This is a genomic window from Psychromonas aquatilis, from assembly GCF_038155185.1.
GTDB classification, from domain to species: domain Bacteria; phylum Pseudomonadota; class Gammaproteobacteria; order Enterobacterales; family Psychromonadaceae; genus Psychromonas; species Psychromonas aquatilis.
Genome location: NZ_JBAKAZ010000020.1, coordinates 1 through 49,983 on the forward strand (window position 1 = coordinate 1; position 49,983 = coordinate 49,983).

Genomic DNA, 49,983 nt, shown 5'->3' on the forward strand with positions numbered 1-49,983 from the left:
AATAAGTTATTTTAACAAGTAAAATAGATCAGTTAATTAGTGTGATTGGTATAACAGGCTCTGCACACTGTTCCAACTTATTTGCCCCATCAGGACAATTAACTTGGTTAAGTGGGGAAGAAAAACTGGGTTTTTATCATCACCCAGAAACTAAATTTGCACGTAACTTTTGTTCGATATGTAGCTCAACCATGCCTATTTATAACCAATCTCGCGATATTGTTATTATGCCAGCAGGTTGCTTGGATACAGATCTAGCGATAACACCTCAAGCACATATTTTTACAGACAGTAAAGGTAACTGGGATGGGATTTTAAACGACACTGTCACTTTTGAAAAAATGCCTAGTTGATACACAAGGCTTCAAGGTAAATGAATAAACCTTTATTATCATCATGCTTTAAACATTATTTAAAGCATGATGATAATCAATAGCGCATAAATTTAATTCAATATAAACACATTATTCAAGGTGTTTACCAAGATACTCTATCAATAACCTAATTTTCGGTGATAGATAACGATTTTGTGGATATACCGCCCAAATACCTTCAGCAGGCTCTCTAAACTGATCTAATATAGTAAATAATTCCCCAGATTCAATATAAGAATGAACATAATAATCAGGTAGTTGTACTATACCAATACCTTTGATTGCCGCATCCACTAGCGCGACTCCACTATTACAGCGTAAATTTCCTTTTACTCTTAAGTTTTTCTCTTTGCCTTGTTCAACAAAACGCCAATAATCACGTGTACCTAATAGACAATTATGATGCTTTAACTCAGAGAGGGAATGGGCTTCACCGTTGGCTTGTAAATACGCCTCAGAAGCACATACATAATTGGAGCGTTGACTAAGTTGTTTAGCAATTAGACTTGAATCTTGTAAATGGCCAAGCCGAATAGCGACATCAAACCCACCATCAATTAAATCCACGCGATGGTTGTTTAATTCCGTTGTCACTTCAATACCATTATGCAACGCTACAAAATCGTTCACTAGCGGCAACACCTTTTGTTCCCCGTAAGTAACAGGCACCGTTAATTTAATTTTACCCTGTGGGCTACTTTGCAAATTAGTAATGGCCTGCTCTGCATTATCCAAGCCATCTAATAGATTACGACAATGTTGATAAAAAAGCTGTGCTTCTTGAGTAAGCGAGACTTTACGAGTAGTACGATAAAAAAGCTTAACTTGTAAACGCTTCTCTAAGGCACTCACTTGGCGACTCACCTGCGCCGTTGAAATCTTTAATAGTTTTGCAGCAGCAGAAAAGCTTTGTGTTTCTGCCACTGCAACAAATTCATTAATGCCCTGCCACTTCATTGTTACCTACCAGTAAAAGTCATTTACATTTAAACTAGATTATCATTGCTATAGAAACAAATATAATACTATTCATAAAATACTGTTAACAGATAACTGGAGTAAATATGACTGACCAATTTATTAAATCAAAAGCTGCAATTGCATGGGGCCCTAATCAACCTTTAGTGGTTGAAGAAGTTGATGTAATGCTGCCTAAAAAAGGTGAGGTATTAGTTAAAGTAATTGCTTCTGGCGTTTGTCACACGGATGCATTTACTTTATCAGGAGAAGATCCTGAAGGTTTATTCCCGGTTATTTTAGGCCATGAAGGTGGTGGCATTGTAGAACAAGTGGGTGAAGGTGTAACCAGTGTGAGTGTGGGTGATCATGTTATCCCACTCTATACTGCTGAGTGTGGTGTCTGTAAATTTTGTACTTCAGGCAAAACTAACTTATGTAGTGCAGTACGTGAAACCCAAGGTCGTGGGGTTATGCCTGATGGCACAAGTCGCTTCTATAAAGATGGCCAACCTATTTTTCACTACATGGGCTGCTCAACGTTTTCAGAGTACACAGTACTACCTGAAATTTCATTAGCAAAAGTGAACAAAGCGGCACCACTTGAAGAAGTGTGTTTATTAGGTTGTGGTGTCACAACAGGTATGGGAGCGGTGTTAAATACTGCAAAAGTTGAAAAAGGCGATAACGTTGCAATATTTGGTCTTGGTGGAATAGGTTTATCTGCCATTATCGGTGCAAAAATGGCTGGTGCAAATAAAGTTATTGGTATTGATATTAATGACAGTAAATTTGAATTAGCGAAACAGTTGGGTGCAACAGATTGTATTAACCCTAAAGACTTTGATAAACCAATCCAAGACGTCATTGTAGAAATGACCGATGGTGGTGTTGAATATTCATTTGAATGTATTGGTAACGTTGACGTTATGCGTAGTGCATTAGAATGTTGTCACAAAGGATGGGGTGAATCAGTGATTGTTGGTGTTGCTGGCGCAGGACAAGAAATCTCAACTCGTCCATTCCAATTAGTAACTGGTCGTGTTTGGCGTGGTACAGCCTTTGGCGGTGTTAAAGGTCGCTCAGAATTACCTGCAATAGTAGAGCAATATTTAGCAGGTGAGTTTAAATTAAGTGATTTTATTACTCATACCATGCCACTTGAAGACATTAATAAATCATTCGACTTAATGCATAACGGTGAAAGTATCCGTAGCGTTATTCACTTCGACCATAAATAATAAGCAAGCGCGGCCTAATAAGTGACTTCTATTAGGCCGCCTATTTAAATGGGATAAATAATGATTCTTGAAAATATCAGCAGCAATAAAGTATGCGAAGGTTGGCATAAGCAGTACACACACAATTCAAAAGTGCTCAATTGTGAAATGCGCTTTGCTATTTTTTTACCGCCACAAGCAAGCGCAAATAATCCAGTCCCTGTCCTATACTGGTTATCAGGGTTAACCTGCAGCGATGAAAATTTTATGCAAAAGGCCGGTGCACAGAAAATGGCAGCTAAATTGGGAGTTGCAATTGTTGCCCCCGATACGAGCCCGCGTGGAGAAGACGTAGCCGATGATATTAATAAAGCCTATGACTTAGGTTTAGGTGCCGGTTTTTATATCAATGCCACACAAGCACCTTGGAATAAGCATTATCAAATGTATGACTATATTGTCCATGAACTGCCTGCTTTAATAGAAACAAACTTCCCAGTGACAACACAACGCGCGATCAGTGGTCACTCGATGGGTGGACATGGCGCGCTGACAATAGGTTTACGTAATCCAGAGTTATACCAATCAATTAGTGCGTTTAGCCCTATTTGTAATCCTATTAATTGCCCTTGGGGTGAAAAAGCCTTTAGTGCGTACTTAGGCACAGATAGTGAAGATTGGAAAATCTACGATAGCTGTGAATTACTTGCTAAAACAACGTCTCATCAACCGATTTTAATTGATCAAGGCAGTAACGATTCATTTTTACAAACTCAATTAAAGCCAGAGAACTTAATGGCCATCGCCAATAAGAAAAACAGTTTGCTTACATTAAATATGAGGGAAGGTTATGACCATAGCTATTACTTCATCAGTAGTTTCATTGACTCGCACCTTGAGTTTCATGCAGCTCACTTAGGCTTAACGCAACAAAGCTAAATACGGTTAATCAATAATTGAAACCGCAAGCTAACCTATTTTCATTAATAGCAAAATGGAGAGCAACTCTTCTCTTTGTTATTAATGAATCGTGGCCGTTACGTTATCGACTTCATGCATTTTATGATCACAAAGCCGCACAAATAAAAGCGATTGTTATATCACTTTAACCCATCCTATTTTTATCTCCGCTTATTAAGCCCTCTCAGCAAAAAAATAATAAAATATTTTTTACAAAATAAAACAATTAGTTATTTCTATTCTTCCTTTAAAAGTGCTCCAAAAAAATATTTTATTTTTTAACGCCCCTTTTACTTAGCGTGCTAAGTAAGTACAATGGTTAGCATGCTAAGTAAATAGGGTAAATATAAAAATGTCAAAAGACCTAGAACGATTCAAAGATCTTTCTTTGGCCGAGCACTTTGGTCGCCTATATCGATTATGGCGCAATGTGGTAGATGCCGAGTTAGAGCCGTTAGGACTAACCTACCCTCGTTGGACTGCTCTTTGGAAACTATTAAGACTAGGCGGTAATATCAGCCAAAAAGCCTTAGCCAATGCCTTAGAAATTGAATTGGCTTCACTGATGCGTACTTTAGGGCAATTAGAAGCCCAAGGTTTAATAGAGCGTCGTCCTTGTACTCAGGATAAACGCGCAAGAATGGTGGTTTTAACAACAGCAGGGAGTGATTTGTTAGCGATCATTGAAGCTCAAATAATGAAAGTTCGCGTTGAGTTACTGGCTGGAATCAGTACCGATGAGCTGATCGAATTAGAACGGGTATTAAGCATTATTAGCAAAAATGTAAATAAAAAATTAGCAACAATCAATACATCAACAACAGATTTAATATGAGAGATTCAATGACGCCAGATCAACAATTTTCCCGATTAGTAAAAATAGCGAGCTTAGGCTTTATTATTTTATTCGCATATTTTCTATTTGCAGACAACACCATGCCGTTAACACCACAGGCAATGGCAACACGTATTGTCACTAAAATAACACCGCAAATTACCGGCAAAATAGACACTGTCGCTGTCTACAACAATCAGGCGGTAAAAAAGGGAGACCTATTATTTCAGATAGACCCACGACCTTATCAGCTGGCGGTAACAGACGCGCAATTAAACTTAGAGCAAGTAAAGCAAGATAATGCTGAATTAGATGCCTCTATATTAGCTGCAAAAGCAGATCTAAAAGCGAGTCAATCAACAACTATACAAAAACGTAACGAGGCGAAACGCTTTGATTCATTATTTGTGACACATGGTGTTTCACAACAACAAAAAGATCTCTCTGATAGCGAAGCAGAAACCGCCAACGCTAACTTTTTAGCGGCTAAGGCACGCCTAAAAAAGCTGCAGATCAATCGAGGTGAACAGGGTGAAAGCAACTTAAAATTAAGACAAGCAGAAAACGCCCTAGCTCAAGCAGAACTTAATTTATCTTACACCAACGTCTATGCAGACCAAGATGGCATTGTCACTAATTTACAATTAGAAGTAGGCAGTTTTGCTACCGTTGGGCAACCGTTGCTCGCTTTGGTATCAAATAATGTTGATATTATTGCCGATTTTAGGGAAAAAAACTTACGTAATGTACAAACATCTTCATCAACTTTAATTGCCTTTGATAGTACACCAGGCGTTTTATATCCAGCCATAGTAGAAAGTGTTGATGCCGGTGTCAGTACCGGGCAATTTAATGCCGATGGCCTGTTAGCAGAGCCAGAGGAATCAACACGCTGGGTACGAGATGCGCAACGATTTAGACTACACCTTTCATTTGATGAGTCTGGCATGCCGCACTTTCCTGCAGGTGCTAGAGCAACCGTTCAACTAGTCCCTGATAATATTGTTTTAAACTTATTAGCGACAATGCAAATTAAAGCAATCAGTCTACTGCATTATCTTTATTAATTAATGCTGATTGTATACTAGGTACTGACTAATAACGCTTAATCTCCAGTCATTATTTCTCAAAATAGAAGATGAACGCTACTGCTAAACAGCAATGGCGTCTCTTTTTTATATTTTCTGTATCAAATAAGGTAAGCCATATGTTAACCAAACATAATCCTTTATCGGCTAATGATTTACGCCAATGCTTACGCATTACCACGGGCGCGACAATTGGCTTTGCATTCTGCAAAATTTTTGAATTTAACTATGGCGTATTCTTTACGATAACTCCTATGCTATTACTTGGCTTAGCACCAGTGATGAACGCTCACGCAATGCGTCAAATCATTGCTTCATCTACGATCGCTGTGATTGAAGTTGGACTGCTAACAAGTGTACTAGGAGGCGCACCTGGTTTAATAACGCCGATTGTTTTCTTGCTGTTTATTTATCGCTTTGCATTGATGTCAAAAGGTAGCCTATTTCTATTCGGAGCGTTTGGCACAATCATGCTAAGTATCATGTTGAATTTTGCGAGTTATCCTAATACAGATTTAAATAACTTGCTGTTTAGCCATGTCTTTGCAACGCTACTGTCTGTCGTCATCGCTTATTTGATGATGGCGATATTTCCTGACGTTGACCCACGAACACCAAGAAGCGCACTTGTAAAAACACCACAAAGAATCCGTCATGAAACTTTATTGGGGGCAACAGTCGCGACCATCTCATTTCTTGTTTTTCAAATTTTAGACTTACAGGATTCATTATCTGCGCAAGCGAGTACCATATTAATTTTATTTCCTATGCATTGGAAAGGAGTAGTTGAATCTGCTCGTAAACGTGCAATAGGTACAATCGTTGGCGTAAGTGTCGGTATTTTATGGCAGTTTTTACTTTATGATTGGTCAGATTTATTACTGTTAGTTGCCCCTATATTATGGATAAGCCTTTTATCTTTTAGTCAATTCCATATCCGAGAAGGTGGTGGATCAAGCATTGGCTTTGGTGCTATGACCACATTAGGTATTTTATTCGGTCAATATTTAACGCCAAATAGTGACTTAATCTTCAGTGGCTTATATCGGATGAGCAGTATGACGGTTTCCATTATTTTAACCTTGCTTATCTGCCATTTAATGCATCAATTACTAAACCGTTTTGAGTCAACACGCTTTGCTTAGCAAGCACAGTAATAACGCTTTCATATTTGCACCTTATATTTTGTTCACAGAAAACTTAAGCGTTTATTAAGCCGCTATAAAAAGGATGCAATTATTTATTATTTTGATCGGTCTTTTTTAAAAGATAAGTGAACCTTAGCGGTTTAAATCTCGTATTAGATTGTAAATAAAATAGAATAAGGTTATTCAAATGGTTGAAGACATTTCACTTCGCTTAGGCGAACAGGTGATGCCCAATGCACCTAAAGTGCTATTAAGTAATGGTAATTATTGTGTACCACAACATTATCTAACTTATCACCATACCTTACAAAGTGTAGAAGCATTAATTGTCGATATTGAATACGATCCTAGATACATTGTTTTTGCCGCGCAGGAAGGTGAAGGAATTTACATTCAAGTGGGTGTAATAGGCCATGATAATTATCATAAAAAATCGAGTAAAAAAATCAGTCAGGAAAAATTATTATTTGGCCGAAAATGGCGTGTTGAGCCTGAACTACCAACGTCAGAAATAATACAGAGTGTATTCTTAGCGATTAAGAAGTCACGTGAACATGAAGTCAGAGAGTTGTTTAAACTATCACTACAACACAGTACTACCACGCCTTTTAATACGCATATCGACTTACCATTAATGGCAGAGTTTTACGAGCAACAAAGTACGCTTGTCAGAAGTGCTGAGCAATCACCTTCTAAGGACGCTATTAATAACATCTTAGATAAGATCAGTTATGATCATAGTGATTTAACACTGGTTGACTTTCAACAACGCAATAATGGTTTATGGCTAGTTGATGTAAAAGTTGAACAAACAGCAAAAAGTACGTTACCAGAGATGCGTGATAAAACAGTTTATTTAATGATCGAAGAGATATCATTAAATGCGCTAAGCCGAGCATTAATGCAAGAGTTTGTTAAACTAAGTGATTTACATGTCGATCAGCATTTTAGTTATCAAGGTTTTCATCGTTTTGATCCTAATATTGATATTCAAGATATCGCAGATTTATCACAACAAACACGTAAACAAGAATTAGCACTGCAATTTGCAAATGAATTCTCTAAAACCAATCAGAAAGTGGATTTAATGAGAATACCAACTGTCCAAAGCGGTTTGCTTTTTCAAAAGCACGAGCAAGTTATTAAACAATTTCAGCTACCTACTCTATAATCATTAAGCGATAAAACGATTTATCGCTTAATCATTGACGGTATTTGCTAACAAACTCTCATTATCCTTTTTCTATTTATCATACAATTAAATCCTCAATCTCCATTGACTCGTTTTTATTGGTGAGCAAACCATAAATTTCAGCGCCCCTGCTGCTACATAACCAATTCAACGACCAACAACAATCACCATGAAATGATAGTGAACTATGACATTCTCAAGAAAAACGTTATTACATAATGCTTCCTTAGCATGGCCAATGACCTGTAATGCAATATTAATACAATCAGTTACTATCATTGATCTCTTATTAATTGCCTCTTTAGGTGAATCTCAGGTAGCCGCTTTTGGGATTGCAGGGGCAATAATAACCTTTGTCATTGGTATTCAATTTGCTATTGCTAACGGAACTCAGTTGGTTTTATCGAGAGCAGTTGGCGCTGGAGTAAAAGAAAAAATAGGCTTAGTAATCTCCTCAGCTTGGGCGACAAATTTAGGGTTTTCAATACTTTCCTTACTCACATTAATACTCGTTAGTGCCCCCTTGATTGAGTTGATTGCTCAAAACACATTGATTGCAGAGGAAGCAAAAAGTTATATTAATATCTCATTATTATTATTACTTTTTTCTTCTGCGTCACAGGTTATGGTGGTTTACTTTAATGCCACTAAACAGACCCGGCTTCCCCTTTATGGCTTTATGATAGAAATTCCATCCAATGTGCTCTTTAGTTTTATGTTGATCCATGGCGTTGCTGGTTTTCCTGCATTAGGGCTTGCTGGGGCAGCATGGGGGAGTGTAATAGCGATTTTAATCCGTTTTACTTATCTCGCTTATCGTTTTAATAGAGAAAAAATATTAGGGCATGTAGCGGGTTTCCACATCTTATGTAAAAAATCGATCATTGAGCATATTCAAGAAGTGGTGCCTATTGTTGCGAATTTTATTGTGCTATTAACCGGCTTGTTGCTGTTTCAAATCTTATTTGCACAGTTATCCGTTGCGGCCTATGCGGCTATTACCCTGGTCTTACCTTGGATAAAAATAGTATCAATGTTTGCTAATACTTGGGCGCAAGCGAGTACTATTTTGGTCAGTCAATATATAGGTAAAAAAGACTACTCAGCGATCTCTGGATTTGTGTATCAATCGTTAATCGTGACGAGAATTATCTCGGTCTTTATCTCACTGGTTTTTGTCGCATTCAGTCAACTTGCTCCCTTTATTTACACCAACTTATCCGCTGATACCATTCAAGCTTTGGCCTTAATCGCACCTATTTACATCGTTTTACCATTAATACGATGTAACAATATGTTTTGTGGCAATATGATCCGAGCGATGGGCGATAGTTACCTGATTGTACGTATTAATATTATTACGCAGTGGTTAATTGCATTACCTTTATGTGCCTTGGTGATTTACTTTAATGCACCACTGTACATCGTATTTGGTATTATCTTGTTCGATGAAATTCTGAAGTTCCAGCCCTTTAGAAATACCTTGAAGAAACGTTTAATACGCTATGACGAAGAAGAAATGACTTAATCTATTAGGGTTAAGTCTCAATACAAAGACCTTAAATTAAGGCCTTTGTAGTGAGTAGCTTAATTATATGGATTTCTGATTAACGCGTTGGCTTAATTGTTCAGCCGTTTCAACACGTTCGGAGTAACGATCGACAAAATACGTTTTGTTATCACGCAATAATAAAGTGAACTTAACCAACTCTTCCATCACATCTACAATACGATTGTAATATGACGATGGTTTCATTCTTCCTTCTTCATCAAACTCTAAAAAAGCCTTAGCGATAGAGGATTGATTTGGGATAGTCACCATTCTCATCCAGCGACCTAAAATACGCATTTGATTCACTGCATTAAATGATTGAGAGCCACCGCAAACCTGCATAACGGCTAATGTTTTACCCTGTGTTGGCCTAACTGCGCCAATGCTTAATGGCATCCAATCTATTTGGCTTTTAAAGATACTGGTCATAGAGCCGTGTCGCTCGGGTGAACACCACACTTGCCCTTCTGACCACATCATTAAATCACGTAACTCTTTGACTTTAGGGTGTTGATCATCCCCTGAATCAACCTGTGGTAGCCCAGTGGGGTTGAAGATACGGGTTTCAGCACCAAATGCTTCCAATAGTCGAGCACTCTCTTCTATTGCCAAGCGACTAAATGAACGCTCTCGCAATGAACCATATAACAGTAATATTCTTGGTTTATGTTGGCTAGGTGATATGGAAGACGCTTTTTGTATCTGCTCCTGAGTTGGAGTATTAAACACACTTTCGTCAATATTAGGAAGATCATTAATTTTTTCTGACATTACCTTTCCTCTGTCAATAAGGATATTATTTCTATTAAGGACAATACTGCTTATAAAACCTTGATACAAGCAGCAACCTAAATCCCCATTGAAAATACTAACCGTAAAAGCTAAACATCTTGCCCTGCTGCCCAACCACAACTCCAACACCAAGCAAAGTTGAAGCCACCCAGCCAACCAGTCACATCCATCGCTTCACCGACAAAATATAACCCTTTAACCGATTTACATTCCATGGTTTTAGATGAAATAACATCAGTATCTACACCACCTAAAGTGACCTCTGCGGTTCTATAGCCTTCTGTGCCATTGATTAGGGGTTGCCATTGATGGAATAACGCCACCACTTCTGATAGCTGTTTTTCATTAAACTGTTTTAATGGACGACTTTCAATTTCCGCCACTCCCAATAAACACTCCACTACTCGTTTAGGTAAATGCTGTGATAAAACCGTTTTTAGTGCTAACTCAGGTCGTGATTGTTGGGTTTGAGTCAGTAACTGCTCAAGATCTTGACTCGGTAGCAAATCAATTAAAATTGTATCCCCAGCTTGCCAATAGTTAGATATTTGCAAAATAACCGGACCACTTAAACCACGATGAGTGAACAAAAGCGCTTCACTAAAACTCATTGGTTGCTGCTTTTTTGTTGCGTTCTTTTTTATCGCCGTTGCAGTCGCAGGAAAACTAATTCCTGATAATTCTGCTAGTTTATCTTTTAATACAGGTTGCAAAGTAAAAGGTACTAATCCAGCACGAGTTGGTTTTACAGGTAAGTTATATTTTTCAGCTAATTGGTAAGCGAAAGGTGTGGCGCCTAATTTAGGTAAAGATAATCCACCCGTTGCAACAACTAATGAATGGCACTCAAAGTCACCTTGACTGGTTTCAACTGCAAAATGATTATCAGCTAATTGTTGATGATCAAGTACTTCACATTGCGTTTTAATCGTAACATTAGCGGCCTTCGCTTCGTCTAACAGCATTTTAACAATTTGTTTGGCACTATCATCACAAAAAAGCTGGCCATGATCGCGCTCATGCCAAGCAATATTATGCTTATCCACCAGCGCAATAAAATCCCATTGTGTATAACGACTTAGCGCTGACTTTACAAAATGTGGGTTACTACATAAGAAATTGCTCGGTTCAACATATAAATTAGTGAAATTACAACGGCCGCCACCACTCATAATAATCTTTTGACCAATGCGCTTTGCATGCTCAATGAGTAAGACCTTTCTTCCTCGTTTTCCTGCTTCAATAGCGCACATTAAACCCGATGCGCCAGCACCAATTATAATTACATCAAACTTGCTCACATTAATCACCTAAACCTATAAAGCCACTCAATAATTTCTCGGCTAGGATACACTATTTGAGTTTTTAAAGTGTAATATTAGCATTCATGTACATAAGAGATAATAATGACTGACTTATATTTAATTCGTCATGGTGAGACGATTTTCAACCAACAAGGGTGTTTTCAAGGCCATGCCGATAGCCCATTAACTCCACTCGGATTACAACAAGCAGAAAGATTAGTCGCGCATTTTAGTCAAATTCCACTGCAACACATATATAGCAGTGACTTAGGGCGTGCGATTTCTTCAGCCACACCGTTATCTATTGCCAAAGATTTACCATTAAAATTATGTCCTTTATTAAGGGAAATTAGCTATGGTTATTTAGATGGCCAACCTAAAGAGTCACTTTCAGAATACGATAAAGAGCAATTACGACGTTTGTTCTCTGCAGAGCTTAATGTTCAGATTGGTGAGGGAGAAACACTAAACCAAGTAAAATCTCGCTTGTTTAATAGAATAAATGAGATTCAACGTTTACATGCTGGAGAAAAGGTTGCGGTCATGACACATGGTTTATCAATGGTGATGTTATTAAAGAAGATATTACATATTCCGGTTGATGCCCCTCGTCAATTTAACGTGCATAACGTTAGTGTTTGTCACCTAACTTTTAAATCAAATCAATGGTGGTTACAAAGTATTGAGCGAAATGATAGCGATTACGTTAAATAAGTGATCTAAGTTTTGCACAGGAAAAATGACTGAGTTCAAGGCATAATTTGAGCCTTTCGTCGATTAACGTCGTTAATAGTCTATCGAAGAATTAGCGATAAGATGTTAATTATCGTGATTGGTATGTTTAGCAATAAAAAAGGCCGCTACTGCGGCCTTTTAGGTATTATTGTAATCACTGTACTATGATCGCTAGATAATCGCTAAAGCGTATTATTTTTCTTCTGTCGCGGCTTCAGTTTTTGCAGCTGCTTTTGATGGAATCTCTAACAACTCAACCTCAAAAATAAGAGTTGCGTTTGCAGGAATAGAACCTGCGCCATTCTCACCGTAAGCTAAGTCAGCTGGAATCACAAACTTGTATTTCTCACCGACACTCATTAATTGAACACCTTCAGTCCAACCAGCAATAACACGGTTTAAAGGGAATGTAGCTGGTTCGCCACGTGCAACAGAGCTATCAAACTCAGTGCCATCTACCAGTGTTCCAACATAGTGTACTTTTACAGTATCTGTTGCAGCTGGTTTAGGGCCGTCCGCTTTGGTGATCACAGAGTATTGTAAACCAGACTCAGTTACCGTTACGCCTTCTGCTTTAGCATTCTCTGCTAGAAAGGCTTTTTCTTTCTCAAGTCTTACCTTATCGTCAGCAGCAGCTTTTTTTGCTAACTCAGCTTGTTGCTCTTCTGCTACCGCTTGAACTTCGGCATCATACGCTTTCAATGTCGTCATGATTTCATCATCAGAAAGCTTAGACTTATCACGTAATGTGTCTGAGATACCTTGAATAATAACTTCTTTGTCTAACTCCATGCCTAACTCAGCTTGTTTGTCTAAAGTCGTTGCGATGTAGCGAGAAAGTGAAGACCCAATTGCATAAGCAGCTTTTTCATGATCATCTTTAAACGTTGCGACTTCAGTCGTTTCAACTGATGTGTCTTGAACTGGAGATTCTTTTGTTTTTTCATTACAACCAACTGTTATTGCTACAGCTGCAGCTAATAAAGAAACTTTAAAAACGTTTTTCATTGTTACTCCGAATATTATTATTAAACACTGATATCTTGAATTTCACTTTAAAAAAACAAAGTAAGTATCTCAAATTATTAAGATATACTAACCCTAAAGCTATTTTACAACAAAGACAATTTAATCATGTAATTAGTGCTGTTTTTAAAAACATCACATAATAACAATGACGCTCCATTTCAGTTTATTAATATGGCAATTCATTATAGAAGCGCATAATCAAACTTGTGTTGTTAGTATCTCTGTTAATAACGAGACCTTTCATTCCTTTAATCAATAAATAACCTAAATATTAAGTTATCAGCTATTTATTAAGCTTTAAGCTAACTAAAAAATAATGCCTAAATTTCAATAAATTGTCAGTTTGTTATGTATTGACAAAATAACTGCTTAATAGTTCATATAAATAAAAAGATGCCTTTATTTATCAATCAATAATGAATAAAAAACACACAACAAATCGAAATTAAATAACCTAAGCTTTTGCTGATGTTAGTAAGCAGTGTACTATACTCATGATACTATGAAGTGACTTAACGAAATCCAGTAACACTTCTACGAATGATTAAAACATGGCGAACAGTGCCATTATAGAGAGATGATGAATAATCAAGATAAAGAACTACAAGCGCGTATTGAGCAATTAGAAATGAAAGTCGCTTTTCAGGAAGATAATATTGATACGTTAAATCAAGAGATATTTGAGCAACAACGCCGTACTCAACAACTTATTGAACAAGTCGCTTTGTTAGCCGTAAAATTAAAAGAGAGTCAACCGAACCAACTTGCCTCTGAAAAAGAAGAGATGCGCCCTCCTCATTATTAGGATCTACAGTGTATGTCTAAGTGTGATGTTGTCATTATCCCCCATCACACTAACATCTTCAGAAAATATGACACCTCTAACTCAGGTCGAATAGGTTAAAGGTTAATAGAAAAAGTTTGTTGCCTTTCTGGTAACAAATAATCTATGTAATTAACTTGCACCTTACTTCCTATTTCCAATGTTTGATTAACACTAATCTGCGTAAAGCTAACAGTTTTAGCGTCCTCCCTAAACATTCGCACCGAACACTTTCCTATTTCACCTTGTTCTTGGTGATAATTAATATAATCGCTAGTCGTTGATTGACTCTGTTCAATCATGCTTTGAAATTTACCCTTTCGAGCGGCATAAACTAGATCGTAATCAACACTAGATGAGGTAATAGGAAGAGATGTTTCAATCGATAACGTAGAGAAAGTAAGTGATTTACCATCCCAAATATATTGTTGGGCGAATGCGCTTTCAACTGTATTTTTCGATAAGCTTTTGTCAAACACACACAATTGAAAAGCTTGGAATTGAGTTAAATCCATATCCAATAATTGTTGGTGCACATTATCAATATCCGCCAATAAATGAGGGATAATAACGCCTCGACTAATAAACGTTTTCAGGCTTGGGTCAACTTGAGCTTGATAATAGTTTAGGAGCGCTAAGGTCACCCCAGTCTCATGAACGGCAATCCAGGTTCCGCCACCAGTTGGATCAACAGGGTAAACAGAGTGCAATATTGGATCAAATTGCGGTTGGATAGCTTGCGGGCGAGTTCGTTGTTCGTCTCGATTAAAAAATACTTGATAACCTTGCGCTGTTAACCGGTAAGTTAATGTACACATGCGCTCACTGACCATCACGTAAAAAAGTAGCTGTCGCTGGTGCAATACCTAAAGCGCTATCAATATCAAGTTGTTGCGCTTGAGCAATATGTTTAACGGTAGCAAGATGATGAACAGCATGGCTACCAACAAAAATAATTTCACGTGCTAAGGTGGTATCAACGATGATGACTTTTTTGTCACTAACTGAAACTTCCGTAGATAACTTAATGTTTTGTTGTAATTGCTCAGCAGTTAACGACTTTAAAAAGGTAGATATTTCTTTAATGGATGCTTGCGCAGCTTCTGGGCAGCTTTCTATAACGCCACCGCGACTGCGCTTATCATAATCCACCAGGCCTTCAGGTAAGCCATTTATTATTGAATTATAATGGTCAAGTATATGTCGTATATGGGCACCAGCAGAGCTCATAAAAGCGGGTGCAATGACCTGTACATATTGTGATTCAGTTACCGAAGATAAGTATTTATTCGCTTGCTCTAAAATTAGTAATTGGCTTTCAATCATTGCCCAAACATTCCTCAGTTAACCGCACTCAATAAGTATAAATATTAATAAGACGCTACAATAACATATCGAAAATATTTTACTTATCACAAAATCATAACAAAGGCATAAGCTTTATGAGTCAAGATTTGAAAGTGCCTGTGGATTATCAATTTTTCCGAGTCTTTGCCAATGATCATTAGCGAGTGTTGGGGCGATGCCACTTGTAGATGAGTCAGATAAGCTTTGATAAAAGTAACTATCATAGATGACTAGATCTCCGTTTAGATATTGCTTATTAACGTTAAAATACTCAATCTCCTGATCTACGAACTCAGAAAAAATAACCGCTTTGGATGCTTGAGTACCTTGTTCCTCCTCCCCTGTTATTTGTGCCAAATTAACTTGTACACAATGCTGAAAAACCTGTTCTCTTTGGGTACGGCTAACCCAAGTTAACACTACACAAACCTCTTTAAAGGCATCACCTGCATCATATCGCTCACCAACCTCATGTACAGACCATGACTGTTCAAAGATCGTATTAGCTAATTGAAGTTTAGTATTTTTTCCCTCACTTAAAGCCATTAATGTTTCTATATCATTAACACTTAAGGCTTTTTCTATCTCTTTAGTAGCCACAGAAATAGCATCAACATAACTAATATTATCACCTTGTTGAAATGATACTTTTTGTTGCAATCCATACATATTTGCCGCCGTTAGGCTGACAATAACCAGTGCAATTAAAATTTCGATCAGAGAAAAGGCTTGGACTTTTTTAAACATTAAAAATCCCTCCATGAACCAGCCACTAATTGATAACGACTACTAGTAGGGGTCATTCCCATGTGTTGGTACAACCTATTTAGTTTGTCTTTATCGTATCTAACAGATAAACCAGCTCTACTAATAGAGCAATCATACTCACTTAGTAATGAGCCATTTACGTTGATTTTAGCGAGATCAATGACTTTTTCTCTGTAAGTTTGCTTTACGCCATCGACATACACGAGATCACCATTCTCATCGACGATATCGTTAACTTTAGGTAACAAATACAAGATGCCATTTACTGAAACTTGCGCATTCTCAGAAGTAATAAACTTACCTCCATCCATCAGTAGCATTTTAGGGTATGTTGTACTTCCAATCGTAAAAGTACCGACTGCAGAAAGTGCTGAAGCACTGATTTCGCAATCACCTTTTATATAAATAACATTAATATTCTGATCAATATTTTTTAATTGTTGAGCGCAACCGACACCTGCGGTCAATGTCATATCAATATCGGCGACTAAAGGTGTGTTTGTCAGTGTTTTTTGTGCCTCACTCCACTTGGTAGCAAAAGTGTATTCAAAAAGTGACTCAGGTTGATTGAGATTAGCGATCGGTGACATGTGATTAAATACTTCTCCACCACTCACTTCCGCCTTTCCCCAGTTATTATTCACTACCTTTTTAATGCGTGAATGTCCTTCTGAGTCAAGGAGCTGGCCTTGAATCGCTTGATTAGCAATAACATTCATATTGCTTTGTTCACTTGAGGGAGAATATAAACACTGTGCTAAATCAGGGTTATCCTCTATTTCATCACTCTCAGCATCGATAACCCGAGGGTTGCTGATAATAAGATGATTAGAAACACTGCCTGGCGAACTGCAATCATCAACAGACAAACCTTCGCAACCATCATTGATTGAGTTAGCAGCATCGATTAACAATTTCCCATTACTAAGTAGCGGCGCATCCGGCACATTGAATGATAAGTTATAATAAACCTGTAATGTTATTTCACGAAAGGCACTATTGTCCGAGCTTCGACCAATAGAAGAGATAGATAATTTATGATTGCCGATGCGGTCGACTTCAACATTATAGGATAGAGAAGATCTGTTTTCTGGATAACTAAAAGGCAATGAATTTAGCATATCCATCGTCATGTCAGCAGAGCTTAACTTATTTAATATCAGGTTTACTCCTGATTCACTATTCACGAATGCTTCACTGCTTCGGTATTGATTCGCTAATACTTTATTATCGATAACTTGCAAAGAAACCATATTCGATGTGTAAAGAATACCAGCGAAGCTTAAAATAACCGTGGTTAATAAGACAACATAGCCACTCTGTTTATAAGGCATAAACTACTCCACAGGCTTAAATTGCACAGAGATAAAGTCTTTAATAATTAAAAATAAAAGACGCTACATATAGCTTAGTAAATACTGCAGAAAACAATAAAAAAGATGTTTCATTAGCTCATAAACTAAATAAAATAATTGATATTGATCGCAATTTTTTAGCTAAGTTAATGAGAATTAACATTTATTTAACAACAGAGGCATACCTCACAATAACTAATTTCTCACTCCTTTAGAATGAAAATCAACTTATTAGGTAATGTTGATAGTGATGTGGTTAGTAACGCAAACTTAAATATTAATTATTTTGCAATAATGGAGTAAAGAATGAGCGGACAAAGTATTTATCCAGTTTCACCTGAGTTAGCACAAAAAAGCTTGTTAACAAACGATCAATACCTATCGGATTACAAACTTTCTATTGAAGATCCGGAAAAATTTTGGGGTGATAAAGGAAAAATCTTAGATTGGATCAAACCTTACAGCAAAGTAAAAAATAGTTCATACGCACCTGGAAATGTAGATATTAAATGGTTTGAAGACGGTGAACTAAATGTATCAGTAAACTGTATCGATAGACACTTAGCAACAAAAGGTGATCAAGTTGCTTTACTTTGGGAAGGTGATACTCCCGATCAAGATGCCAAAATAACTTATAATCAGTTGTATACACAAGTGTGTCAATTTGCGAACGCATTAAAAGAACAAGGTATTAAAAAAGGCGATGTAGTCTGTTTATATATGCCAATGACCCCAGAAGCAGCTGTTGCAATGTTAGCTTGTACACGTATCGGCGCGGTACATTCTATTGTATTTGGTGGTTTTTCTCCTGATGCCATTGCAGGACGTATTATTGATAGTAAATCTAAACTGGTTATTACAGCCGACGAAGGTCGACGTGGCGGACGAACGGTTCCATTAAAAGGCAATGTAGACGAAGCACTATTACGAGATGGTACCGATTGTGTTGAAAGTGTTATCGTTTTCAAAAACACTGGTGGTGATGTTGCTTGGTTTGAAGACCGAGATTTAGACTGGGCAGAAGTTACTCAATCACAACCTACTGAATGTGAACCGGTTGCAATGAATGCAGAAGACCCACTATTTATCTTATACACTTCAGGGTCAACGGGCACACCAAAAGGCGTTTTACATACAACTGGCGGCTACCTAGTTTACGCAGCAATGACCTTTAAGTATGTCTTTGACTATCAAGAAGGCGATATTTATTGGTGTACAGCGGACGTCGGTTGGATAACGGGACACAGTTATTTGGTTTATGGTCCACTTGCAAATGGCGCAACAACATTATTATTTGAAGGTGTGCCTACCTACCCAACGACATCTCGTATGAGTGAAGTTGTTGATAAACATAATGTAACCCTACTTTATACTGCGCCAACAGCCATCCGTGCATTAATGGCGAAAGGCAATGAAGCGATTGCCGGCACGTCTCGTAGCACTTTACGTGTACTCGGCTCTGTTGGGGAGCCTATTAACCCTGAAGCATGGCAGTGGTATTACGATAAAATTGGCGATAAGCGTTGTCCTATTGTTGATACTTGGTGGCAAACAGAAACAGGTGGCATTTTAATCACACCGCTACCGGGTGCAACGGACTTAAAACCTGGTTCAGCAACACGTCCATTCTTTGGTGTTCAACCTGCTTTAGTGGATAACGAAGGAAACATTCTTGAAGGAGCCATTGAAGGTAACTTAGTGATGCTTGATAGCTGGCCTGGACAAATGCGTACACTGTATGGCAACCATGAACGTTTTGAGCAAACTTACTTTTCAACTTTCGACAATATGTATTTCACTGGTGACGGTGCTCGCCGTGATGAAGATGGTTATTACTGGATCACAGGCCGTGTAGACGATGTATTAAATGTATCAGGGCACCGAATGGGTACCGCAGAAATAGAAAGTGCATTAGTGTCTCATCCTAAAGTAGCAGAAGCTGCGGTGGTAGGTGTTCCACATGAAATAAAAGGGCAAGGTATTTATGCTTACGTCACTTTGAATGCCGGAGAATACCCATCACCTGAACTATATGCTGAAGTTAAACAGTGGGTACGTAAAGAAATTGGTGCAATTGCTACGCCTGATATCCTTCATTGGGCAGAAGGCTTACCTAAAACTCGCTCAGGTAAAATTATGCGCCGAATTTTACGAAAAATTGCAACGGGTGAAAGCGATCAACTTGGTGATACATCAACACTTGCTGACCCAAGCGTAGTAGATAAACTAATCAAAGAAAATCAAGAGATTGCATAACTTCAATTTACATAGATAGCAAATTGAGTACTTTCTCGCTAAACTCCTCGTTAACCTCGTTGTTACCGGGGAGTTTTTTTATAAGCTCAATATGCAAAGGAATATAAAGTGAAAGTATTAGTATTAAATGGACCTAACCTTAATTTACTGGGCAAACGAGAGCCTGAAGTTTATGGAAGCCAAACCTTAACAGATATCATTGATGCTTTAACCATAGAAGCACAACAGTTAAATATTACGCTATCTCATTTACAGTCTAATCGCGAATATGAGCTCATTGAAAAAATCCATGAGAGCGCTAACGAGATTGATTTTATTATTATTAACCCCGCAGCTTTCACACATACCAGTGTCGCTATTCGCGATGCGTTATTGGGTGTGGCGATTCCATTTGTTGAAGTACATCTATCAAACATTCACAAACGAGAAGCATTTAGACATCATTCTTACTTATCAGATGTAGCTTGTGCAGTTATTTGCGGAATGGGGGCAAAAGGCTACTCATTTGCTCTACAAAGCGCTTCACAATTCGCTATAAAAGATTAACCTTGTACCAACTACCCACAATAAGTGAATAAAACTACCCGCGTGGGTAGTTACTTTTTTATATTGATTAAGGCATTCTAAGCTCACTTTGAGTAATCAAGGTACAGTAATAAACCCACTTTGAGCCAATAAATGTTTTTGTAAAAATGCATCTTAATAGGCAGCCTAACTTTGTTAGGCTTTTTTTTATTCATCGCATGGTTTCCTATCAATATTTTACTTTGGATTACGCTTAATTACATAGATAATGCGTAAGTCATGTATTTGTAAGTGGAAGACATAAATGCAAAATCAGTCAAGCTCCCAATTAAAGTGGCAATCGCTCCGTTCGTTTAATTTGGCGATTGTATCTTCACTGTGTTTATTTTTTCTAATTGGAATCGTACAAAGTTATACGTTTTTCGAGTCTTCTCCGGTCTTTACTAGTTCCTATTATTTTCCATTATCTTTATTAGTACTCTCATTAAGCTTATTAATTGGGTTAATTAGAAATCATAACCAATACATACATATAATAACCCCCATAACCTGCTCTTTATTAACCTTATTTATCTCTATTAACAGTTATGGTCAAGAGCAGAAAACTGGTCATGATTTGCTGTCTTTACTACTCTTATTCCCATTTTTTTATCATTACCTCTTGGCATTTAATACAAGATATTTGTTTATCAATAATATTCTCGTTGTATCTTGTTATTTGTTAACGGCCGTTGCAATAAATATGGATATTTTCGCGCTACTGTTTAATAGTCTATTTTTATTTACATTATGCTTTATCACTACGGGGAACCAACTACACAATAGTAAAGAAAAGCCCCCACGAAAAATGACGATAAAACCACAAGAAGAGATTATTTCACCTAAAACCAGCCGTTACTTAAATCGTATTATTCATGATATACGACAACCACTGAGTAGCTTGTCTTTATACGGGCAATTATTAGAGAATAAATTACAGTTATCGCCACATTATCAACTCGCCAAAAATATAAAGCTTGCTTCAGAAGATATCGACCGCTGGTTATCAGCATTATTAGACCTTTCGCGTTTAGACTCAGGTACCATGACAGTCAATGTGAGTGACTTTTCATTGGTAAGTACCCTATCTCCGTTAATCAAAAAAAACCAATTTATAGCGAAACAGAGTGGAATGAAAATAAGCGTTCATTTACCTGAGATGCAAGTAACCAGCGATCAACGCCTTTTAACCGAAATAGTCGATACATTGTTAAATAATGCCCTGCTACACAGCTCATCAAAAAAAACAGCCAAAGTATTATTAAGTGTGCGCCGCTATCAAGGTAAGGCCTTATTACAAGTGTGGAATCAGGGAGCAAAGATCCCCGATCAACTAATCGGTAGTTTGTTTGATGAAATTGCATTGGCTGATAACCCTTTACATAACAAAAGTAAGGGGATTGGTTTAGGGCTCCCTATTGCACAACGTAAAGCACAATTATGTAACACCAATATTAAAGTCACTACAGATAATAATGGTAGCTGTTTCAGTATTACATTAAATTTAGCTAGAAATATCATTATACCAACCAATTTAAACAACTTAGCAAATACGCCCGCAAACTTTAATATTTTACTTATTGATGATGACCAAGGGATCTTAAGTGCTTTAAGTATGTTGCTTGAAAATTGGGGATACAAGGTAGATTGTGCTAATACTGCAGAAGCGGGCTTACGACAATTTAATTTAAAAAGTTATCACTTAGTGATTACTGATTATCGTTTTTCGACTCAACAAACAGGATTAGATGTTATTAAAGCGATCAAAAATATAAATGCCATACCGGCCATTTTGCTAACTGGGGAAGCAGATCCAAATAAACTTAAAGAAGTACAAGACTTAGCAAAAAAAATTAATTATAAAATACTGCATAAACCAGTAAAACCAGCTTCATTAAGGTTTTTATTAACACAATTGCTAAAATAAAAACTAAAGTTTAATTAAACCAAAATGCAATGCTTTTTCAACGGCTTTAAGTCTACTAGATGAGCCAGAAACAGATAATGATGTATATAAACCTTTTTGGTGAAATTTTACCGTGTCAGGAGAAATACATAAGATATCAGCGATTTCTCGATTACTTTTGCCTTCTGAAATAAGCTGTAAAATTTGCAGCTGGCGCTCTGATAAATTGAAACGTTGTTTATTAACTATCGCCAACTCCGCTATTTTATCAATTTCTAAAGCCACATTCGGTGGTAAAAAAAGCTCCCCTTCCAGCACTCTATCTAACGCATCTATCATTTTTTCTGGCGTATCAGATTTTGGAATAAACCCCATAGCTCCCTTCTGTAGAGCACTGTATAAGTCATAATAATCTTCACAAGCAGATATGATAACAACAGGATAAGCCAAATCAGTATCGGTTAATGCTTTTATCATGGCTAATCCACTCATTTCTGGCATATATAAATCCATTAAAATAAGGTCTGGTTGAATCTGTTTTATGCTTGCCAATGCCTTAGTTGGGCTATCAAAGGTGGTAACGCTATTATTCTCATTTTCTAATGTTAACTTTAATCCGTGTAAAAATAACTGATGATCGTCAATGATCACTATTTTATTCATTGTTATACCTTACCTGTAAGCTATTGAAATTGTAATAAAAAATAATGCAATGAATAAGGGAATCATTGATAAAAATAATTGAGCTTATATTAGAGAGGACTTAATTCTAACAAAATTTTAAAGTAAATAAGTGCTCTACTTAAATTTATGAGTTTAAAATGACCTAACTCTGATGATATCGCGCTATCGGTTATATCGTTATGATATTAGTATTTAATGGGGGGAATAGCATAATCATTGTATAATAAATCGCCAGTGGCAGAAATACGCTATAAAAACTTTATAATGACACAGTACAAAATAAGGTAATAAAAAAATAAAGGCATAAAAATCACTAACGTTTATATAACTATCCATTTCCATTATCAACTCAGGCAAGTGCTATATTAATCACTGAATTCATTGTATTCTTAAGGCTTATTTACCTACACACATAAAAAGAGAAAATCATGCCTTGGATCCAGCTTAAACTAAATGCAAATAACGTAAATGCAGAGGCAATTGGCGAATTGTTAATGGACAACGGCGCGTTGTCTGCCACTTTTACTGATTCAGAAGACACCCCTATCTTTGAACCTATGCCAGGAGAAACGAGGCTTTGGGGAGATACTGATGTAACCGGTTTATACGATGCTGAAACAGACCTTCTACCTGTTATTGCCTTACTAAAAAGTAGCGACCTACTTGCTGAGGACTTTGCATTTAAAATCGAACAATTAGAAGATAAAGACTGGGTTAGGGAATGGATGGATAACTTTCACCCAATGCAATTTGGTGAGCGCCTATGGATCTGCCCAAGTTGGAAACCAGTTCCAGATGAAAATGCTGTTAATGTCATGCTCGATCCAGGGCTTGCATTTGGTACAGGTACACACCCGACAACGGCACTTTGTTTAGCTTGGTTAGATGCACAAGATCTACAAGATAAAGTGGTTATCGATTTTGGATGTGGCTCAGGGATATTAGCCATTGCAGCGCTTAAATTAGGGGCAAAACGTGTTATTGGTATTGATATTGACCCACAAGCAATAACCGCTAGCCGTGATAATGCCGAGCGCAATCAAGTCTCTGACCAACTTGAGTTATACCTACCAGAAGATGCGCCTCAAGGCCTATTAGCTGATGTAGTGGTTGCCAATATCCTAGCCGGACCTTTACGTGAACTATCTAGTAATATTGAATGTTTAGTTAAACCGCAAGGGAAATTAGCTTTATCTGGCATTTTAGAGCAACAAGCTGATGAATTAATTTCTGTATACGGTGAATGGTTTGATATGGACTCTGCTAAAATTAAGGATGAGTGGGCACGCTTATCTGGTATCAAACACGCTTAAGCGACTATCCACACCACAATAGTGTTGTTCGAATATAAAATGGTTAATTATTTTCCAATAACTCGCTATAAATGCACCTAAATAAAGCAACAGCAAATAATTGTTTAATATGCAAGCGAAATAATTTTAAAATGGTTAATAATTAACCTTTATTCTGATTGAAAAAGTGCGTAAACTACGCCGCCTTAACTTAGAGAACGGTCAGAATATGCGCATTGGACAATACCAATTAGACAATAACCTTATTTTAGCTCCTATGGCTGGAGTTACCGATCGCCCATTCAGAGAACTTTGTCGTAAGCAAGGTGCTGGATTAGCGGTATCGGAGATGTTGTCATCTAATCCACGCGTTTGGAATAGTACAAAATCTAAGTTACGAATGGATTACCATGATGAATCAGGTATACGTTCTGTACAAATTGCAGGCGCAGATCCGCTTGCAATGGCAAATGCTGCACAGCTAACCGTGCAACAAGGCGCTCAGATCGTTGATATTAATATGGGTTGTCCAGCCAAAAAAGTGAATAAAAAAAAGGCAGGCTCAGCATTACTACCCCATCCTGAATTAGTGAAAGCTATTTTAGAAAGTGTTGTTGATGCTGTTGATGTTCCTGTCACCTTAAAAATTCGTACCGGCTGGGATCCAGAGAATAGAAACGGGTTAGAGATTGCACAGATCGCTGAACAAGCTGGTATCCAAGCACTATCAGTGCACGGTCGTACTCGCCAATGCCTTTTTAAAGGTGAAGCTGAATACGACACGATAAAAACAATTAAAGAGAATGTAACAATCCCTGTGATTGCTAATGGTGACATAACTTCAGTCGAGAAAGCCAAATATGTGCTGGATCATACTGGAGCAGATGCCATCATGATTGGACGAGGCGCACAAGGTGCACCTTGGATATTCAATGAAATTAACCACTACTTAAATACAGGGCAATATGCCCAGTGTTTACCGCAAATGGAAATTACTGAAATACTATTAAAACATGTACAAGCTTTACATGCTTTTTATGGTGAAGTAATGGGGCCACGAATTGCTAGGAAGCACGTAGGATGGTATTTACAAGAGCAAGATAGGTTAGGTTATTTTAAGCGAAAATTTAATGCGATCGACACTCCTAGTGAGCAGTTAAACGTATTAGAAAGTTATTTAAATCAATTGTAATTAAAAGAGTTAATACCCATGTTTGAACAAAATATTTCTCAAGAAGCACTAACAACGACTACTAGTATTCCAGCTACAGGGCAAATAACTCAACGTCCATTACGTGATTCAGTACGCCAAGCTGTCTCTGGTTACGTTGCAAAATTAAACGGTCAAGACACTACTGAACTGTATGAGTTAGTATTGGCAGAGGTTGAAGCGCCAATGTTAGATATCATCATGCAATACACTCGTGGTAATCAAACGCGTGCAGCAACTATGCTAGGCATTAACCGTGGCACACTTCGTAAAAAATTAAAAAAATACGGCATGGGCTAAATTTTAACGAACTCTAAATACCAAAAAGCGACTCGATAGTCGCTTTTTTTATCTGTTTTTTTCAAAATAGCTGATAGCTAATTACAAAAAATAAAATATCTAAAGACAACAACAAAAATTGCCTATAATCTTAACCTCTTTTGAAGATGCAAATAGGACAATTATGCTATCTCTTCCTATCAATAATCAATTAACAAACTTACAAGCTTGGCAACAAAGTGTATTTTGTATGGCGCTAGCAGAGCAAAATATTGCTCACTTTAAAATGTTCAGTCAAGCAATAGAAAGTGATAATGATGTTATTGCTGATAATATATTACAGCTGTTTTGGGAAAAACTAACTGTTAAAGGCGCAAAAGTAAACTTCACGATCCAAGAAGAAAACTTCAATGCTATTGTTCCAGAAAGTAAAGATCATGACTTCTTCGGCGTTTACCCTGCGATTGATTACTGTGTTATTACACAATGTGTGTTCAACTCCTTCACCACTAAATCACCAGAAGAAGCATTAAATGCAAGCCAAACTGTTTTTGCAACGATTGCTAGTTTTATTGAATTACAAACAGATCAGGAAATTGATGAAGCTGAATTACTAATAGAGCCGTTATTTATTGAGCAACTGGAAGTACAAAAGACCATTTTAAAGATGCTTGATAATGAACGTAGCCCTACATTAATCAAGTCTATTCGAGATTATATCCGTGGATTAAATGAAACCAGTATTGGCATTGCAACGTCATAAATTAAACTAAAACCTCTTAAAATTGTGTGATTTTTAACACACTTAAGTAAATAAATGGCTTCTTCTAGCATTTTAACTATGTTTATGCTTTACTTGCTAGGAATGAATGCAATACATTAAATAAGTGTTTAAACTATCACGTATTTTTTTATATTAACGGAAGTCAAATAATGAACAAAACTCAACTTGTAGCAGATATCGCAGAAAAAGCTGACCTTACTAAAGTACAGGCTAAAGCAGCTCTTGAACAAATCTTAGCTAGCGTAACTGATAGCTTAAAAGATGGCGAACCAGTTCAACTAATCGGCTTTGGTACTTTCAAAGTGAATCATCGTGCAGCACGTACAGGTCGTAACCCACAAACAGGCGCAGATATTGAAATTAAAGCAGCTAACGTTCCTGCTTTTGTTGCTGGTAAAGCACTTAAAGAATCTGTAAACAAATAATCATTATTGTTGTCATACTCTGTATGCCCTATTGTTAATGTTTAATTATAAAAAACCCTCTTCTTAGAGGGTTTTTTTATATCCATTTTAATGTATTCCCTTCTTATCAATCTTTTTGTTTCAAAAATGTTAAATAACTCCTATATTCATGTTAATTCTCTTTAAAATGTGATCTAATAGACCCTTTTATAACTCAACATTTTTATAGGAGTCCAGCATGCGCCAAAAAGTAGAATTTACTAATGGAAGTAACATGCTTAGCGGTGTTTTAGACACACCAACATCTGACATTAAATTTTACGCGCTATTTGCCCATTGTTTTACCTGTAGCAAAGATGTCGCGGCCGCAGCCCGCATCAGTAAAGCACTAACGGCCAAGGGAATTGCTGTTTTCCGTTTTGATTTTACTGGGCTAGGTTGTAGCGCCGGTGATTTCTCAAATACTAACTTTTCATCTAATGTACGTGATCTTGTTGCTGCATCAGACTTTCTCAGTAAAGAGTACCAAGCACCTAAGTTGCTAATCGGTCATAGTCTAGGTGGAGCCGCTGTGCTAGGCGTAGCTGATAAGCTGCCAGAAGCTGTTGCAGTAGTTACCATTGGAGCTCCTTCAGATGCTGCCCATGTAGCACACAACTTCTCTGACCATATTGAAGAGATCAATACAAAAGGCGCGGCAAAAGTAAACTTAGCTGGACGTGACTTTACTATACAAAAGCAATTTTTAGATGATATTAATAGTTACGGCAACGGACATATTAGTAAACTAAAACGTGCTTTATTAGTGATGCATTCACCTCTTGATAGCACTGTTAACATTAGAGAAGCTGAAAAAATTTACCAAGCGGCGTTTCATCCAAAAAGCTTTGTTAGCTTAGATAATGCAGATCATTTACTGACCAGAAAAGAAGATGCTCAATATGCTGCCGATGTTATTGCGGCATGGGCTAATAGGTATGTATTAACGCCTGTACGTATTGCTTCTTAAGTTAACGTAGCTTATTGAGAAATAAGCACAGAGTACAAACTAAAAAAGCCCCGTTATCTTTGTGATTAAAGATAACGGGGCTTTTTGTATGCGCTTTAATTGAAACGATTAATTATACCAATCACACTAATTAACTGATCTATTTTACTTGCTAAAATAACTTATTTCTTCGTTGTAATTTTCGCAAATAGAACAACTATTTAACTCAAATTACGCCTTAAACTAAGTCATTTTTTCTGCGTAAAATTTAGATCACTTATTTAATATAATTGGTATTAAAGCTTATTGGTCATTCTCACGCGCAATCGCACGGTAAGCGATATCATTACGATGGAACATGCCATCCCAAGTAATTTGCTTAGTTAGCTGATAAGCCTTCTGTTGCGCCTCTGTCACTGTATTTCCAAGTGCAGTCGCACAAAGTACACGCCCACCACTTGTTACGACCTGACCATCTTTTTCAGCAGTACCTGCATGGAATACTTTAAGACCTTCCGCTTCCTGTGGAATACCAGAAATGACATGCCCTTTAGTATAATCACCAGGATAGCCGCCTGCAGCCAATACAACACCAATGGCAGCACGTGAATCAAACTCTGCAACCATTCCATCAAGTTCGCCATTAACGCCTGCTAGACATAAGGTAACGATGTCAGACTTCATACGCAGCATAATAGGTTGTGTTTCTGGGTCACCAAAACGACAATTGTATTCAATCACTTTAGGCGTGCCATCTGCCATGATCATTAGACCAGCATATAAAAAACCAGTGTAGGTATTACCTTCCGCAGCCATTCCTTCCACTGTAGGACGAATCACTAAGTCCATAATACGATCATGCATTTCTTGCGTTACTACTGGTGCTGGAGAATAAGCGCCCATACCACCTGTGTTTGGACCGGTATCACCATCACCAACACGTTTGTGATCTTGACTTGTTGCCATTGGGACAATGTTCTTACCGTCAACCATCACAATAAATGAAGCTTCTTCACCGTCTAAAAACTCTTCAATTACAACACGATGCCCTGCTTCACCAAATGCATTACCCGCTAGCATATCTTGAATAGCATCTTCCGCTTCTTGTAATGTCATTGCTACGATCACGCCTTTACCAGCAGCAAGGCCATCGGCTTTAATCACAATCGGAGCACCTTTTTCACGAACATAGGCTAAAGCTGGCTCAATTTCAGTAAAGTTTTGGTACCAAGCTGTTGGAATATCATGACGTGCTAAAAAGTCTTTAGTAAAAGCTTTAGAGCCTTCTAGTTGTGCCGCGCCTTGTGTTGGACCAAAGCAAGCTAAGTTCGCTTCTTGGAAAGCATCAACAACACCAATCACTAATGGTGCTTCAGGGCCAACAATAGTTAGTTCAACATCATTTTCTTTTGCAAAAGCAACTAAAGCGTCAATTTCTTCCACGCCGATATTAACGTTAGTGACTTTATCTTCTAGTGCGCTACCAGCATTACCTGGTGCCACAAAAATATTATTAACTTCTGTATTTTGTGCTGCTTTCCATGCCAATGCATGCTCACGGCCGCCGCTACCAATAATTAATACGTTCATTTTTGTTCCTTACATATTCTGCTTGTTGTCATTCAAGAAGCTATATTCATCCAGATCAACAAGTTAGCTAAGAATTAATTTTATCGTATATATAAATAAGGCGGCAAAATTGCCACCAAATAAAATAGATTAAAAGTATTCTGTACGCCTGAGTATCCCCAGACGACAGCACTTCCAGTAAGTCAGATTAATGACGGAAGTGACGCATGCCTGTAAATACCATTGCCATGTTGTGCTCGTCTGCTGCTGCGATAACTTCGTCATCACGCATCGAACCACCAGGCTGAATCACACAGCTAATACCCGCTTCTGCTGCTGCATCAATACCATCACGGAATGGGAAGAATGCATCAGATGCCATTACAGAACCTTCAACCACTAAGTTTTCATCTGCTGCTTTAATACCTGCAATTTTAGCACTGTAAACACGGCTCATTTGACCTGCGCCAACACCCACTGTTGTACTATTTTTAACGTAAACAATCGCATTTGATTTAACAAATTTAGCTACTTTCCAGCTAAATAGTAGATCATTCATTTCTGATTCTGTTGGTTGGCGTTTAGACACAACTTTCAGGTCATCCAATCCAACCATGCCTTGGTCACGATCTTGTACTAATAATCCGCCATTTACACGTTTAATGTCGAATTCAGTGGTTTTATCAGCCCACTCACCACAAACTAATAAACGTAAGTTCTTTTTAGCAGTAATGATTGCAACAGCTTCATCAGACACAGAAGGCGCGATGATAACTTCAACAAATTGGCGAGATGTAATTGCTTCTGCTGTAGCAGCATCTAACTCTCGGTTAAATGCAATAATGCCACCAAATGCAGATGTTGGGTCTGTTTTGTAAGCCCCTTCATAAGCATCCAGGATAGTACCTGCAACTGCTACACCACAAGGGTTCGCATGCTTAACGATCACACAAGCTGGCTCAGAGAATTCTTTAACACATTCAAGGGCAGCATCAGTATCTGCAATGTTATTGTAAGATAATGCTTTACCTTGTAATTGAGTTGCAGTTGAAACAGACGCTTCTTGAACATTATTTTCAACATAAAAAGCGGCAGCTTGATGAGAGTTCTCACCGTAACGCATATCTTGTTTTTTCTGGAATTGTGCATTGAAAGTACGTGGGAATTTAGATTCTTCATCACCTTCTTTGTTTTCACCGTAACTTGGTACCATAGTCCCGAAGTAATTAGCAATCATGCCATCATATTGTGCTGTATGCTCATAAGCAGCAATCGCTAGGTCAAAACGTGTTTTGTAGACTAGGCTACCTTCGTTTTCATTCATTTCAGTTAAAATGCGTGAGTAGTCAGACGCATTAACAACAATCGCTACATCTTTATGATTTTTTGCAGCAGCGCGAACCATTGTTGGTCCACCGATATCGATATTTTCAATTGCATCTTCTAATGTACAATCAGGGTTTGCTACCGTTGCAGCAAATGGATATAGGTTAACTACAACCATATCAATTGCTTGAATTTCATTAGCAGCCATAATATCTTCATCGATACCACGACGTGCTAAAATGCCACCGTGAATTTTAGGGTGTAATGTTTTTACACGCCCGTCCATCATTTCTGGGAATCCAGTGTAATCAGAAACTTCCGTCACTTTAATGTTATTTTCTGCAAGTAGTTTGCAAGTACCACCTGTTGATAAAATATCAACGCCTTTATCCGCTAACTCTCGTGCAAACTCTACAATACCAGTTTTATCAGAAACACTGATTAGTGCTCGTTTAATTGTTCGGCTATTTTCCATTATCTTCCACATTCCTCGGTTAATGTTTTCATCGGTGAAACATTCAATTATTCAGTTTTTCCAAAACTAATTGAACATGCGCGGCATTCTACCCGAATTGAAAGCATTTTTATTCGTTTTGTTAAAATAAGATGCAAAAAAATGAGATTAGTAAGCAAATATTATCAAGCGGCAAGATTATGTGACTATTTTGCTATAGGAATGGGTAATAATATGCAGGTTTAAGAGAAGAATAAAAAAAGGACTACTAGAAAAAGCATACCTTAACTTAAGGTATGCTTTTTCTTATGAATTGATTATTTATGGTAAGGCACACTTAATTCATGTACCGCATCAACAAAGACTTTAGCGTTTTCTGGTGGTACGTCTAAATGTATACCATGCCCTAAATTGAAAACATGGCCAGTACCACTACCAAAACCAGATAAAATAGAAGCAACTTCTTGTCGAATACGTTCTGGTGAAGCATATAACATAGAAGGGTCCATATTACCTTGCAAGGCAACACGTGAGCCAACTCGTGCTTTTGCTTCTTTGATATCAATTGTCCAATCTAAGCCAATGCCATCACAACCCGTGTCAGCGATCTTCTCAATCCACTGTCCACCATTCTTAGTAAATAAAGTAACAGGGATTTTTTGACCCTCATGTGAACGCTTTAAATTATCCACAATCTTATGCATATATTGTAATGAGAAGTCTTGGTAATCACGAGGTGATAAAACGCCGCCCCATGTATCAAAGACCATCACTGATTGCGCGCCAGCTTCAATTTGAGCATTTAAGTAAGCAATGACTGAGTCCGCTAATTTGTCTAATAAAGCATGTAAAATTTGAGGATCTGCAAAGGCCATTTTTTTAATTTTAGTAAAGGCTTTCGAGCTACTTCCTTCTACCATATAAGTTGCTAGTGTCCATGGACTACCTGAAAAGCCAATTAATGGCACTTCACCTTTTAAATCACGTCGAATAGCACGCACGGCATTCATTACATACTGCAGCTCACCTTCTGGATCAGGCATGATCAAGTTATCAACGTCTTTTTTACAACTAATAGGACGTTCGAATTTTGGGCCTTCACCTTCTGAAAAATATAAACCTAAGCCCATTGCATCAGGGATCGTTAAAATATCAGAAAATAAAATCGCCGCATCTAAGTCAAAACGACGAAGCGGCTGCAAAGTCACTTCTGAAGCGAGATCTGCACTGCGACATAATGACATGAAATCACCAGCTTGTGCTCGAGTTGCTTTATATTCAGGTAAATAACGGCCAGCTTGACGCATCATCCAGACTGGTGTTTTATCTACTTCTTTTTTTAACAAAGCACGAAGATAGCGATCGTTTTTTAATTCTGTCATTAGTAACCTTTTTTACTTTAACTTTGATAGTTTTACGTGGTCATTCCAAATTATTGATAGATAATACTACAGTCGTTTTATAAATAAACTTGGTAATTCCTATCAATCCGATATCCAAGCCCTAGCTTAACGACATCGCTTTAATGTTTTCTCAATTAATTTTCGCGCAATTGTGCCATGCTTTGGCATGATTGGTAAGTTATCAGCATCATACCAATTTGCTTCAACTAATTCATGTGTGTCAGCACACACTTCTCCAGAAGCATAATCAGCAGTAAATCCCATCATCAAGGAATGAGGAAAAGGCCAAGGTTGACTGCTCACATATTGAATATTTTTAACTTTAATACCAACTTCTTCAAAGACTTCCCGCTCAATACAGGCCTCTAGAGACTCCCCTGCTTCAGTAAAACCCGCTAAGGTTGTATAAACAGGGTAATTACTTTGCTGATGACGTTTATGCAATGCTAATAAAATTTGTTTATGCTTGCGAATAGCAACAATAATACAAGGTGAGACACGTGGATAAGCTCGATGTTGACAATGATAACATTTCATTGCAATTTCCCAATCAATCTCCTGCATTTTCTGACCACACTGACCGCAAAACTGATGAGTTTTATAGAATAATGCAATCTGTAAAGCGCGCCCTGACATGTCAAACAATAGGTCAGGCACTCTGCCCAACAAAGAGCGAAGCGTAACATAGTCGCCTAACCCAACATCTAAAAAATCATCAAGTTCAACAAGATAACAAGAAGCACCATTATACTCACCAAGTAAACGTTTATTCACTGTTGCCCCTTCAGGAAATGGTAAATCATTGATGCTACCAAAAGGGATTAATTCCCCTTTATCTAAGGCAACTAACTTGCCTTGAGAAACGATAAACCACCATGCTTCTTGCTCGTTTTCTTCGATCACCTGATTCATTTTATTACTCAATTCAAACTAAATTAACATAGTATAACGCAAATAGATGAGGTGCATTAAAGGTTAATAATAATCTCTTAAATTTGTAAAAACTTACAATGGGTATAAGGTCACAGTAATTTTTAAACAAAAGTATATGCTTAAATTAGAAGGTCATTCACTTCTATTATCAAATATACCTTTATAGGAGGCCACATGCTTAATAAACTTAAACAAGCAAAAGAGGAATGGGGTGGTGCACTTTCTATTATAGATAACTGGTTAGACGCTCGTCAAAAATTGGTTATTTTATATTGCCAACTCGCAGGGCTTCCCCCTTACCAAGATCAAAAAAAAGGGTTACCGCAACAAGCTTTAATTACTGAGTTCTGCCAATTATTATTAGATTATGCATCCACAGGGCATTTTGAAATTTATCATCAAATCATTGCGCAATCTAAACTAGATGGGGAAGAAAACCTTAAAATTGCACAAGAGCTGTATTCGCGTATCACCACCACAACAGACATTGCATTAAACTTTAATGATACCTATGCAGAAGATGCATCTGATCAAGCAATGTTAAATTTTGATCAAGATCTTTCTAGGTTAGGTGAGGTTATTGAGAGTCGCTTTGAGCGGGAAGATCAACTATTAGAAATCGTTCATTTACACCATACGTTATCTATTACGTAATGAAAAAGCCTCAATTATACGTAAATATAATTGAGGCTTTATAAATTAACGAGAAATCACTTAATCAAGGCAGCATCCTTAATTAAGCAGTTTTTATTTCTTTTATAACTCTCCCATTTCCTTTAATGCTAGGTCACGAGTTGCCTTAAAGGCTTTAATTTTATTGGCAGGCACTTCTTGAGAAAGAGGCAGAGACACTTTCATCGCATCAACAGGCTTACCGTTAATATGGAATTCATAATGTAGATGCGCACCAGTAGAACTTCCCGTATTACCTGACTTAGCAATTAACTCCCCCATCGCAACTCGCTGACCTTTTGTCACTAAACGTTTGCTCAAATGTAAGTAACGCGTAGTGTATTTTCGGCCATGTTTGATAACAATGTAATTACCTGCAGCGGGGTGATAACCAGCTCGTAAAACGACACCATCACCAATGCTGTATACATTGGTTCCTGTACGAACGGCAAAATCAGTTCCGTTGTGTGGACGAACACGTTTAGTAATAGGATGAAGGCGACGAGGATTAAAAGGAGAACTTATTCTAGGGCGGCCATTGACTGGGTATCGACGGTAAGCTTTAGTTAAGCCCATGCCATCTTTATCATAATAACGACCATCATCGCTTAAAAATGCCGTATACGCAGTTGATCCCCTTTCGATAATCACTGCTAATACTTCACTTTCATTGGCATAAGCCCCTTCAATATATTGTTTAGCAACAAGCGATTTAAACGTATCGCCTGCTCGTAGCCGTTTAAAATCCAACTTATCTTGTAAAGCATTAGAGATTTGTTGAATTTGACTAGAAGTAAGGCCACTTCTTTTTGCACTGACATAAAAACTGCCATTGATCGTTCCATGGTAATAATTATTACGCCACTCACCTTTTTTTGTTTCTATCTTAGACAGGTACTCTCCATCTTTTAATACAAAACTTAATGTCGTTGCGCGGTCAATGACTAGCTTCAGAGCTAATAATTCATTTTTAGGACCAATTTGAAGGTGTATTTCTTGCCCTGGAAGTAAATTAGCCAATCGAATATGCTCTGCATCGGCCTCTAATACTTCTTGTAAATTAGCTGCCGGTATATTTTGATCAGAAAATATCTGGCTTAACGTATCGCCCGATTTAATGGTAATAACCGCTTCTCTATTGCCAGAGAACTCAGGGTATAAATTATTACTTTCAACACTGCCCTGCCCTTGTGGAACCGCAATTGATTTTTTTACTTGAGTTGAAATATTTTCTGGTAAAACCAACTCTTTAGTTACTTTTTTATTGGATGCCTCTGGATGCGGAATAAGGCTAATCAGAATTAATATAACAAACAGTAAAATAAGCAGCCAAAAGTGTAAACGAGGCAATTTATTAATGAGTGAGAAAAACTTTTTAAACTGGAATTGTAAAGGCATAAACGATCTCGAATAAACAGGGAAAATATAACCACAAAATAAAAATGACGGGAGTATAACTCATCGCTAGTTTATCTTTAAGGGAATATACGCATAATTTTTAAAAGGTTATGACCACTAAAAAGTACAAACAGTTCTAAATTATTTTAAAATATTATGCTGTCATATCATGTAAAAAAATGTATTATAGACGTCTAGATGTTCAAACATCCAAAGTTTTTAATTCATATAGCCCGAATAGGAGTTCACATGTCACGTGACTTATTTACTTCAGAATCAGTTTCTGAAGGTCATCCAGATAAAATCGCAGATCAAATTTCTGATGCAGTACTTGATGCAATTTTAAAACAAGATACTAAAGCACGTGTTGCTTGTGAAACCTATGTAAAAACAGGCATGGTAATGGTAGGTGGTGAAATCACTACTGATGCATGGGTTGATATTGAAGAAATTACACGTAAAACAGTACGTGATATTGGTTACACTAGTTCAGAAATGGGTTTTGATGCAGATTCTTGTGCTGTATTAAATGTAGTTGGTAAACAATCGCCAGATATCAACCAAGGTGTTGATCGCTCTGACCCACGTGAGCAAGGTGCTGGTGACCAAGGTTTAATGTTTGGCTATGCGACTAATGAAACTGAAGTTTACATGCCAGCTCCTGTTACTTATGCACATCGTCTTGTTAAAAAACAAGCTGAAGTACGTAAAAGTGGTCAACTAGACTGGTTACGCCCAGATGCAAAAAGCCAAGTAACTTTTGCTTATGATCAAGGTAAAATTGTAGGTATCGATGCGGTTGTATTATCAACACAGCACCGTGAAGATATTAAGCAATCAGACTTAGTTGAAGCAGTAATGGAAGAGATTATTAAACCAGTACTACCAGCAGATCTATTATCTGAACGTACTAAATTCCATATCAATCCAACAGGTCGCTTTGTTATTGGTGGTCCAGTAGGTGATTGTGGTTTAACAGGTCGTAAAATTATCGTTGATACATATGGCGGTACTGCTCGTCACGGTGGTGGTGCATTCTCAGGTAAAGATCCATCAAAAGTTGACCGTAGTGCCGCATACGCAGCACGTTACGTAGCAAAAAACATAGTTGCTGCTGGTTTAGCTGACCGTTGTGAGATTCAAGTTTCTTATGCCATTGGTGTTGCTGAGCCAACATCAATTAGTGTAGAAACATTCGGTACTGAAAAAGTGGCAAAAGGGTTAATCGTAAGCCTAGTAAGTGAACACTTTGACCTTCGCCCATATGGCTTAATCGAAATGTTAGACCTGATTAAACCAATCTACCAAGAAACAGCAGCTTATGGTCACTTTGGTCGTGAGCAATTCCCTTGGGAATCGCTAGATAAAGTAGAAGCTTTAAAAGCAGCTGCATTTTAACGGCTAGTATTTAAATAGAACGCAATGTTAAGCATTGAAGATAAAAAAGCACTTGCAGTTAAAGGTGAAGATTGTTTCATTTTAGCGGAGTGCTTTTTCGATCGCGCCTTTAAGCGCCCAGGTTATTTATTCAATCAGGGAGGTCGTAGTGCCGGTAGCGCACACTTGCAAAAGAACCTACTCAACTTTAATCCGATTTTATACCATCAAAATAAAGCGATTTTTATTAAAGAAGTCGTTGCGCATGAAATTGCTCACCTAATCACCTATCAATTATACGGCCGAGTAAAGCCTCATGGTAAAGAATGGCAATATATTATGACTCAGGTCTTTAACTTACCTGCTAATACAACACATCAATTAGATATTAGTGATGTTCAAGGAAAGTTATTTTTATACCGTTGTGCATGTAGCGAGCATCAATTAACAGTCCGTCGTCATAATAAAATTAAAAAAGGGACTGTTTATTTGTGTAAGAAGTGTAAGTGTGAATTAGAAGAAGTCAGTAAATAGTTCAGTAAACAATAATGTGGGATTAATATTGCAACTACTCCAACCCCCCGCCTTTATAGTTGCAATATTAATTATACCAATTCATCAACAGATAGAGCTTTCTGTGATGGCGATAAACATTTATCAGTTTATCTTTAACCGTCCCTCACTGTGCGATAAAAGCCGGTTAATATTCATCATCGGCAATGTGCGTTACCTTAATGAAGGTGCTGTTACTATTAATGTAAAAGGTAGGACATCCTTTTAAGTTAATATACAAAAAAACAACTTATTATTAATGCCTTTATTATTTCACTTTACATTCACCTGGACGAAGAAAATGCGTTAAGTGAAGCTAATTAATAATGTGTTTCTCTGCCAGCAACTAAATGATAATAGATATCATTATTAACTGTCAATCATTAAAATCAAATTTTTTAAATTAAATTTACTATTCCCAAAAACAAAAAATCCGGTACAAAGACCGGATTTTTAAAATGTTCTTTTAAAACAAATTGATAAAGCTAAATTAATTTTAATTAACGTTTAAAATTATCTAAAATAATTCCTGTTGCCATTGCCACATTTAATGATTCTGCTTGGCCAAAGTTAGGAATAGTGATCTTATCTGTAATTAATTGACCCACTTGCTCAGAAATACCATGTGATTCACTGCCCATGACAATGAAAGCATTATCAACTAATTTGCTTTTATGAATATTTTCTCCTTCCAAAAAAGCACCATAAATTGGCTTATCCTGAGCTGACAAGTAGCTATATAAATCAGTATGACTCACTTTAACTCGCGCAAAAGACCCCATCGTTGCGGCAATAACTTTAGGATTGTAAAGATCTGCACAATCCGTACTGCAAATAATATGTTCAATACCGTACCAATCGGCCACACGTATAATCGTCCCCAAGTTACCAGGGTCTCCCACTTGGTCTAATACCAGAACTAATTGGTTATTTTTAATGTCAGGTAACTCACTCGCTTTAGATTTAACGATCGCAATAACCGTATTATTGGTTTTTAATGTACCTGCTTTTTGCAACTCTTCAGCAGTGCTTTCTATTGTTAATGACACGAGTTGCTTTTGTGATAATAAGGCTGAGTTTTTATTAATATATTCAGGCGTTGCAAATAAGTTTACAACTTCAAAATCAGAGTTAAATAACTCACTTACATTTTTTTCACCCTGCACCAAAAACAGCCCTGTTTTTTTGCGCTGTTTTTTTAACTCTAAAGAATGAATAAGTTTAAGTTGGTTTTTAGAAATCATGTAAGTTCCAATTATAAGTAACAACACATAATGATAGCATTTTCTCTACCATTATCTGTTGGGTAGTAAGCATGCCTAATATCCACTTCAACAAAACCAAGTTTTTGATAAAGCTTGAGCGCAGCTTGGTTAGATTCTCTTACCTCAAGCCAAATCTCTTGTTGGTCTAATGAGATAGATAATGTTTTCAAATAATCTAATAAAGAAAAGCCTAACCCTAGCCCTTGTTGGTCAGGTGAAATGGCAATATTTAAAAGCGTCACCTCACCTGCAACATAACTTGCTACAAAGTACCCAGCGAGCTTACCTTCGACCATTAATACATGGTTAATATAACGTTTACCAAAATTACTAATGAAGAGTTTTTCAGACCAAGGATGGCTATGAGCAGAAGATTCAATGGCAAGGACCTCAGGAAGGTCAGTTATTGCCATTGCGATAATCTCTATTTTAGATTGATTATTGTAGATGGTCACAGTATTGCTTCCAAAGTAATTTTTTAGCTTTCCCATCTTTAGACAATACAGCTAAAGAAGGTGAATGCAGTAATTGTGTATTAGCAGCAACGCTTATTTTTCCTAGTGTCGACCATATCAAACGAGGTAAACTGCCCTGCTGGTTTTCGAACTGCTCTAATGAGCAAAAAACCACATCATCAATATCAATAGAAAAAGCACTAACAATAGCAGTCATTAATTTATGTTGCTGATCTTGCTCGGTACACACAATTAATAATTTACATGTCGAAAGGTTTAATTGTTTAGTGGTACTTTCTGCTTTAAATAATTCTGGTTTTCTTACCTGCCAATGAGTTATTCCCATTTCTTGTAAAAAGAGAGCCTGTTGGTGCTTCATAAAAACCTAAAATAACAAGTAATAAATAAAATAGGCATTAATATAACATTGAATCTCAATTTTAATGAATATTTCAGTCACTTTAGGCCTATTAATAGGTTTAATCTGCCCTTTTATTTTCCCCTCCTCCATTGCCAATAGGGCATTTATCCCTTCTTACCAGTAAGAAAATATTGACTCTAAACAAGACTAGCGTATTTTAAGCAATTGGATTTGTGCGTGGTCTCTGGTTAATACGTCTTATTGTTGATTATTAAGTATGCTAATTTTCTCTAATAATTTGAACTACTCATCAAAAACGACATTAATCAATTGTCGACACAGGTCACATAAATTACGGTTGAAATTAAATATTTATGACATGAAGTTATAAATAAACAAAAAAATGCGAAATAAATCACAAAACCGCAGAGTCAATAAAATTAAATAAATCGTAAGTTTTGTACTTACAGGGAATAGTAAATGTCATTACTACAAGTTAAAAACCTACGTATCGAATATCCTTCGCGATTTGGCGTACATGCGGCAGTTAAATCTCTCTCTTTCTCTATTAATCGCGGAGAAATAGTCGGTGTGGTAGGCGAGTCAGGTGCCGGAAAATCAACGGTCGGAAATGCAATCATTGACCTATTAAGCCCTCCCGGTGTTATTGCGGGTGGAGAAGTCTTTCTAGATGATCAAAAGATATCAGGGTTAAGCCTTGAAGAAATGCGTAAAGTGCGCGGTAATAAAATTGGTTTTATCTTTCAAGATCCAATGACCTCACTAAACCCTTTGTTCACAGTTGAACAGCAACTCCTTGAAACAATCCACGCTAATTTAAATGTTACACATCAAGAAGCCCTAAAACGTGCAATTCAGTTAATGGATCAAGTGGGTATTCCTGAGCCAGAAGTTCGTATCAAGCAATATCCACATCAATTTTCTGGCGGTATGCGTCAACGTGTTGTTATCGCGATAGCACTCTCAGGTGAACCGGATTTAATCATTGCCGATGAACCAACCACGGCTTTAGATGTTTCAATACAAGATCAAATCCTCACCTTGATTCGTAATCTATGTATAGAAAAAAATGTGGGTTGTATGTTAGTGACACATGATATGGGTGTGGTTTCTAACGTGACTGACAAAGTAGCTGTAATGTACCGAGGTGACTTAGTCGAGTTTGGCGAAACCAGTAAAGTACTAAGTACCCCAGACCATGAATATACACGTAGTTTAATTTCTGCTGTACCTCGCTCTGATAGAAAGCTAGCTCGATTCCCTCTGGTTAACTACATCGAAGAAGCACAAGAACATCAAGCTTTAGACCTTAAGAATCACTGGTTAGGCCAAAGTGAAGAACAGCGTAGTTATAAAGGGCCATTATTAAATGTAGAAAATGTTAGCCTTCGATTTGTAACAAAAGACTCGTTCTTTGAAAGTAAACGTGAATACGTACAAGCGAATAAATCGGTGAGCTTTTCTATCAAAGAAGGAGAAACTTTTGGTTTAGTAGGCGAATCTGGATCAGGTAAATCAACAATTGCACGAGTCATCACTGGATTATATCCACCAAACGAAGGCAAAATAACCTTTGAAGGAATTGATTTAACTGCCATCAAATCTGAGCGTGAACGACGCCCTTTCCGCCGTCAAATGCAAATGGTTTTTCAAAATCCATACACATCAATGAACCCACGTATGAAAATATACGACATCATTGCGGAGCCTATTCGCTTTCATAAATTAGCGGCCAGTGAATCAGAGATACAACAAATCGTCTTTGATTTATTAGATCACGTCGGCTTAGGCAGAATGGCGGGCGTAAAATATCCACATGAATTCTCTGGTGGTCAGCGTCAACGTATCTCCATTGCTCGTGCTTTAGCAACACGACCACGCCTATTAATTTGTGATGAACCGACATCTGCATTAGATGTATCAGTACAAGCACAGATCCTAAACCTACTTAAGGATCTACAAGACGAATTAAATTTAACAATGTTATTTATTAGCCATGATTTACCAGTAATACGTCAAGTTTGTGACCGTATTGGGGTCATGCAAAAAGGGCAATTATTAGAAGTGAATGAGAGTGAAGAATTATTTACTCACCCTCGTCATGAGTATAGTAAGCATTTAATTTCATTAATGCCTGAATTTAAAGGGTTAAGGAACGATATTTAATATCTAGTGCAGATATTAAGTATTTTAAAATAAAAGGTTTTTATAAAAGGAGTTGTAAATGAAGTTTTTAAAATCAAAATTAGCTATTGCATTACTTGCTACTGGCTTAAGCTTTGCAGCATCAGCTGCAGATATCACCGTTGCCTATGATTCGGATCCAGTAACATTAGATCCGCATGAACAGCTTTCTGGTGGCGTATTACAAATGTCACATATGCTATTTGATCCTCTTGTTCGTTTTACTAAAGAATTCGATTTTGAGCCTCGCTTAGCGGAAAAGTGGGAACGTATAGACGATAACACTTTCCAATTTACACTACGTCAAGGTGTTAAATTCCACTCAGGAAACACAATGACCGCTGACGATGTAATATGGACATTCAACCGTCTAAAAACATCACCAGATTTCAAGAATGTTTTTTCTCCATATGAAAAACTTGTAAAAGTAGATGACTACACAGTTCAATTAATCTCGTACGAACCGTACCCACTTGTTTTACAAACAGCAACTTACCTATTCCCAATGGACAGCAAGTTCTATTCAGGTGAAGTAGATGGTGCCGATAAGTCAGTTATCATCAAACACGGTAACTCGTTCGCTTCAACGCATGTTTCTGGTACAGGCCCATTTACAATCGAATCACGCGAACAAGGTGTTAAAGTTGTTTTTGATCGTTTTGATGATTACTGGGACAAGAAGTCACCAGGTAATGTTGATAAATTAACGTTAGTACCAATCAAAGAAAATGCAACACGTGTTGCTGCATTGTTATCAGGTGATGTTGATCTAATTCACCCGGTTGCGCCTAATGACCAAAAACGTGTTAGTGATACTAAAAACATTGAATTAACGACTGTTGCAGGTACTCGTATTATCACCATGCAAATGAATCAAAATTCAAATGAAGCATTAAAAGATGTACGTGTACGTCAAGCGATTGTCTATGCAATTAATAACGACGCCATTGTTAAAAAAATCATGAAAGGTTTTGCAACAACAGCAGGTCAACAGGGCCCTGAAGGTTATGCAGGATATGATGCTAACCTAGTACCTCGTTACGACCTAGAAAAAGCAAAACAACTAATGAAAGAAGCGGGTTATGAAGATGGCCTTAAATTAACCATGATGGCGCCAAATAACCGTTATGTTAATGATGCTCAAATTGCCCAAGCAACAGCGTCAATGCTATCAAAAATTGGTATTACTGTTGATTTAAAAACCCTACCAAAAGCACAATACTGGCCTGAGTTTGATAAATGTTCTGCAGATATGATGATGATCGGCTGGCACTCTGATACTGAAGATTCAGCGAACTTCTCAGAATTCTTAACAATGACTCGTGATGCAGAAACTGGTCGTGGTGCTTATAACTGTGGTTACTACTCAAATGCAAAAGTTGATGAGTTAGTTAATGCTGCGAATGCAGAAACAGACCTAACAAAACGCGCTGCAATGTTACAAGAAGTTGAGCAAATCCTTTATAACGATGCTGCCTTTGTCCCTCTACACTGGCAAAACCTTGCATGGGGTGCAAAATCTAGCTTAAACGTGTCACCTATTGTAAATGCATTAAACTTCCCATACTTCGGGGACTTAGTTGTTAAATAAGTTATTTTAACTTTTTATCAATATCATAAAATGCCCTAATGTTGGGGCTCTACACCAACCTAGCTATAATCAATTAGTTAGGTTGGTGTTATTAACTTTATAGGAAACGACTGATGTTTACCTTTTTGGTCCAGCGACTTTTCCAAGCATTAATCGTAATGTTTGTGATCAGCCTAGTCGCATTTTCAATCCAAGATAACCTAGGCGATCCACTTCGAGAAATGGTAGGCCAATCAGTATCAGATGCTGAACGACAAGTATTACGTGATGAATTAGGCTTAAATGACCCTTATATCACTAAATATACCCGCTTTATTAGCAATGCAGTACAAGGCGATTTAGGGGATTCTTATTTCTTTAAACGTCCAGCTGTAGATGTAATATTAGAAAAATTAGAAGCAACAATTGAACTGGTATTCGGGGCTTCGATTATTATCATTCTGATCTCAATTCCCCTTGGTGTTTTCTCTGCTATACACCCTAAGAGTATTTGGACAAAAGCGATAATGGCTTTTAGTAGTATCGGTATTTCAATCCCGGTCTTTTTAACCGCTATTATCCTCATGTATGTATTTGCTATTGAACTACAATGGTTACCTTCCTATGGTCGTGGAGAAACACTCAACGTACTCGGTTGGGAAACAGGTTACTTAACCAAAGATGGTTTATTACACCTGGTTTTACCTTGTATTTCCTTGGCTTCTATTATGCTGCCACTGTTTATCCGCTTGGTTCGCTCTGAAATGCTTGAAGCACTAAGCTCTGAATACGTAAAATTTGCCACAGCTAAAGGCTTGGTAATGAAGAAAGTCTATTATCAACATGCGCTTAAAAATACCATGCTACCAGTATTAACAGTAGGTGGTGTGCAAATTGGTACTATGATCGCTTACACCATACTCACTGAAACCGTTTTTCAATGGCCTGGTACTGGCTTTTTATTCTTAGAAGCGATTAACCGTGTAGATACGCCTTTAATTACCGCTTATGTTATTTTTGTCGGATTAATTTTCGTGGTAACCAATACCGTAGTCGATCTGTTATATGGTGTTATTAACCCAACCGTCAAAATCACCGGTAAAGGAGCATAAAATGAATAGCTTAACTCAAGAAATTAAGGCTCCGTCACGCTGGCAACGTTTTAAAAACTCAGATTTTATCTATCATTTTAAACGTGACAAAGTAGCGATGTTTAGCTTTGCTGTGTTTTTAGCATTTTTTACAGCCGCTTTGTTTGCACCGTTGATTTCACCTACTAATCCATATGACTTAACATCAATTGATTTAATGGATTCAGAACTGCCTCCATCTTGGTTATCAGGTGGTGAAGAACGCTTTTTACTAGGTACCGATGATCAAGGCCGTGATATTTTATCAACTATCTTATATGGCTCGAGATTATCACTCACTATTGGCTTTTTGGCCGTAGCTGTGCAGTTATTACTAGGTATTGTCATTGGTTTATCTGCTGGTTACTTTGGTGGCAGAATTGATAGCCTATTGATGCGTTTCGCAGATATACAATTATCATTTTCTACTATGATGGTAGCTATTATTATTACTGCAATATTTAAAGCCAGCTTTGGTGCAGAGTTCTTCTCTCAATATGCAGTAGTAATGTTGATTGTGATTATTGGTGTCGCAGAATGGCCGCAATATGCCCGAACAATTCGTGCATCTGTATTGGCAGAGAAGAAAAAAGAATATGTAGAAGCGGCACAGGTAATGGGCTTCAGATCAATGCGTATTATGTTCCGTCACATTCTGCCTAACTGCTTATCACCTATTTTAGTTATCTCTACTGTACAAGTTGCAAATGCAATTATGTCAGAGGCAGCTTTATCATTTTTAGGATTAGGTTTACCTGTTGACCAACCTTCTTTAGGTGCGTTGATCAGCATAGGCTTTAAATACATATTCTCTGGAGCTTGGTGGATCACCATCTTCCCGGGTATTGTATTAATTAGCCTAGTATTAGTTATTAACCTATTAGGTGATTGGTTACGTGATGTGTTCAATCCAAAAATTTACAAAGGTTAATCATTAAACCTCATCTTTATTCAGTCAGTGTAAAAGCTGACTGAACTCTCCCTTCTCCACTTCAATTACGCTACTTTAAACTTAATTTGCTTGTTAACATTGTTAATTTTAATATTTATCTCACTGAGCTTATCGCAAATTAGTTTGATTAATAACAAGCGGTCATTGTCTTCCTCTAAGCGATTAATATCTTCCTGTGTGGCAAAGGCACAAGTTATCAATAAAGATGACGGAAAAGCATTATAATTAACCGTATGCGTGATCCATTGATAACCTTCGACACTCTCTAATGCAAAATCACACACTTCAGTTAATGCTCGGCAAATATTGTTATCTATTTTTTTATCGGTTTTTCTCATATTGATTATCTTTGCTCGTAAATAAAGTAAGGCACAAGATATCAGCACAATGCTAACTTATCTACACCCCAAATTAACATGCTCGTTCTACTCACTTAATTGTCATTAAATTAGTATTAACGCTTTGCTTAATTTTTTGCAGAGTAAATAAAGAAGGTAAAAGAATGGAATCAATAACAGCTTTAAGCAGTGGGATTGTCGGTTTAACTACGACCTTAACATGACAAGAAAATGGGATTGGGGTAATAATCATTATTTTAAAAAGTATATTGCCGAAAAGGGGGTTAAGCCAAGCAATGTTGTTGTATTACTAACTTTCCACAGTCTTTCGAAGGTTATAACAGACTTTATTTAGCCAGCCTAAACACTACTACAAGAACTTATCTCGGCTCTTTAGTACTTAGACCCTAACGACAATAAAAGCCGCCCCACTACTCTTTATCTATTATCCTTCCTATTCTCGAAGGTTATGAGTTAGATGATTATTTTATTATCGCTTAGGCCAGTATTTATCAATAATAGACAAAACCTACTACTGTAATAGGAATGTTTAGATGAAATCACCGATCATTATTAGCCTAGTTATTATTGCTATTTTTTGCGCTATCTTTACTCAAGGTATTATAGCGGCTACCTTTTCATTAATAGCCTTTTCCTTATTGTTTTACTTTGTCAGTACACAAGCGCATAACAGTAATTCAGATTAACGCTTTTGCAATAAAGCCTTTATCTCTGCTAACTCTTTTTTCAACTCCTCCATATCAGCGTTCTCATTGTGTTCATTCAATAAGTCTGCTTCTAATTGCCTCTCTTGCTCTAATACATTCACAACAATACCGATAACCATATTTAAAAAAGCAAAAGCGGTAAAAAAGATAAAAGTCAGATAATAAATCCATGATAAAGAGTAGACTTGCATCGTCTCATACATCACATCAGTCCAGTCTTCGAAGGTCATTACACGAAATAGCGTTAGTAAACTAATCGAGATATCTCCCCACAATGTTGGATTTATTGTTGCAAAAAAAGTGGTGCCTACCGCCGCATAAATATAAAAAATAATAAACATTAATAACATGACATAACCAAGCTGCGGCAATGCTTTTATAAGGGAGTTAATTAAAATACGTAATTCAGGAATAATGGAAACCATACGCAACACACGAAAAATACGAACCAAGCGTCCAAGAACAGCAAGTTCGCTGTCTTCAATAGGGATTAAACTAACTAATACAATAAACGTATCAAAGACATTCCAAGCATTACAAAAGAAAGTTCTTTTGTTGGGTTCACCTATAAAACGAATGACAATTTCTACTAGAAATATCACCGTAATCATAATATCTAAAATAGATAATACTTGCAGTGTCGTAGGTGAAACATCATAGCTATTAGCACCAATCATTAATGCCGAAAAAACAATAATGCTGATAACAAACAGCTCAAATATTTTGTTATTTCTAATTTTGTAAAAGCGTCGCTCTAAGTGACTAAGCTTAGTCTCATTATTTATCTTTAATTGCTTCATTTTATACCAACCCTAAAAAGTGATTAGCGCTAGCATAAAATGAAATAGATTCAGAGTCTAGGCATATTATGACATGAAGTTTTGTATATAAATTAACACTGATGTTGCGACGCTAATCCACAAAATAATCCCTAATAACATAGGTTTATAACCTGCGTTTTTAATTGTTTTAACAGTGATCCCACAACCGATTAAAAATAAACACAGTACTAATAAACGCTTACTTACAAAAAACAGGTTTTGATATAGAGCATCAAATTGTGGCAAATAATGGGCAATAGCAATCGCAAAACAATAATAAACAATAAACATTGGGATAGTTATTTTTTTATTATCTCCTCTAAACAACATTGCGCTTATAAACGCAACGGGAACAATCCATAATGCACGAGCTAACTTCACCGTAGTCGCTATTTGCAAAGCCTCATCTCCATAGGCGGAAGCAGCACCAACCACTGAAGAGGTATCATGGATAGCAATAGCGCTCCACAAACCAAAGTTATATTGACTCATCATTAGAGCATGACCAACTAACGGAAAAACAAATAATGCAATACTGTTAAGAATAAAAACAGTCGCTAATGCATGGGACGCTTGCTCATTATTGGCTTCAATAGCAGGTGCAACAGCTGCAATTGCACTCCCACCGCAGATAGCCGTACCTGATGCGACGAGATAACCGGTTTTCGTATCAAGTTTAAGCAGTTTAGTTAATAGACCACCTAAAGCTAACGTACTGAAAATTGAGCCTATAATTAACCATAAGTTACCAGAACTGGCTTGAATTGCTTGATCAACATTAATACCAAAGCCTAAGCCAATAATAGATAAAGCTAATAATTTTTTGGTTAATAACGGAATATTAATTTGCGCTGGGATTTGTCCTAAAGTAGCAATCGCAAAACCTAACACCAATGCAATAGGAGAGGATATAATAGGAAATAAACATAACGTAGCTAGCACGCTAAAAATGATAAGATGCTTATTCAATGGTACTTTTTTAAAATTCAAAGTCATATTATTTCCTTATTATTGAAGTGGAATAATACAAAATATTAATGATTAAATATATTCTAAAGAGTTTAATAATACGTTAATAAAAACTTAACAAGTTACTGCGAAAAAAGTGTATAAGTTATAAGGGCATTTTTTGATCAGATTAAGTGCTCTAAACCAGACTCGTAAATAACAACTAAAGACAACTATGTCATTACATAAAGGATTAAATTGCTATGATTTCAAAATGGGCCCCTCGATTTATTCAAATGGCAGAACTTGTTGCCTCTTGGAGTAAAGACCCTTCAACTCAAGTAGGTGCTGTAATTACTGAGCGTAATCGTATTGTATCTTTAGGGTTTAACGGTTATCCGCAAGGGATCATTGATAGCGCAAGTTCTGATAATCGAGAAGTTAAACTACTTAAAACCTTACATGCCGAAGAAAATGCCTTACTTTACGCAAAAAGAGACCTTACTGGCTGTGAGATTTGGGTAACACATTTCCCTTGTCCTAATTGTGCAGCTAAAATTATTCAAACAGGTATTAAAGCCGTTCATTGCCCAGCTCAAAGCGAAGACTTTTTATCACGCTGGGGGGATAAAATTAAACTTAGTGAAGAGATGTTCGAGCAATCAGGTGTTAGCGTTGAATGGCTAAGATTAGATCAAGATGAGACGAATAAAGTTTCCTAACCTTTATATTAATAGCTTACTTCAATATATACTGAGCGTTATCAACATGCTCAGTATATTGCTCGTCATCAAGCCACTCACTAATAAGTAACATAACTATACTTTTGTTTTTCTCATAAAATAACTAAGCAAGATTATAAGCTATTGATCTATTTTGAGCTTTTTGTTTAAAAATAATGCAAATAAAGCTAGCAATATAAATTAATATCAATTATAGTTACCCTCGCTCTGAAAAAAGAGTTATTAATGTAAAAGAAAGTCCAAGATATCCTCTGTCACATCGTTACTGTTGTCCTTAGTATTTTCCCTAGCTTCATAAAACCATTGAATAATTATATTTTCATAGCATGCAATTTTGCATATTAACAACCCGTAAAGAATTACTAAAAAAACGTAATTCCAGTTATATTAAATCAGAACTTCAGTTTTATAGTGTAGTGATACTTAATTTAAAGACCTACATGCTGGATCAATTGAATAATGTAATACGTATAATACGGATATTAAACCATAAGGAAATTATATGGCTCGTTCTACAGGTAGAAAAAGATTTTGGTTCCAACAAAATAAAGACGAAAACCAACAACAAGAAATGCAACAGAAAGAAACAGCACAACAAAAATAAGAAGTAATATCGACACTTTTAACAAGAGCAGATTAGCCCCGCTCGGTTATACTCATACTGGTTAAATAACATCAGTCATGAAGAATATTTTTACAATGCAATTAAGTTTAAGGTGCCTCTAACCTTATTCGTTTCCTCTGAAACAAATCTCCAATTATCATCATAAAACTCGCACCATGTCATTACTAGGTGCGAGATAAATCTAAATACTTCGTTACCCTTTCATCTCAATATTTAAAACTTAAAGATTATACCAATTCCGTTAATTAAGTTTCCAGATTTGTCCAATCTCGATAGCACAGCGATATGACTCTGCTTACGTCTTCACAGAAT

Annotated in this window: 47 protein-coding genes and 1 pseudogene; 28 read left to right on the forward strand and 20 right to left on the reverse strand. The window is 37.0% G+C overall.

The annotated features are described in order from the left end of the window. Positions 1 to 41 precede the first annotated feature (41 nt). Positions 42 to 353, forward strand: a complete 312-nt coding sequence (locus V6256_RS06920; RefSeq protein ID WP_341597347.1) for a GFA family protein — start codon at positions 42 to 44, stop codon at positions 351 to 353. Between the two features lie 111 nt (positions 354 to 464). Here V6256_RS06920 and V6256_RS06925 read toward each other — a convergent pair whose 3' ends face one another. Next, entirely contained in the window at positions 465 to 1,331 is an 867-nt protein-coding gene (locus V6256_RS06925; protein WP_341597348.1) for a LysR family transcriptional regulator, read from the reverse strand. 107 nt (positions 1,332 to 1,438) lie between these two features. Here V6256_RS06925 and V6256_RS06930 point away from each other — a divergent pair, with 107 nt between their 5' ends. The 7 genes from V6256_RS06930 (at position 1,439) to V6256_RS06960 (ending at position 9,302) form a co-directional block, all read left to right on the forward strand. Further along, on the forward strand, positions 1,439 to 2,572 hold the full coding sequence (locus tag V6256_RS06930) for an S-(hydroxymethyl)glutathione dehydrogenase/class III alcohol dehydrogenase (RefSeq protein WP_341597349.1): 1,134 nt from the start codon (positions 1,439 to 1,441) through the stop codon (positions 2,570 to 2,572). A gap of 60 nt (positions 2,573 to 2,632) precedes the next feature. Next, entirely contained in the window at positions 2,633 to 3,490 is an 858-nt protein-coding gene (gene fghA, locus V6256_RS06935) for an S-formylglutathione hydrolase (RefSeq protein WP_341597350.1), read from the forward strand. Between the two features lie 373 nt (positions 3,491 to 3,863). Further along, a complete protein-coding gene (slyA, locus tag V6256_RS06940) occupies positions 3,864 to 4,346 on the forward strand; it encodes a transcriptional regulator SlyA (protein WP_341597351.1) in 483 nt (160 codons plus the stop codon). Positions 4,347 to 4,354: 8 nt separating this feature from the next. Continuing rightward, positions 4,355 to 5,413: an HlyD family secretion protein gene (locus V6256_RS06945; protein ID WP_341597352.1), complete on the forward strand. Its 1,059-nt coding sequence runs from the start codon at positions 4,355 to 4,357 to the stop codon at positions 5,411 to 5,413. Positions 5,414 to 5,553: 140 nt separating this feature from the next. Next, positions 5,554 to 6,579, forward strand: a complete 1,026-nt coding sequence (locus V6256_RS06950) for a DUF2955 domain-containing protein (protein WP_341597353.1) — start codon at positions 5,554 to 5,556, stop codon at positions 6,577 to 6,579. Positions 6,580 to 6,769: 190 nt separating this feature from the next. Then, positions 6,770 to 7,753: a hypothetical protein gene (locus tag V6256_RS06955; protein ID WP_341597354.1), complete on the forward strand. Its 984-nt coding sequence runs from the start codon at positions 6,770 to 6,772 to the stop codon at positions 7,751 to 7,753. 208 nt (positions 7,754 to 7,961) lie between these two features. After that, the gene (locus V6256_RS06960; protein ID WP_341597355.1) at positions 7,962 to 9,302 is read left to right on the forward strand and encodes an MATE family efflux transporter; all 1,341 of its coding nucleotides are present in this window, start codon (positions 7,962 to 7,964) and stop codon (positions 9,300 to 9,302) included. A 63-nt stretch (positions 9,303 to 9,365) separates the two neighbouring features. Here V6256_RS06960 and arsH read toward each other — a convergent pair whose 3' ends face one another. Beyond that, positions 9,366 to 10,097, reverse strand: coding sequence for an arsenical resistance protein ArsH (arsH, locus tag V6256_RS06965; RefSeq protein ID WP_341597356.1), 732 nt, complete (start codon positions 10,095 to 10,097; stop codon positions 9,366 to 9,368). Between the two features lie 110 nt (positions 10,098 to 10,207). Then, complete coding sequence (locus tag V6256_RS06970) at positions 10,208 to 11,419, reverse strand: BaiN/RdsA family NAD(P)/FAD-dependent oxidoreductase (protein WP_341597357.1); 1,212 nt, start codon at positions 11,417 to 11,419, stop codon at positions 10,208 to 10,210. 105 nt (positions 11,420 to 11,524) lie between these two features. Between V6256_RS06970 and V6256_RS06975 the strand changes: the two genes are divergently transcribed. Beyond that, positions 11,525 to 12,136: a histidine phosphatase family protein gene (locus V6256_RS06975; RefSeq protein ID WP_341597358.1), complete on the forward strand. Its 612-nt coding sequence runs from the start codon at positions 11,525 to 11,527 to the stop codon at positions 12,134 to 12,136. 213 nt (positions 12,137 to 12,349) lie between these two features. On the opposite strand, the gene fkpA is transcribed toward V6256_RS06975, so the two are convergent. Then, positions 12,350 to 13,165 carry an FKBP-type peptidyl-prolyl cis-trans isomerase gene (gene fkpA / locus V6256_RS06980; protein WP_341597359.1) on the reverse strand — a complete coding sequence of 272 codons (816 nt, stop codon included), beginning with the start codon at positions 13,163 to 13,165 and terminating at the stop codon, positions 12,350 to 12,352. A 601-nt stretch (positions 13,166 to 13,766) separates the two neighbouring features. Between fkpA and V6256_RS06985 the strand changes: the two genes are divergently transcribed. After that, positions 13,767 to 13,991 carry a SlyX family protein gene (locus V6256_RS06985; protein ID WP_341597360.1) on the forward strand — a complete coding sequence of 75 codons (225 nt, stop codon included), beginning with the start codon at positions 13,767 to 13,769 and terminating at the stop codon, positions 13,989 to 13,991. Positions 13,992 to 14,086: 95 nt separating this feature from the next. Here V6256_RS06985 and V6256_RS06990 read toward each other — a convergent pair whose 3' ends face one another. The 4 genes from V6256_RS06990 to V6256_RS07005 form a co-directional block, all read right to left on the reverse strand. Further along, positions 14,087 to 14,827, reverse strand: a complete 741-nt coding sequence (locus V6256_RS06990) for an NRDE family protein (RefSeq protein ID WP_341597361.1) — start codon at positions 14,825 to 14,827, stop codon at positions 14,087 to 14,089. 4 nt (positions 14,828 to 14,831) lie between these two features. Beyond that, entirely contained in the window at positions 14,832 to 15,335 is a 504-nt protein-coding gene (locus V6256_RS06995) for a DinB family protein (RefSeq protein ID WP_341597362.1), read from the reverse strand. 114 nt (positions 15,336 to 15,449) lie between these two features. Then, positions 15,450 to 16,103 carry a type IV pilus modification PilV family protein gene (locus V6256_RS07000; RefSeq protein ID WP_341597363.1) on the reverse strand — a complete coding sequence of 218 codons (654 nt, stop codon included), beginning with the start codon at positions 16,101 to 16,103 and terminating at the stop codon, positions 15,450 to 15,452. Further along, positions 16,103 to 17,458 (reverse strand): hypothetical protein, encoded by a 1,356-nt coding sequence (locus V6256_RS07005; RefSeq protein WP_341597364.1) that lies wholly within the window; start codon positions 17,456 to 17,458, stop codon positions 16,103 to 16,105. The genes V6256_RS07000 and V6256_RS07005 overlap by 1 nt, the downstream gene beginning before the upstream one ends. Before the next feature lie 327 nt (positions 17,459 to 17,785). On the opposite strand from V6256_RS07005, the gene acs reads away from it, so the two are divergent. The 3 genes from acs to V6256_RS07020 all read left to right on the forward strand — a co-directional run bounded on the left by acs (position 17,786) and on the right by V6256_RS07020 (position 22,226). Further along, positions 17,786 to 19,735: an acetate--CoA ligase gene (gene acs, locus V6256_RS07010; RefSeq protein ID WP_341597365.1), complete on the forward strand. Its 1,950-nt coding sequence runs from the start codon at positions 17,786 to 17,788 to the stop codon at positions 19,733 to 19,735. A 108-nt stretch (positions 19,736 to 19,843) separates the two neighbouring features. Beyond that, positions 19,844 to 20,281: a type II 3-dehydroquinate dehydratase gene (gene aroQ, locus V6256_RS07015; protein WP_341597366.1), complete on the forward strand. Its 438-nt coding sequence runs from the start codon at positions 19,844 to 19,846 to the stop codon at positions 20,279 to 20,281. A gap of 826 nt (positions 20,282 to 21,107) precedes the next feature. Next, positions 21,108 to 22,226 carry an ATP-binding response regulator gene (locus V6256_RS07020; protein WP_341597367.1) on the forward strand — a complete coding sequence of 373 codons (1,119 nt, stop codon included), beginning with the start codon at positions 21,108 to 21,110 and terminating at the stop codon, positions 22,224 to 22,226. A 3-nt stretch (positions 22,227 to 22,229) separates the two neighbouring features. Here V6256_RS07020 and V6256_RS07025 read toward each other — a convergent pair whose 3' ends face one another. Continuing rightward, on the reverse strand, positions 22,230 to 22,868 hold the full coding sequence (locus tag V6256_RS07025) for a response regulator (protein WP_341597368.1): 639 nt from the start codon (positions 22,866 to 22,868) through the stop codon (positions 22,230 to 22,232). Between the two features lie 449 nt (positions 22,869 to 23,317). Here V6256_RS07025 and prmA point away from each other — a divergent pair, with 449 nt between their 5' ends. The 6 genes and pseudogenes from prmA to V6256_RS07055 all read left to right on the forward strand — a co-directional run. Then, on the forward strand, positions 23,318 to 24,202 hold the full coding sequence (gene prmA, locus V6256_RS07030) for a 50S ribosomal protein L11 methyltransferase (protein WP_341597369.1): 885 nt from the start codon (positions 23,318 to 23,320) through the stop codon (positions 24,200 to 24,202). Between the two features lie 208 nt (positions 24,203 to 24,410). Continuing rightward, positions 24,411 to 25,373, forward strand: coding sequence for a tRNA dihydrouridine synthase DusB (gene dusB / locus V6256_RS07035; RefSeq protein WP_341597370.1), 963 nt, complete (start codon positions 24,411 to 24,413; stop codon positions 25,371 to 25,373). 18 nt (positions 25,374 to 25,391) lie between these two features. Beyond that, positions 25,392 to 25,691: a DNA-binding transcriptional regulator Fis gene (gene fis, locus V6256_RS07040; RefSeq protein WP_025563271.1), complete on the forward strand. Its 300-nt coding sequence runs from the start codon at positions 25,392 to 25,394 to the stop codon at positions 25,689 to 25,691. Between the two features lie 163 nt (positions 25,692 to 25,854). After that, positions 25,855 to 26,433, forward strand: coding sequence for a YjaG family protein (locus V6256_RS07045; RefSeq protein WP_341597371.1), 579 nt, complete (start codon positions 25,855 to 25,857; stop codon positions 26,431 to 26,433). A 170-nt stretch (positions 26,434 to 26,603) separates the two neighbouring features. After that, positions 26,604 to 26,879: an HU family DNA-binding protein gene (locus V6256_RS07050; protein ID WP_113820039.1), complete on the forward strand. Its 276-nt coding sequence runs from the start codon at positions 26,604 to 26,606 to the stop codon at positions 26,877 to 26,879. 217 nt (positions 26,880 to 27,096) lie between these two features. Further along, positions 27,097 to 27,840, forward strand: a pseudogene (locus V6256_RS07055) (alpha/beta hydrolase family protein); the annotation flags it as partial. 309 nt (positions 27,841 to 28,149) lie between these two features. Here V6256_RS07055 and purD read toward each other — a convergent pair. From purD to nudC, 4 genes are all read right to left on the reverse strand, one after another. Then, entirely contained in the window at positions 28,150 to 29,436 is a 1,287-nt protein-coding gene (gene purD / locus V6256_RS07060; protein ID WP_341597372.1) for a phosphoribosylamine--glycine ligase, read from the reverse strand. Between the two features lie 187 nt (positions 29,437 to 29,623). Further along, positions 29,624 to 31,216 (reverse strand): bifunctional phosphoribosylaminoimidazolecarboxamide formyltransferase/IMP cyclohydrolase, encoded by a 1,593-nt coding sequence (gene purH, locus V6256_RS07065; RefSeq protein WP_341597373.1) that lies wholly within the window; start codon positions 31,214 to 31,216, stop codon positions 29,624 to 29,626. Between the two features lie 296 nt (positions 31,217 to 31,512). After that, the gene (hemE, locus tag V6256_RS07070; protein WP_341597374.1) at positions 31,513 to 32,577 is read right to left on the reverse strand and encodes a uroporphyrinogen decarboxylase; all 1,065 of its coding nucleotides are present in this window, start codon (positions 32,575 to 32,577) and stop codon (positions 31,513 to 31,515) included. 126 nt (positions 32,578 to 32,703) lie between these two features. Further along, positions 32,704 to 33,510: an NAD(+) diphosphatase gene (nudC, locus tag V6256_RS07075; RefSeq protein WP_341597375.1), complete on the reverse strand. Its 807-nt coding sequence runs from the start codon at positions 33,508 to 33,510 to the stop codon at positions 32,704 to 32,706. Positions 33,511 to 33,705: 195 nt separating this feature from the next. On the opposite strand from nudC, the gene rsd reads away from it, so the two are divergent. Next, entirely contained in the window at positions 33,706 to 34,185 is a 480-nt protein-coding gene (gene rsd, locus V6256_RS07080) for a sigma D regulator (protein ID WP_341597376.1), read from the forward strand. Between the two features lie 102 nt (positions 34,186 to 34,287). Here rsd and V6256_RS07085 read toward each other — a convergent pair whose 3' ends face one another. Then, on the reverse strand, positions 34,288 to 35,601 hold the full coding sequence (locus tag V6256_RS07085) for a peptidoglycan DD-metalloendopeptidase family protein (RefSeq protein ID WP_341597377.1): 1,314 nt from the start codon (positions 35,599 to 35,601) through the stop codon (positions 34,288 to 34,290). A 249-nt stretch (positions 35,602 to 35,850) separates the two neighbouring features. On the opposite strand from V6256_RS07085, the gene metK reads away from it, so the two are divergent. Beyond that, positions 35,851 to 36,999 carry a methionine adenosyltransferase gene (gene metK / locus V6256_RS07090; RefSeq protein WP_341597378.1) on the forward strand — a complete coding sequence of 383 codons (1,149 nt, stop codon included), beginning with the start codon at positions 35,851 to 35,853 and terminating at the stop codon, positions 36,997 to 36,999. A 24-nt stretch (positions 37,000 to 37,023) separates the two neighbouring features. Then, positions 37,024 to 37,512, forward strand: coding sequence for a SprT family zinc-dependent metalloprotease (locus V6256_RS07095; protein WP_341597379.1), 489 nt, complete (start codon positions 37,024 to 37,026; stop codon positions 37,510 to 37,512). Positions 37,513 to 38,030: 518 nt separating this feature from the next. Here V6256_RS07095 and V6256_RS07100 read toward each other — a convergent pair. From V6256_RS07100 to V6256_RS07110, 3 genes are read right to left on the reverse strand one after another with little or no spacing between them, the layout of a single operon-like run. Further along, positions 38,031 to 38,774: an RNA methyltransferase gene (locus V6256_RS07100; protein ID WP_341597380.1), complete on the reverse strand. Its 744-nt coding sequence runs from the start codon at positions 38,772 to 38,774 to the stop codon at positions 38,031 to 38,033. A gap of 11 nt (positions 38,775 to 38,785) precedes the next feature. Then, entirely contained in the window at positions 38,786 to 39,250 is a 465-nt protein-coding gene (gene rimI, locus V6256_RS07105) for a ribosomal protein S18-alanine N-acetyltransferase (RefSeq protein WP_341597381.1), read from the reverse strand. After that, complete coding sequence (locus tag V6256_RS07110; RefSeq protein WP_341597382.1) at positions 39,234 to 39,629, reverse strand: DNA polymerase III subunit psi; 396 nt, start codon at positions 39,627 to 39,629, stop codon at positions 39,234 to 39,236. The genes rimI and V6256_RS07110 overlap by 17 nt, the downstream gene beginning before the upstream one ends. 462 nt (positions 39,630 to 40,091) lie before the next feature. On the opposite strand from V6256_RS07110, the gene V6256_RS07115 reads away from it, so the two are divergent. From V6256_RS07115 to V6256_RS07130, 4 genes are all read left to right on the forward strand, one after another. Next, a complete protein-coding gene (locus tag V6256_RS07115; protein ID WP_341597383.1) occupies positions 40,092 to 41,798 on the forward strand; it encodes a dipeptide ABC transporter ATP-binding protein in 1,707 nt (568 codons plus the stop codon). A gap of 58 nt (positions 41,799 to 41,856) precedes the next feature. Beyond that, positions 41,857 to 43,407 carry an ABC transporter substrate-binding protein gene (locus tag V6256_RS07120; protein ID WP_341597384.1) on the forward strand — a complete coding sequence of 517 codons (1,551 nt, stop codon included), beginning with the start codon at positions 41,857 to 41,859 and terminating at the stop codon, positions 43,405 to 43,407. A 113-nt stretch (positions 43,408 to 43,520) separates the two neighbouring features. After that, positions 43,521 to 44,498 (forward strand): ABC transporter permease, encoded by a 978-nt coding sequence (locus V6256_RS07125; protein ID WP_341597385.1) that lies wholly within the window; start codon positions 43,521 to 43,523, stop codon positions 44,496 to 44,498. Position 44,499: 1 nt separating this feature from the next. Beyond that, positions 44,500 to 45,447: an ABC transporter permease gene (locus V6256_RS07130; RefSeq protein ID WP_341597386.1), complete on the forward strand. Its 948-nt coding sequence runs from the start codon at positions 44,500 to 44,502 to the stop codon at positions 45,445 to 45,447. Between the two features lie 65 nt (positions 45,448 to 45,512). Here V6256_RS07130 and V6256_RS07135 read toward each other — a convergent pair whose 3' ends face one another. Next, positions 45,513 to 45,806, reverse strand: a complete 294-nt coding sequence (locus tag V6256_RS07135; RefSeq protein WP_341597387.1) for a Fis family transcriptional regulator — start codon at positions 45,804 to 45,806, stop codon at positions 45,513 to 45,515. A 554-nt stretch (positions 45,807 to 46,360) separates the two neighbouring features. Between V6256_RS07135 and V6256_RS07140 the strand changes: the two genes are divergently transcribed. Further along, the gene (locus V6256_RS07140) at positions 46,361 to 46,513 is read left to right on the forward strand and encodes a hypothetical protein (RefSeq protein ID WP_341597388.1); all 153 of its coding nucleotides are present in this window, start codon (positions 46,361 to 46,363) and stop codon (positions 46,511 to 46,513) included. Here V6256_RS07140 and V6256_RS07145 read toward each other — a convergent pair. Together V6256_RS07145 and V6256_RS07150 are read right to left on the reverse strand one after the other, a co-directional pair. Beyond that, complete coding sequence (locus V6256_RS07145; RefSeq protein ID WP_341597389.1) at positions 46,510 to 47,334, reverse strand: ion transporter; 825 nt, start codon at positions 47,332 to 47,334, stop codon at positions 46,510 to 46,512. The two genes, V6256_RS07140 and V6256_RS07145, sit on opposite strands and share 4 nt — an antisense overlap. A 66-nt stretch (positions 47,335 to 47,400) precedes the next feature. Next, a complete protein-coding gene (locus V6256_RS07150; protein ID WP_341597390.1) occupies positions 47,401 to 48,351 on the reverse strand; it encodes a YeiH family protein in 951 nt (316 codons plus the stop codon). A gap of 215 nt (positions 48,352 to 48,566) precedes the next feature. On the opposite strand from V6256_RS07150, the gene V6256_RS07155 reads away from it, so the two are divergent. After that, on the forward strand, positions 48,567 to 49,025 hold the full coding sequence (locus V6256_RS07155; protein ID WP_341597391.1) for a dCMP deaminase family protein: 459 nt from the start codon (positions 48,567 to 48,569) through the stop codon (positions 49,023 to 49,025). Positions 49,026 to 49,983: the final 958 nt, after the last annotated feature.

Excerpts from the sequence above, each read along its gene's own strand:
- rsd (WP_341597376.1), top strand. The coding sequence starts at position 33,706 with ATGCTTAATAAACTTAAACAAGCAAAAGAGGAATGGGGTGGTGCACTT.
- hemE (WP_341597374.1), bottom strand. The coding sequence starts at position 32,577 with ATGACAGAATTAAAAAACGATCGCTATCTTCGTGCTTTGTTAAAAAAA.
- V6256_RS07095 (WP_341597379.1), top strand. The coding sequence starts at position 37,024 with ATGTTAAGCATTGAAGATAAAAAAGCACTTGCAGTTAAAGGTGAAGAT.
- fghA (WP_341597350.1), top strand. The coding sequence starts at position 2,633 with ATGATTCTTGAAAATATCAGCAGCAATAAAGTATGCGAAGGTTGGCAT.
- V6256_RS06975 (WP_341597358.1), top strand. The coding sequence starts at position 11,525 with ATGACTGACTTATATTTAATTCGTCATGGTGAGACGATTTTCAACCAA.
- V6256_RS07155 (WP_341597391.1), top strand. The coding sequence starts at position 48,567 with ATGATTTCAAAATGGGCCCCTCGATTTATTCAAATGGCAGAACTTGTT.
- V6256_RS06995 (WP_341597362.1), bottom strand. The coding sequence starts at position 15,335 with ATGATTGAAAGCCAATTACTAATTTTAGAGCAAGCGAATAAATACTTA.
- V6256_RS06960 (WP_341597355.1), top strand. The coding sequence starts at position 7,962 with ATGACATTCTCAAGAAAAACGTTATTACATAATGCTTCCTTAGCATGG.
- V6256_RS07020 (WP_341597367.1), top strand. The coding sequence starts at position 21,108 with ATGACGATAAAACCACAAGAAGAGATTATTTCACCTAAAACCAGCCGT.
- V6256_RS07125 (WP_341597385.1), top strand. The coding sequence starts at position 43,521 with ATGTTTACCTTTTTGGTCCAGCGACTTTTCCAAGCATTAATCGTAATG.
- purD (WP_341597372.1), bottom strand. The coding sequence starts at position 29,436 with ATGAACGTATTAATTATTGGTAGCGGCGGCCGTGAGCATGCATTGGCA.
- V6256_RS07085 (WP_341597377.1), bottom strand. The coding sequence starts at position 35,601 with ATGCCTTTACAATTCCAGTTTAAAAAGTTTTTCTCACTCATTAATAAA.
- V6256_RS07135 (WP_341597387.1), bottom strand. The coding sequence starts at position 45,806 with ATGAGAAAAACCGATAAAAAAATAGATAACAATATTTGCCGAGCATTA.
- dusB (WP_341597370.1), top strand. The coding sequence starts at position 24,411 with ATGCGCATTGGACAATACCAATTAGACAATAACCTTATTTTAGCTCCT.
- V6256_RS07120 (WP_341597384.1), top strand. The coding sequence starts at position 41,857 with ATGAAGTTTTTAAAATCAAAATTAGCTATTGCATTACTTGCTACTGGC.
- V6256_RS07005 (WP_341597364.1), bottom strand. The coding sequence starts at position 17,458 with ATGCCTTATAAACAGAGTGGCTATGTTGTCTTATTAACCACGGTTATT.
- purH (WP_341597373.1), bottom strand. The coding sequence starts at position 31,216 with ATGGAAAATAGCCGAACAATTAAACGAGCACTAATCAGTGTTTCTGAT.
- V6256_RS06930 (WP_341597349.1), top strand. The coding sequence starts at position 1,439 with ATGACTGACCAATTTATTAAATCAAAAGCTGCAATTGCATGGGGCCCT.
- V6256_RS07025 (WP_341597368.1), bottom strand. The coding sequence starts at position 22,868 with ATGAATAAAATAGTGATCATTGACGATCATCAGTTATTTTTACACGGA.
- arsH (WP_341597356.1), bottom strand. The coding sequence starts at position 10,097 with ATGTCAGAAAAAATTAATGATCTTCCTAATATTGACGAAAGTGTGTTT.
- V6256_RS07000 (WP_341597363.1), bottom strand. The coding sequence starts at position 16,103 with ATGTTTAAAAAAGTCCAAGCCTTTTCTCTGATCGAAATTTTAATTGCA.
- nudC (WP_341597375.1), bottom strand. The coding sequence starts at position 33,510 with ATGAATCAGGTGATCGAAGAAAACGAGCAAGAAGCATGGTGGTTTATC.
- V6256_RS07150 (WP_341597390.1), bottom strand. The coding sequence starts at position 48,351 with ATGACTTTGAATTTTAAAAAAGTACCATTGAATAAGCATCTTATCATT.
- metK (WP_341597378.1), top strand. The coding sequence starts at position 35,851 with ATGTCACGTGACTTATTTACTTCAGAATCAGTTTCTGAAGGTCATCCA.
- V6256_RS07130 (WP_341597386.1), top strand. The coding sequence starts at position 44,500 with ATGAATAGCTTAACTCAAGAAATTAAGGCTCCGTCACGCTGGCAACGT.
- slyA (WP_341597351.1), top strand. The coding sequence starts at position 3,864 with ATGTCAAAAGACCTAGAACGATTCAAAGATCTTTCTTTGGCCGAGCAC.
- fkpA (WP_341597359.1), bottom strand. The coding sequence starts at position 13,165 with ATGAAAAACGTTTTTAAAGTTTCTTTATTAGCTGCAGCTGTAGCAATA.
- V6256_RS07050 (WP_113820039.1), top strand. The coding sequence starts at position 26,604 with ATGAACAAAACTCAACTTGTAGCAGATATCGCAGAAAAAGCTGACCTT.
- V6256_RS07145 (WP_341597389.1), bottom strand. The coding sequence starts at position 47,334 with ATGAAGCAATTAAAGATAAATAATGAGACTAAGCTTAGTCACTTAGAG.
- V6256_RS06950 (WP_341597353.1), top strand. The coding sequence starts at position 5,554 with ATGTTAACCAAACATAATCCTTTATCGGCTAATGATTTACGCCAATGC.
- V6256_RS07110 (WP_341597382.1), bottom strand. The coding sequence starts at position 39,629 with ATGAAGCACCAACAGGCTCTCTTTTTACAAGAAATGGGAATAACTCAT.
- V6256_RS07045 (WP_341597371.1), top strand. The coding sequence starts at position 25,855 with ATGCTATCTCTTCCTATCAATAATCAATTAACAAACTTACAAGCTTGG.
- V6256_RS07100 (WP_341597380.1), bottom strand. The coding sequence starts at position 38,774 with ATGATTTCTAAAAACCAACTTAAACTTATTCATTCTTTAGAGTTAAAA.
- acs (WP_341597365.1), top strand. The coding sequence starts at position 17,786 with ATGAGCGGACAAAGTATTTATCCAGTTTCACCTGAGTTAGCACAAAAA.
- V6256_RS06955 (WP_341597354.1), top strand. The coding sequence starts at position 6,770 with ATGGTTGAAGACATTTCACTTCGCTTAGGCGAACAGGTGATGCCCAAT.
- prmA (WP_341597369.1), top strand. The coding sequence starts at position 23,318 with ATGCCTTGGATCCAGCTTAAACTAAATGCAAATAACGTAAATGCAGAG.
- V6256_RS06945 (WP_341597352.1), top strand. The coding sequence starts at position 4,355 with ATGACGCCAGATCAACAATTTTCCCGATTAGTAAAAATAGCGAGCTTA.
- fis (WP_025563271.1), top strand. The coding sequence starts at position 25,392 with ATGTTTGAACAAAATATTTCTCAAGAAGCACTAACAACGACTACTAGT.
- V6256_RS06985 (WP_341597360.1), top strand. The coding sequence starts at position 13,767 with ATGAATAATCAAGATAAAGAACTACAAGCGCGTATTGAGCAATTAGAA.
- V6256_RS06990 (WP_341597361.1), bottom strand. The coding sequence starts at position 14,827 with ATGTGTACATTAACTTACCGGTTAACAGCGCAAGGTTATCAAGTATTT.
- V6256_RS07140 (WP_341597388.1), top strand. The coding sequence starts at position 46,361 with ATGAAATCACCGATCATTATTAGCCTAGTTATTATTGCTATTTTTTGC.
- V6256_RS06925 (WP_341597348.1), bottom strand. The coding sequence starts at position 1,331 with ATGAAGTGGCAGGGCATTAATGAATTTGTTGCAGTGGCAGAAACACAA.
- V6256_RS07115 (WP_341597383.1), top strand. The coding sequence starts at position 40,092 with ATGTCATTACTACAAGTTAAAAACCTACGTATCGAATATCCTTCGCGA.